Annotated in this window: 48 protein-coding genes (1 of these 48 running past the window's edge); 35 read left to right on the top strand and 13 right to left on the bottom strand. The window is 64.7% G+C overall.

Going from position 1 to position 57,671, the window contains the following annotated elements:
• The 3 genes in view from CXY73_RS08705 to CXY73_RS08695 are tightly spaced (at most 37 nt apart) and all read left to right on the top strand, a layout consistent with a single transcriptional unit that may run on beyond the window.
• A protein-coding gene (locus CXY73_RS08705; protein WP_199184263.1) for an ATP-binding cassette domain-containing protein crosses the window boundary here: on the top strand, positions 1–673 show its 3' portion. Its footprint begins 392 nt before the window's first position; 673 of the gene's 1,065 nt are visible here — the last part of the coding sequence; the start codon falls outside the window, past its left edge; its stop codon occupies positions 671–673.
• Positions 670–1,644, top strand: coding sequence for an ABC transporter permease (locus CXY73_RS08700; protein ID WP_233198229.1), 975 nt, complete (start codon positions 670–672; stop codon positions 1,642–1,644). Before CXY73_RS08705 ends, CXY73_RS08700 begins: the two co-directional genes overlap by 4 nt.
• 37 nt (positions 1,645–1,681) lie before the next feature.
• Complete coding sequence (locus CXY73_RS08695) at positions 1,682–2,074, top strand: VOC family protein (RefSeq protein ID WP_104135328.1); 393 nt, start codon at positions 1,682–1,684, stop codon at positions 2,072–2,074.
• Between the two features lie 4 nt (positions 2,075–2,078).
• Here CXY73_RS08695 and CXY73_RS08690 read toward each other — a convergent pair whose 3' ends face one another.
• Positions 2,079–2,927 (bottom strand): LysR substrate-binding domain-containing protein, encoded by an 849-nt coding sequence (locus tag CXY73_RS08690; RefSeq protein ID WP_199185315.1) that lies wholly within the window; start codon positions 2,925–2,927, stop codon positions 2,079–2,081.
• Positions 2,928–3,019: 92 nt separating this feature from the next.
• On the opposite strand from CXY73_RS08690, the gene CXY73_RS08685 reads away from it, so the two are divergent.
• Positions 3,020–3,460, top strand: coding sequence for a DUF5997 family protein (locus tag CXY73_RS08685; RefSeq protein ID WP_104177468.1), 441 nt, complete (start codon positions 3,020–3,022; stop codon positions 3,458–3,460).
• A gap of 210 nt (positions 3,461–3,670) precedes the next feature.
• Here CXY73_RS08685 and CXY73_RS08680 read toward each other — a convergent pair whose 3' ends face one another.
• On the bottom strand, positions 3,671–4,321 hold the full coding sequence (locus tag CXY73_RS08680) for an alpha/beta hydrolase (protein ID WP_104135331.1): 651 nt from the start codon (positions 4,319–4,321) through the stop codon (positions 3,671–3,673).
• 126 nt (positions 4,322–4,447) lie between these two features.
• Here CXY73_RS08680 and CXY73_RS08675 point away from each other — a divergent pair, with 126 nt between their 5' ends.
• Positions 4,448–5,032, top strand: coding sequence for an NUDIX hydrolase family protein (locus tag CXY73_RS08675; protein ID WP_104177467.1), 585 nt, complete (start codon positions 4,448–4,450; stop codon positions 5,030–5,032).
• A gap of 152 nt (positions 5,033–5,184) precedes the next feature.
• Here the strand turns inward: CXY73_RS08675 and CXY73_RS08670 are convergent, their stop codons facing one another.
• From CXY73_RS08670 to CXY73_RS08650, 5 genes are all read right to left on the bottom strand, one after another.
• Positions 5,185–6,174, bottom strand: coding sequence for a nucleoside hydrolase (locus CXY73_RS08670; RefSeq protein WP_233198228.1), 990 nt, complete (start codon positions 6,172–6,174; stop codon positions 5,185–5,187).
• Positions 6,175–6,302: 128 nt separating this feature from the next.
• The gene (locus CXY73_RS08665) at positions 6,303–6,794 is read right to left on the bottom strand and encodes a GNAT family N-acetyltransferase (RefSeq protein ID WP_104177466.1); all 492 of its coding nucleotides are present in this window, start codon (positions 6,792–6,794) and stop codon (positions 6,303–6,305) included.
• A gap of 115 nt (positions 6,795–6,909) precedes the next feature.
• Complete coding sequence (locus CXY73_RS08660; RefSeq protein ID WP_104177465.1) at positions 6,910–8,529, bottom strand: DEAD/DEAH box helicase; 1,620 nt, start codon at positions 8,527–8,529, stop codon at positions 6,910–6,912.
• Positions 8,530–8,783: 254 nt separating this feature from the next.
• Positions 8,784–9,422 (bottom strand): DUF1684 domain-containing protein, encoded by a 639-nt coding sequence (locus CXY73_RS08655; protein ID WP_104135335.1) that lies wholly within the window; start codon positions 9,420–9,422, stop codon positions 8,784–8,786.
• An 88-nt stretch (positions 9,423–9,510) separates the two neighbouring features.
• On the bottom strand, positions 9,511–10,062 hold the full coding sequence (locus tag CXY73_RS08650; RefSeq protein ID WP_199184264.1) for a hypothetical protein: 552 nt from the start codon (positions 10,060–10,062) through the stop codon (positions 9,511–9,513).
• 58 nt (positions 10,063–10,120) lie between these two features.
• Here CXY73_RS08650 and CXY73_RS08645 point away from each other — a divergent pair, with 58 nt between their 5' ends.
• Together CXY73_RS08645 and CXY73_RS08640 are read left to right on the top strand one after the other, a co-directional pair.
• Positions 10,121–10,561: an EVE domain-containing protein gene (locus CXY73_RS08645; protein WP_104177464.1), complete on the top strand. Its 441-nt coding sequence runs from the start codon at positions 10,121–10,123 to the stop codon at positions 10,559–10,561.
• A gap of 82 nt (positions 10,562–10,643) precedes the next feature.
• The gene (locus tag CXY73_RS08640; protein ID WP_104177463.1) at positions 10,644–11,909 is read left to right on the top strand and encodes a hypothetical protein; all 1,266 of its coding nucleotides are present in this window, start codon (positions 10,644–10,646) and stop codon (positions 11,907–11,909) included.
• Positions 11,910–12,018: 109 nt separating this feature from the next.
• On the opposite strand, the gene CXY73_RS08635 is transcribed toward CXY73_RS08640, so the two are convergent.
• From CXY73_RS08635 to CXY73_RS08620, 4 genes are all read right to left on the bottom strand, one after another.
• The gene (locus CXY73_RS08635) at positions 12,019–12,531 is read right to left on the bottom strand and encodes a SprT-like domain-containing protein (RefSeq protein WP_104177489.1); all 513 of its coding nucleotides are present in this window, start codon (positions 12,529–12,531) and stop codon (positions 12,019–12,021) included.
• A gap of 117 nt (positions 12,532–12,648) precedes the next feature.
• Complete coding sequence (locus CXY73_RS08630) at positions 12,649–13,827, bottom strand: sorbosone dehydrogenase family protein (protein ID WP_104177462.1); 1,179 nt, start codon at positions 13,825–13,827, stop codon at positions 12,649–12,651.
• A 251-nt stretch (positions 13,828–14,078) separates the two neighbouring features.
• A complete protein-coding gene (locus CXY73_RS08625) occupies positions 14,079–14,561 on the bottom strand; it encodes a hypothetical protein (RefSeq protein ID WP_233198227.1) in 483 nt (160 codons plus the stop codon).
• 426 nt (positions 14,562–14,987) lie between these two features.
• Positions 14,988–15,872, bottom strand: coding sequence for a spermidine synthase (locus CXY73_RS08620; protein WP_104135339.1), 885 nt, complete (start codon positions 15,870–15,872; stop codon positions 14,988–14,990).
• A gap of 385 nt (positions 15,873–16,257) precedes the next feature.
• Between CXY73_RS08620 and rpoB the strand changes: the two genes are divergently transcribed.
• From rpoB to CXY73_RS08600, 4 genes are all read left to right on the top strand, one after another.
• The gene (gene rpoB, locus CXY73_RS08615; protein WP_104177461.1) at positions 16,258–19,749 is read left to right on the top strand and encodes a DNA-directed RNA polymerase subunit beta; all 3,492 of its coding nucleotides are present in this window, start codon (positions 16,258–16,260) and stop codon (positions 19,747–19,749) included.
• 42 nt (positions 19,750–19,791) lie between these two features.
• Positions 19,792–23,715: a DNA-directed RNA polymerase subunit beta' gene (locus CXY73_RS08610; protein ID WP_104135341.1), complete on the top strand. Its 3,924-nt coding sequence runs from the start codon at positions 19,792–19,794 to the stop codon at positions 23,713–23,715.
• A gap of 125 nt (positions 23,716–23,840) precedes the next feature.
• Positions 23,841–24,137, top strand: a complete 297-nt coding sequence (locus CXY73_RS22730) for a hypothetical protein (protein ID WP_146071699.1) — start codon at positions 23,841–23,843, stop codon at positions 24,135–24,137.
• A gap of 20 nt (positions 24,138–24,157) precedes the next feature.
• The gene (locus tag CXY73_RS08600; protein ID WP_104177488.1) at positions 24,158–28,648 is read left to right on the top strand and encodes an FtsK/SpoIIIE domain-containing protein; all 4,491 of its coding nucleotides are present in this window, start codon (positions 24,158–24,160) and stop codon (positions 28,646–28,648) included.
• Between the two features lie 22 nt (positions 28,649–28,670).
• Here the strand turns inward: CXY73_RS08600 and CXY73_RS21515 are convergent, their stop codons facing one another.
• Complete coding sequence (locus tag CXY73_RS21515; RefSeq protein ID WP_158253038.1) at positions 28,671–28,943, bottom strand: hypothetical protein; 273 nt, start codon at positions 28,941–28,943, stop codon at positions 28,671–28,673.
• A gap of 81 nt (positions 28,944–29,024) precedes the next feature.
• Between CXY73_RS21515 and CXY73_RS08595 the strand changes: the two genes are divergently transcribed.
• Entirely contained in the window at positions 29,025–29,321 is a 297-nt protein-coding gene (locus CXY73_RS08595) for a WXG100 family type VII secretion target (RefSeq protein ID WP_104135343.1), read from the top strand.
• Here CXY73_RS08595 and CXY73_RS08590 read toward each other — a convergent pair.
• Positions 29,318–29,680 (bottom strand): hypothetical protein, encoded by a 363-nt coding sequence (locus tag CXY73_RS08590; protein WP_104177460.1) that lies wholly within the window; start codon positions 29,678–29,680, stop codon positions 29,318–29,320. The two genes, CXY73_RS08595 and CXY73_RS08590, sit on opposite strands and share 4 nt — an antisense overlap.
• Here CXY73_RS08590 and CXY73_RS08585 point away from each other — a divergent pair.
• The 23 genes from CXY73_RS08585 to CXY73_RS08475 all read left to right on the top strand — a co-directional run bounded on the left by CXY73_RS08585 (position 29,667) and on the right by CXY73_RS08475 (position 57,519).
• Positions 29,667–30,077, top strand: a complete 411-nt coding sequence (locus tag CXY73_RS08585; RefSeq protein WP_104177459.1) for a hypothetical protein — start codon at positions 29,667–29,669, stop codon at positions 30,075–30,077. The genes CXY73_RS08590 and CXY73_RS08585 overlap by 14 nt on opposite strands.
• 134 nt (positions 30,078–30,211) lie before the next feature.
• Positions 30,212–30,403 carry a hypothetical protein gene (locus CXY73_RS08580; protein ID WP_146071697.1) on the top strand — a complete coding sequence of 64 codons (192 nt, stop codon included), beginning with the start codon at positions 30,212–30,214 and terminating at the stop codon, positions 30,401–30,403.
• Between the two features lie 71 nt (positions 30,404–30,474).
• Positions 30,475–30,720 (top strand): hypothetical protein, encoded by a 246-nt coding sequence (locus tag CXY73_RS08575; RefSeq protein ID WP_104135347.1) that lies wholly within the window; start codon positions 30,475–30,477, stop codon positions 30,718–30,720.
• Between the two features lie 49 nt (positions 30,721–30,769).
• Positions 30,770–31,177, top strand: coding sequence for a hypothetical protein (locus CXY73_RS08570; protein WP_104135348.1), 408 nt, complete (start codon positions 30,770–30,772; stop codon positions 31,175–31,177).
• Positions 31,178–31,476: 299 nt separating this feature from the next.
• Positions 31,477–32,616 (top strand): serine/threonine-protein kinase, encoded by a 1,140-nt coding sequence (locus CXY73_RS08565; RefSeq protein ID WP_104177458.1) that lies wholly within the window; start codon positions 31,477–31,479, stop codon positions 32,614–32,616.
• Positions 32,616–38,636 (top strand): Ig-like domain-containing protein, encoded by a 6,021-nt coding sequence (locus CXY73_RS08560; RefSeq protein WP_104177457.1) that lies wholly within the window; start codon positions 32,616–32,618, stop codon positions 38,634–38,636. Before CXY73_RS08565 ends, CXY73_RS08560 begins: the two co-directional genes overlap by 1 nt.
• A 28-nt stretch (positions 38,637–38,664) precedes the next feature.
• On the top strand, positions 38,665–39,630 hold the full coding sequence (locus CXY73_RS08555; RefSeq protein WP_104135351.1) for a MoxR family ATPase: 966 nt from the start codon (positions 38,665–38,667) through the stop codon (positions 39,628–39,630).
• 143 nt (positions 39,631–39,773) lie between these two features.
• Entirely contained in the window at positions 39,774–41,033 is a 1,260-nt protein-coding gene (locus CXY73_RS08550; protein WP_233198233.1) for a DUF58 domain-containing protein, read from the top strand.
• On the top strand, positions 41,030–43,648 hold the full coding sequence (locus CXY73_RS08545) for a transglutaminase domain-containing protein (RefSeq protein WP_104177456.1): 2,619 nt from the start codon (positions 41,030–41,032) through the stop codon (positions 43,646–43,648). Before CXY73_RS08550 ends, CXY73_RS08545 begins: the two co-directional genes overlap by 4 nt.
• On the top strand, positions 43,649–45,199 hold the full coding sequence (locus CXY73_RS08540; RefSeq protein ID WP_104177455.1) for a DUF5684 domain-containing protein: 1,551 nt from the start codon (positions 43,649–43,651) through the stop codon (positions 45,197–45,199).
• Between the two features lie 2 nt (positions 45,200–45,201).
• Entirely contained in the window at positions 45,202–46,062 is an 861-nt protein-coding gene (locus CXY73_RS08535) for a PP2C family serine/threonine-protein phosphatase (protein WP_104177454.1), read from the top strand.
• Positions 46,049–46,666, top strand: a complete 618-nt coding sequence (locus CXY73_RS08530) for a hypothetical protein (RefSeq protein ID WP_104177453.1) — start codon at positions 46,049–46,051, stop codon at positions 46,664–46,666. Before CXY73_RS08535 ends, CXY73_RS08530 begins: the two co-directional genes overlap by 14 nt.
• 173 nt (positions 46,667–46,839) lie before the next feature.
• The gene (locus tag CXY73_RS08525; protein WP_104177452.1) at positions 46,840–48,561 is read left to right on the top strand and encodes a GspE/PulE family protein; all 1,722 of its coding nucleotides are present in this window, start codon (positions 46,840–46,842) and stop codon (positions 48,559–48,561) included.
• Between the two features lie 21 nt (positions 48,562–48,582).
• Positions 48,583–49,899, top strand: a complete 1,317-nt coding sequence (locus CXY73_RS08520; protein WP_304529280.1) for a type IV pilus twitching motility protein PilT — start codon at positions 48,583–48,585, stop codon at positions 49,897–49,899.
• Positions 49,899–51,128 (top strand): type II secretion system F family protein, encoded by a 1,230-nt coding sequence (locus tag CXY73_RS08515; RefSeq protein ID WP_158254075.1) that lies wholly within the window; start codon positions 49,899–49,901, stop codon positions 51,126–51,128. Before CXY73_RS08520 ends, CXY73_RS08515 begins: the two co-directional genes overlap by 1 nt.
• 141 nt (positions 51,129–51,269) lie before the next feature.
• Positions 51,270–51,698: a prepilin-type N-terminal cleavage/methylation domain-containing protein gene (locus CXY73_RS23305; protein WP_304481828.1), complete on the top strand. Its 429-nt coding sequence runs from the start codon at positions 51,270–51,272 to the stop codon at positions 51,696–51,698.
• A gap of 26 nt (positions 51,699–51,724) precedes the next feature.
• Positions 51,725–52,126 (top strand): type II secretion system protein J, encoded by a 402-nt coding sequence (locus CXY73_RS08505; RefSeq protein ID WP_104135358.1) that lies wholly within the window; start codon positions 51,725–51,727, stop codon positions 52,124–52,126.
• Complete coding sequence (locus tag CXY73_RS08500; RefSeq protein WP_104177451.1) at positions 52,123–52,713, top strand: hypothetical protein; 591 nt, start codon at positions 52,123–52,125, stop codon at positions 52,711–52,713. Before CXY73_RS08505 ends, CXY73_RS08500 begins: the two co-directional genes overlap by 4 nt.
• 32 nt (positions 52,714–52,745) lie before the next feature.
• On the top strand, positions 52,746–54,230 hold the full coding sequence (locus tag CXY73_RS08495; protein ID WP_104177450.1) for a polymer-forming cytoskeletal protein: 1,485 nt from the start codon (positions 52,746–52,748) through the stop codon (positions 54,228–54,230).
• Positions 54,227–55,075: an A24 family peptidase gene (locus CXY73_RS08490; RefSeq protein ID WP_104135361.1), complete on the top strand. Its 849-nt coding sequence runs from the start codon at positions 54,227–54,229 to the stop codon at positions 55,073–55,075. Before CXY73_RS08495 ends, CXY73_RS08490 begins: the two co-directional genes overlap by 4 nt.
• Positions 55,076–55,133: 58 nt before the next feature.
• Positions 55,134–56,186, top strand: a complete 1,053-nt coding sequence (gene pilM, locus CXY73_RS08485; protein ID WP_104177449.1) for a type IV pilus assembly protein PilM — start codon at positions 55,134–55,136, stop codon at positions 56,184–56,186.
• Positions 56,183–56,842 (top strand): hypothetical protein, encoded by a 660-nt coding sequence (locus CXY73_RS08480; RefSeq protein ID WP_104135363.1) that lies wholly within the window; start codon positions 56,183–56,185, stop codon positions 56,840–56,842. Before pilM ends, CXY73_RS08480 begins: the two co-directional genes overlap by 4 nt.
• Positions 56,843–56,844: 2 nt before the next feature.
• Entirely contained in the window at positions 56,845–57,519 is a 675-nt protein-coding gene (locus CXY73_RS08475; protein ID WP_104177448.1) for a hypothetical protein, read from the top strand.
• The last annotated feature ends 152 nt before the right edge of the window (positions 57,520–57,671 follow it).

Genomic DNA, 57,671 nt, shown 5'->3' with positions numbered 1-57,671 from the left:
CAATAGACCGGTCAAGGGTTTTTCCGGCGGAATGCGGCGCCGCATCGACCTCGCCGGGGCGCTCGTGATCAATCCCAAGGTGCTCTTTCTCGACGAACCGACGACCGGGCTCGACCCACGCAGTCGCATCGCCCTGTGGGACGTGATCAAACGCCTCGTCGCCGACGGCACGACGGTGCTGCTGACCACGCAATACCTCGAAGAGGCTGACCAGCTCGCCGATGACATCGTCGTGATCGACGACGGCCGGGTCATCGCTGAGGGCACTTCCGATCAGCTCAAGGCGCAGATCGGCGGGCACCGCGTGGTGGTCGCTCTCGTCGACGCTGCCGACGGCGCGGTCGCCCGCGACGTTCTCGCCCGGCACGGATCGGGTATCCCGACGATCTCCACCGACGGCCGGGGAGTCGAAGTTGCCGTCACCGACGGCCCCAACGCGCTGCAGAACATGCTCGCCGACCTGCGCGCCGCAGAGGTCAGCCTGCATGATGCCGGCATGCGCCGCCCAACCCTTGATGACGTCTTTCTCAAGCTCACCGGTCACAAGGCCGACCTCAGCGCGGCCGACGACGACGATTCCAGCGGGCCCAAGCTCTCGAAACGGGCGCAGGCCAAACGAGACAAGGCGCGTGCAGCGAAGGCCGCAGCTGCAGATTTGGAGAGCGTCAAATGAATGCCCGTCACGCTGATATCCCGGCTCAGCCCACACCGTCCGCGTCCGATGCCACTCCCACCGCGTTTGCGATGGCTGACTCTGCCACCACGAAAGCTGCATCGGCCGTAGCCGTCGCGAACGCTGTGCGGGCAGGCGCGCGAGCGGCCGCCCTACCCCCGCTCCCCACCTGGAACCCCTTCTCCCTCTGGTATTCCGACGGCTGGACCGTCACCAAACGCAACCTGATCAAGATCAAGCGTTCGCCGGATATGCTCGTCTTCGCCGTGATCCAGCCCATCATGTTCGTGCTGTTGTTCAGCCAGGTCTACGGTGGCGCCATCGCGGTCGAAGGCAGCGACTACACCCAGTTCCTGATGGCGGGTATTTTCGCGCAGACCGTCGTGTTCGGGGCCACGTTCTCCGGCGCCGCGATGGCGCTTGACCTCAAAGAAGGGATCATCGACCGCTTTCGGAGCTTGCCGATGAACGCATCCGCTGTGCTGATTGGACGCACAAACGGTGACCTAATGCTGAACACCATCTCCATGGTGATCATGATGGCCACCGGGCTCGCGGTCGGCTGGCGGGTCACCACCTCGCCGCCCGAATTTCTAGCAGGAGCCGGGCTGCTACTACTGTTCGGCTACGCGTTCAGCTGGGTGATGGCGCTGCTCGGCATGAGCGTGAAGAGCCCGGAGGTCATCAACAATGCGTCCTTCCTGATTCTGTTCCCGCTGACCTTCGTCTCGAATGCGTTCGTACCGAGTGAAACCCTGCCGACCGCGCTGCGCGTTTTCGCCGAGTGGAACCCAGTATCCTCGCTTGTACAGGCCGTGCGGCAGCTGTTCGGCAACCTCGGCACGGCGCCGGTTCCGGATATCTGGACCATGCAGAACCCGGTGCTGACCGTGTTGATCGGCATCACCGTGATGCTGCTCGTGTTCGTGCCGCTGTGCATTCGCAAGTTCGCGTCGATCAGCTCCCGCTGACCCGGCGAAATCCGAACCACTCTAGAGGGAGTCACTCATGACCGAACATGCCGTAGGTATTGTCGACGGCTTCAGCGGATTCGCCGTCGTCGATCTCGACGCCGCGCGAACCTTCTACGCCGAGACTTTGGGCCTCGAGGTCTCAGCGGGCGAGATGGGGATGCTGCGCATCACCCTGCCCGGCGGGGCGACCGTCATCGTCTACCCGAAGCCCGACTTCGTACCGGCCACCTATACAATTCTGAACCTAGCGGTCAGCGACCTCGATGCCACCGTCGATGAGCTCACCGAGCGCGGCGTGGAGTTTCTTCGCTACGACGCCTTCGAGCAGAACGACAAGGGCATCGCGGCCGGCGAAGGGCAGGGGCCGGACATCGCCTGGTTTACCGACCCGTCCGGCAACATTTTGTCGGTGCTGAAGAACCCATAGGTTCTTAGTGGCCGCGATCCTTGCCCTTGTTGGGGTTCTTGGTCGGACGGGTGCGACCAGGGGCACTCTCGGTTCTCTTGCGCACGGCCGGTTTGGCCTTCGCAGCGGCAACCCGAATTACCTTGGCAGCAGCCTTGGCCTTGTCGGTCTTCTTGGGCTTGCGCGGTGGCTTGGGCGGGCGACCGTCGCTGCGAACCTCGGGCTGCTCGCCGTCTGCGGCGGCGTCAGCCGCGGCGGCGGCACCGGCATCCGTTCGCGAACTGGCCTTGGACCGACCGCGCACGATGCCGATAAACTCTTCGATGTCCGCGGTGGTTTCGCGGGTGATCCAGGCGAGGGCGATCTGGGTATCAGCCACGCCGGTGACCGGGCGGGAGACGACGTCTTTGCGGCCGTACAGCCGGGCGACCCCGTGCGGCACGATGATGATGCCGACGCCGGCGGCGACCAGCTCCATGGTTTCGTCGAGGTCTCGCATCAGCGGCAGGGGGCGGCGAGTTCCGTCGCGCACCTCGTCGGCGAGGTCGCGCCATTCGGGCACGTCGTCGGGGTCTTGCAGCAAGTGCTCCGCGGCCAGATCGGCCAGCAGGACGGTCTCGGCCTGCAGGGTCGCGTGATCCTTTGACGCCACCACGACCGGAATCTCGCTGTACAGGTTGATGACGCTCAGGTTGGTCTCATTGATCGGTAGGCGCACGAGGCTGACCTCGGCCCGACCGCCATGGAGCACCGTGATCTGCTCTGCCGTTTCGGTGCGAAACACGGTGAGGGGCACGTCGGGGCGGCGGTCGCCCCAGATCCGGGTCCATTTGGTGGGGGTGACACCGGCGACGAAGGCGATGGAAAAGCTCACCGGCATCCTTTCTGGGGCAGTTGAGACAGGCGCAGGGTAGTTGAGGGGCCATTTGCCCAAACGAGGACCCTCTCAGGCTATACGCTTGAGCAATGAGTTCCGAGAAGAAGCCCCAGACCATGAAGCCCGCCACGGCGGCCCAGAAACTCGGGATTCTGCTGGGCGGCGCACCGGTCGAGTTCCAGACCGAATTTGTCAGCCGCATTGAGCTCGCCGAGCTCATGGCCAACCCGCCGGAGTGGCTCACGCTGCTGCGCGCCAACGGTCCGCACCCGCGTCAGGTCGTCGCCGCCAAGCTCGGCGTCTCGATCTCCGGCCTGGCCCGCAGCGAAATCACCGACCCGCTGACCACCGCCGAGATATCCGCCCTGCTGCAGCAGCCGCCAGCCTGGCTCGTGCTTGAACGTTCCACCCAGGCCGGCGTGCGCGCCGACCAGATCGCGGTGAAAGACCGCGACGCGCACCGCGCGGCCAAGAAGGCGCACGTCGAGCGTCAGGCTTCGCAGGAGCAGGCCAAGCGCGACCGCTCCTAGCGTTTGAGCGCTGAGAGGTCGTAAATCGTCTGGTCGAGGGCAGTTTTAGGCCGATATGCGACCCCTCACCCGGGCTTCCGCGTCGGCGGGCGTCTGGTACGTCCGCTCGTTTTCGGCACATTTTCGGTACGTGTGCGGCGCGGTGGCGACCGCCTGCTGTCGTGACTGAAAGTGGATGCCGCGCTGTAGCATCCACTCGGTTGAGCGTTTCTAGGCGGCCGGCTCCAGGTACTGCGTGCGCAAGAAATTGACGACGTCGCCGAGCTCGGCCTGCGAGATCGAGTGTGGCAGACCCTCGTAGATGCGCTCGGTGAGCGTGCTGTGCCCGGGCAACCACGCCTGGGTGCGTGTGACGGCGCTCGCGGGAATGACGCCGTCGACGGTGCCACGACCCCAGAACACGGGAAGCGGGCGCTCGGCCAAACGTGCGTCGCCGGACTGCGGGCCGCTGGCGACGAACCCGGAGAGGTTCACGGCGAAGCTGAACCGGTCTGGCGCCATGCGCAGCAACTGCAGCGCCATGGCGCCACCCTGCGAAAATCCGAGCAGACCGACGGTGGACGGCTGCTGCGGCAGGGCGTCGAGCCAGGCCAGCACGGCGGCAACGCCCGCGTCGACCGCGGCGTTGTCGGGGTTTCCGGGATCGTTGATTGGAAACCAGGCCCAGCCGTCGCCGACCGGCAGCGGCGCGCGCAGTGCCGCGATCACCGGCTCAAGCGGAAGGTGCGGCGTGAGCGAGAACAAGTCGCCCTCGTGCGAGCCGTATCCGTGCAACACGAGCAGGAGCGGGCGGTCAACTTGGTCGGCGCCGGACGCGGACCAGAGCACGGCGGCGGCGTCGATGGTAGTGCTGGTGGTCATGGGTTCCTCCCGGGTTTGCGCCGCGTGGGCGCCGTGTCCTCCCATACTTTCACTGCTCGGCCCGTTTCTGGCACTTGGGAACGACGCCGGTGCACGCGCGGAGCCCACGTAGGACAGAATGGCCTCATGAGCGTGCGAACCCCTGACCCAGACCCGGACTGGACGCCAAAGCCCCCCGCGGGAGCCCCGAACACGAATCCGGGTTGGCTGAAGGATGTTGAACTTGCCGAGATTCGTCGTCGCCTTCCCATCTTGTACATCGAAGCCGTGCCAGTGCGGGTCGACGGTCTCGGCCAGGTCGTCGAGGTCGGCGTGCTGCTGCGCGCCCGGTCGACCGGCGAGATGACGCGCACGCTGGTCTCCGGCCGGGTGCTCTACGGCGAGACCCTGCGCGATGCGCTCTTTCGTCACCTCGAGAAGGACCTCGGCCCGATGGCTTTCCCGCAGCTTCCGGTCAGCCCGGTACCGTTCACCGTCGCCGAGTACTTTCCGATGCCGGGCATTACCGCTTATACAGATGACCGCCAGCACGCCGTCTCGCTGGCTTACGTCGTTCCCGTCACCGGCACCTGCGACCCGCGGCAGGATGCCCTTGAACTCACCTGGATGACCCCGACCGAGGCCGTGTCACCGGGAGTCTCGGCCGAGATGGAAGGCGGTCGCGGAGCGCTGCTGCGTGCAGCGATGGCGTCGGTCGGTCTGCTCTACTGAGGTGGCGGCGCGCGCCTCACGGCGCCACTGTGAGAAGGCGGCACTGGTTTGAACACGTGCGAACTTTTCTGACGCGTACCACGAGCTGTCCGGCGGCATCCGCTTGACGGGGCGTGCGGAATACACGAGCCGCTCGGACTGTACCGGGCGCGCTACACGGGCTGGGGCAGCGCCGAACTCAGGCCGAGCGTCTTGAGAAACAGGCGCGCGTAGCGGTCGACGTCGACGTCAAGCGCGACCTCGGCGGCCTCCCACTCGCTGGCCAGGCCGTGCACGATGTCCTCGCCGGGATGCGTGCGCTGGTCGACCAGGGTCTGGCCGCGACCGTATCCGGACAACTGCACGCGCAGGGGTAGCATCTCGGTGGTCACGCCATCCGGGTCGACAAGGGCGCACAGCGCCCCAGCGTCGCCAATGAGTCCGGTGTATTCTGCGTTGCGGCCAGCGCCGAGAGCGACCCTGTTGCTCAATAGTCGGCCGACGACCTGCGCGAGATTCGACTCTTTGCGCAGGAGCTCGAGAGCAACAGGCTCACCAATCGATACCTGGTTGAACACGTCCAGTCCGTACATGAACGTCGGTACCCCGGAATCGAGCACGATCGCTGCGGCTTCCGGGTCGTGCCAGACATTGAATTCGGCGACCGCTGTCGCGTTACCGACCGTGGTCGAACCGCCCATGAAGACGATGCGCTCAATGTTGTCGGCACACTCGGGGTACTGGCGCAGCAGCAGGGCGAGGTTGGTTTGCGGGGCGAGCCCGACCAGGGTGACCGGGCGCGGACTGGCCACAATGAGCCGGCGCATGAGCTCGATCGAGCTGATCGACTCGGCCTTGCGGCCGGTCGCCGGCAGCAGCAGCGTGCCGAGGCCGCTTTCGCCGTGCACGTGTGCGGCCGAGCGGGCCGGCTCCAGCAGGGGGCGGCGGGCGCCGGCGGCGACCGGCACGAGTGGAGCGTCTGCGACGTCGAGAATGCGCAGGGTGTTATCGACAACGCGTTCCAGTGAGGCGTTGCCCGCAACACAACTGATGCCGAGCACATTGATGGCGGGGTGCTTGATGGCGAACAGGATAGCCAGCGCGTCGTCGACGCCGGTGTCGACGTCGAGGATGACGGGGGTGGCGGCCGTGGAAATAGTCATCCGTTCACCCTATGGGCTTCCCCGCGCCCCAAAACCCCATTGAGGGGTTTTGGGCCATAACGTACCGCTGGTCGGCAATTTCTCCGCGGGCGACTCGTCGAGTGGGCGGCTGGAGCGCCGCCCGGTTGCTAGCGAACCAGTCGCACCTCGTGCAGCGTCTCGCCGAGCACCTCTTCGTTGCGCTCGAGGCCGTCGGCCAGATAGCCGTTGCGGGCATAGAAGGCGTGCGCTCGGGGGTTGTCGGCGGCCACCCATAGAGACGAGGCACCGGGGTCGACCACAGAGTCGAACAGTTTCTGGCCGACGCCTGAGCCGTGGTTTGCCTCAAGCAGGTACAGAAAAAACAACTCGTGCGGGGTGGGCTGGTCACCGTCGCGCGTCGGTCCGCTGCCAGCGAAGCCCACGATCTCGCCATCGATGAGCACGACGTTTTGGCGATATTCCGCACCTTGGGTCGTGAAGCGGCGCCAGAGAGCGGCGAGGCGCTGGGGCCGCAACTGTGACAGAGCGGCCTGGCTGAGCAGGTGATCGTAAGTTTCATGCCAGCAGGCGGCGTGTACGCGGCCCAGGCTTTCGGCATCGGCTTCTTCTACGGATCGAACGACAACGGTGGTGTTCATGATTCGACACTATCCGTGTTTGCGGGTGCCGCTTGACACGTCGCGGTGCGCGCAGAAAACGGGCCGGGCTCCGAAGAGACTGGCCCGCTTTCTTTACACGGATGCTGCTGGCTGGCTAGCCCTGCGAGCGGCGGGGAGCCGAGCGGCCAGCGCCACCCGAGCTCGGTCCGCGGACGAGTCCGCCGACCTGAAGGCTGCCGACTCGGGCTCCGCCCGAGCGGCCAGCGGCCGAACCGGAACGGGGTGCGCTGGTGGCAGCGCCGGCCGGACGGCCGGAGCGTTCACGACGCGCGCCACCGGCCGAAGCCGAGTCGCGGCTGGCGCCACGGCCGCCGTCGTTACGGTCGGTGCGGGCACCGCCCTGGCTTCCACCGGAACGGCTGGCGCCGGCGTCGCGACCTCCATCTGAACGGCCACCCTGCGAGCGACCACCTTCTGAACGGCCACCCTGCGAGCGGCCACCTTCTGAACGGCCACCCTGCGAGCGGCCACCCTGGGAGCGACCACCTTGCGACTGGCGCTGCTGCTGCGGCGCCTCGACGCGGGGCGCGGGCTTGACATAAGCGGCCACGTTGCCCACGAGGGCGTCGACGGCGGGGGAGGAAGCGTCAACGCGTTGCGGGGTCACCTTGATGGCGGCCTTGCGCAGCAGGGCGTCGGTGTCGCGCTTCTGCTCGGGGAGCACGACGGTGACGACGTCACCAGCGCTGCCGGCACGGGCGGTACGGCCCGAGCGGTGCAGGTAAGCCTTGTGCTCGGCCGGCGGGTCAACGTGAATCACGAGTTCGATGTCGTCGACGTGCACACCGCGAGCGGCGACATCCGTTGCGACGAGAACCTTGACGGTGCCGGCGCTGAACGCGGCGAGGTTACGGTCGCGGGCCACCTGCGAGAGGTTTCCGTGCAAGTCGACGGAGGGAATGCCGGCGTCGGTGAGGCTCTTGGCGAGCTTCTTGGCCTGGTGCTTGGTGCGCATGAAGAGGATGCGACGGCCGGAGCCGCTCGCTAGCTTCTGCACGAGCTCTTTCTTGGCGTCGACGCCGGTGACCTCGAACACGTGGTGGGTCATGGCCGAGACGTGGCTGTTGGCTTCGTCGACGGAGTGCATCACCGGGTCGTGCAGAAAACGCTTGACGATCTTGTCCACGCCGTTGTCGAGCGTGGCGGAGAACAGCATGCGCTGGCCATTGCCTGGCGTCTTGTCGAGAATGCGGGTGACGACGGGCAGAAAGCCGAGGTCGGCCATGTGGTCAGCCTCGTCGAGCACGGTGATCTCGACCGAGTCGAGGTTGACGAAGCCCTGCTTCATGAGGTCTTCGAGGCGACCTGGGCAGGCCACGACGATGTCGACGCCGGCCTTGAGCGCGGTGACCTGACGACCCTGCGAGACGCCACCGAAGATGGTGGTGGTGTTGAGGCCGTAAGCCTCGGCGAGCGGCGTGATGGCGTTGGTGATCTGCGTGGCGAGCTCGCGGGTCGGCGCGAGGATCAGACCGAGCGGGCGACCGGGGCGACGCTTGCCGCCGGCGAGGTTGCCGCCGAGGCGAGACACCATCGGAATGGCGAAGGCCAGGGTTTTGCCCGAGCCGGTCTTGCCGCGGCCGAGCACGTCGCGGCCGTTCAGGGTGTCAGGAAGGGTGTCGACCTGAATCGGGAAGGCGGTGTCGATTCCCTGTGAAGAGAGAACCTTTACCAGGGGGGCCGGCACGCCGAGCGTGCTGAAAGTTGTAGACAAGGTGGTGCCTTTCAGGCATCAGTCTCCTCGCCCGTTCGGTTTACCGCGCAGCGGCAACCAAACCAGGAGGATTCACATGGCGAAGGTGCCGAGGGGCACATCCGTTCGCCGTAAGAATGTTTCATTCGAAAAATCAGATCAGCCTTGGTGGGCCGCCGGATAGAGAAGAGGGCGTTCTACGACGCAGCAAGCGCAACTACGCACTCGCAAGTAGCCCCACTCTAGCGGATGCTGTCAAATCGGCTCGCTGGCCGCTACGAGTGGTCGCCGTGGTACAGCTCGCCGACGGGCACCTCGACGTCGATGACATTGCCGCTTTGCGGCAGCGGACAGGCCCACATTGGATCGTAGGCGCAGGAGGGGTTGTAGGCGAAGTTGAAGTCGAGAATGAGGGTGTCGTCGTCGACGCCGGGGCCGAGATCGGCCCCCTTGATGGTGTCGAGCAGGTAGCGTCCGCCCCCGTAAGTTCCATCGCTTTTGCCGGCCAGAGCGTCTTTCAGCGGCAGGAACAGCCCGCCGCCATAGCTCGTGAGCCGCCAGATATCGAGCGAACCGAGGTAGGGTAGCCGCACGGTACCCACCAGGTCGAACGGCACCGTTCCATCGGTTCCGGTCTCCACATTCAGGCGATACGGCTGCTCAGCGCGGTGCACCCGGGCCTCGAACCGCCAGTCCGGGTCGTAGGCCGCAATGGGTAGCCCGGTGAAGGCCGAACGATCGTCGGGCAGCAGCGGCGACGACGGATGCCCCGCAAACAGTTCATCACGCCCCGACCGCCACAGCTCATGCCCGCTTTTCGGGCTGTGCACATTGAGCTGGCGCACCCCCGCGTACAGGCCGGTGACACGGCGGCGCCAATCGGCGATCTGCAAGGCACCCAGAGAAGAACTCATGGTGGTTACGCTACCGCGCGCTCGACCTCGTGCGCAGGGCTGTCGTAGGTCGGCGATGCCTGCGAAAGGTATGGCGCTGAAGCATCCGTTAGTAATCTTCGGTCTCGGTGGGTGCCGAACGCTGTGACAGGGGCACGAAGTTCGAATCGTCGATTCCGACGTCGTGCTGCCAGGTCGGCGCGAGGTGCTTGAGCCGCAGCATCCGCCACTGCCAAAATGCCCAGAACGTCGGCCAGAGCGCGAGCGTGACCGGGCGGCCGCGAAAAATAAGCTGGTCACGGTAGAGCGTTTTGCCGGTGTCGGCCGGGTCGGGGGCGATTGCCATGCGGTGATCCCAGAGGGTGACCGCACTCAGGGCGCCGGATACTCCGCGGCCGGTGTCGCGCAGAATGCGCACCCCGTCGAGCCGGTGGGTGGAGTTGGCGAGCCGAATGATCTGGGTTCCCATCGGCACCAGGCCGAGCATGGAGAACACCGCGGGGTGCTCGCCGGGTTCCCAACGGGTGGGGAAGCCGTCGGCTTCGAGGGACTTGACGGCCATGAACGGGCTGCTCACCTCCCGAAAAACGGCGGGACTGTGGATTGCGTGCCAGGCGGCATCCGGTGTGCAGTCGAGGATCTCTTTCAGCAGTACGCGCATGGTTCCAGTTTGGTCTGAGCGTGGCATGCAGTACAACTGCGTGCGGTAGAAATGACGTGTGGCAATTCGGTTTTGGCTCGTTGTGGTGCACCGCGAGCACGTGCTGCGCGGTGTCGATTTGGGCATCGCGCGCGCCAACCGCGGCGTCGGGGACCTGATCTCGCACATGGGCGAGGCCGACGGTATCGTCTACTACTCGCCGAAAACTGCGATCGAGGGCGATCCACTCAAAGAATTCACCGCGATTGGCCGAATAGCGGATGCCCACGCCTACCAGGTCGGCGACCCCGCGAACGAGTATCGGCCGTGGCGTCGCCGGGCCGACTACGATCTGGATGCCTGGCCCACCAGCATCCGCCCGCTGTTGTCGGTGCTGCAGCTGACCCGAGGCAATCCGGATTGGGGCTTTCAGCTGCGCCGCGGCGTGCTGGAGATCTCCCGGCACGACTTCGAGATGATTCGGCAGCAGATGCGCCGACCCTCTGCCGACGACCGGTAGGGGCACGCTGGCTCGGTGCCGATAGCGGGGGCGGTAGCGCGTCGGGTCCGGTCGCCCAGCAACCCTCATTAGACTCACGGCTATGAATGGCGATCTCTGGTGGGTACCCTCGGTCATCGTCATCGGCCTCGTGTTGGCCGGAGTCTGGGCGCTGGTGGCAGCTTCGCGGCGGCGCACCCGGGCTCGAATCGATCAGGTGAGCGCCGAGGCCGCCGAGCTGGCCCGCAGCGCGAATATCAGTCTGGTGCGCGCCGACGATCTGGTGCAGGACGCGACCGATGAGCTCGGCTTCGCCATCGCGCAGTTCGGCGAATCCCGGGCGCGGGAGTTCGCCACGGCGCTCAGCACGTCGAAACGCCAGCTCAGCGATGCCTTCGCGCTGCAGCAAAAGCTCGACGACGCCGTGCCAGACACAGCTGCCGAGCGTACCCGCTGGAACCAGCAGATCATCCAGCTCGCCGATGAGGCCACCGGCCGGCTGACCGGCCAGGCGCGTAATTTCACCGCCAAGCGCGGCGTGGAACGCAACGCGCCGCAGCAACTCGACGAACTGCGCCGACGCCTCGATCGCGTGTCCGATCGGGTCGCCGGTGGAGCGAACACGCTCGCCCGGCTCGGCTTGAGTTATTTGCCACCGGCGCTCGCCCCAATCAGCGGCAACGTTCTGCGGGCGCAAACCGCACTCGACCTGGCCGTGGCTACCGCCGATACTGCCGCTGCGCGCCTCGAGGCCGCGTCGTCCGAACCGGTGGGGGAGCGGCTGCAGGCTGCCGAGCACTCCCTGTTTCAGGCGACACAACTGCTCAACGCGATTGAAACCGGTGAGGACCAACTGCACCGCGGTTTCGCGAACCTGCAGCAGGCACTGGATGCTGCCGGCTCGGAACTCGCGCAGGCGCGCGCCCTGCGCGATGGTCACGAGGAATCCGACACCAGCGCGTCCCTGAACCTCGTCATCACCGAGGCGGCCGCCGTGCAGGCGTCGTTGCGGGAGCCCGGGAGGCTCAGCGACCCATCCTCGGATCTCGTGAAGCTGGAGGCGGCGATGAACGGGCTGGACAGCATCCGTTCTGAGGCACGCAATCGGCAGTTGCGGCTCGAGAACGCCCGCACCGCCCTGGCCGGGGCGCTGCTCACCGCCCGCAGCCAGATTACAATCACCCGCGACTTTGTGGCCGCCCATCGCGGTCGGGTGCAGGCCGCCGCGCGCACTCGTTTGGCCGAGTCTGAACGGCAGCTCGCGCTCGCCGTGGCCGAGGCCGACCCAGTGACCGCACTGGACACCGCTCGTCGAGCGATGATGCACGCCACGGATGCCGACGCCCTCGCCCGCTACGACGTGCACTGACCTTGTGGGCGCCGACCTTGTGGGCGCCGACTGTGCCGGCGCTGAACGTCTGGGCGCTGACCCGCGGGCGCTGAGCCCAGGGTGTTGACCCGCGGGCGCTGAACGTCGGTCAGCCGACCGGCGGAAGCCGAGGACCGGCCGAGGCTGCGGCCCGACGCCGGATCGCCGGCGTAATTTCGCGCTGCAGCCAGCTGATGGCGTGGGCCTGATCAAACCGGCGGGCGCAGAGTCCACAGCCTAGCGGCCGGGTGGGCTTCCGATACCGAAAATGGGTGTGTCCGGCGGGGCAGAGACCCACCCAGGGAGCGAGCTCGTTGGCGATCTCACCATCGTGGGTGCGCTTGCCATCGTAGCCGAGGTCGTGGGCTATCTTCTTCCAGCGCGGACCATGCCCGGCGCGCGGCCCGGCCAGGGCATGCGCGAGTTCGTGCAACAGAATCTGGTGCACGTCGTCGTCGGCATAACGCGCGGCGAGGTAGCGCGACACGGTGATGTGTTTCGCGCTGAAATTGCACAGGCCGGCCCGCTTCTTGGCGTTGTCGAAGCCGAAGGTCCAGTTGGGGTCGAGGTGCAGCACGATAAGCGCGTCGGCCCATCGTCGCACCTGGGCGAGATCGGCCATCAGGGCGTCACCGTTCCCACGCAGCAATTGCGCGTCGGCGCGAGATCGGACGCCTGCATCACGAGGGCGCCACCGTTCCCGCGCCACCATCGGGTGCGAGGTCAGACATCAAGAACATCAAGGTGCCACCCCCACACGGCTCAAATTAACTGCGTACAGCCGGTCGTCGCCTTCCGCCGGGAAACCGCGGCCATCCGTGTTATTACTCACAAACCACAGTGTGCCAGCCGGCCCCGACACCACGTCGCGCAACCGGCCGTATCCGTTGACAAACCACTCGGTGGGGGTGTCGGTGGAGGAGGCGCTCAGAATCGGAATACTCCATAAGCGCTGGCCGCGCAGGCTCGCCATGAAGATGGTGTCATTCACAATGGCGATGCCGCTCGGGCTAGCTTCGTCGGTCGACCACTGACGTTCCGGGTCGAGATACGCCGGGTCGCCGACCTGGCCCTCGACCAGCGGCCAGCCGTAGTTGCCGCCGGGAACGATGCGGTTGAGTTCGTCCCAAGTGTTCTGGCCGAACTCGCTCGCCCATAGCTGGCCGCGGGAATCCCAGGCCAGGCCCTGCGGGTTCCGATGCCCGAACGAGTACACCAGCGTGCCGAACGGATTATCCTCTGGCGCGGTACCGGTCGGTGTCATTCGTAAAATCTTGCCGCCGAGCGAGTCCAAGTCCTGGGAATTGGCAGTGTCTCCGGCGTCCCCGACCGTGGCGTAGAGCAGCCCGTCTGGGCCGAACGCGAGGCGCCCACCGTTGTGATTGCCGGCTCGGGGGATCGAGTCGAGCACGAGGGTGGGCGCTCCGAGGGTGTGGTTGCCGGGGGAGCCGGCCAACGGCATCCGTTCGAAGCGGTTGTCGGAGGCCGTGGAGAAGTAGGCGTAGACCCAGCCCGCACCGCCGGGGGCCGCCGTGTCGGCCAGAAAAGTGAGGCCGAGCAGCCCGCCCTCACCGCTCGGCTGCGCTGCCGACACCGTGCCGGCGTCGCGCAGGCTGCCGTCGGGCAGTAACTCTCGAACCCTGGTTGTGTCGCGCTCGCTGACGAGCGTGGCGCCAGTGGGCAGCCGCAGAATCGACCAGGGAGCTTGAAGTCCCGTTGCGATCACGACCGGTTCGCCGACCGGATGCACCGGCGCGGGTTGGCCTTCGTCCGTGGCGGTAGCCGTCGGTGTTGGCTGGGCCGGAGTCGACGATGCGGGCGTAGTCCGGGGCGCCTCCGCGCTGCAGGCGGCCAGCGCCACCGCCACCAGCGAAGCCGTGACGATCGCACGCCATCGCCGAAAAGTCTGATTTGTCACCAGTCACCTCGCCTTCGTGCTGAACACAGCATGCTGCACATCGCACTGGGCGGCCAGTACTCGACCGGGACTTGCCGAGCGGCGCGGCGCCGCTTTACCACCGGTACGAGGTCTGGCATTCGCCCGGCGGCAATTACCGGGCAGAGAGTGCGCATAACTCCTGCAAATTCTGCAGGCGAGAAGCGGGTGCCGCGAAATTTGCGCGGATGTTCTGGTCACCGGCAACAAATTGCCGGAGTTATGCACAGCGATCAGCTCTGCGCGTCGCGGGCCGCGATGTGCGACTCGACCACGGCAACGGCCAGCAGCGAGCTGTCGAGTTCGTCGGCGTCGGCGCCGTCTTTCTCGCGCAGAAACACCGCTGCGGTGAAGTCCGCGAGTGCACCCTCGAGATTGCCCTGGTCGAAATACACCTTGCCGCGGTGCTGGCGGCCGTAGGCGGCGAGGCGGGTCCACTCGTGCACCTCGGAGTCGAGAATGCAATGAGTCAGCTCGCTCGCTGCCTCGACGAGCTTGCCCTGAAACTGCAAAACCTGTGCACGACGGATGCGACTGGCCACCGCCTGCTCCCTGTTGCCGGTGAAGCGCGACTGGCGGACGGCCTCGTTGGCAACCTCCCAGGCCTCATCGAGCCGGCCAACGAGGCGCAGCAGGGCGACCTTTTCGTTCAGCGCGGCGAGGCTGCGCAGTGTCCCGAGTTCTTCAAGCCGCTCACCGGCCGCCTGGAGGTCCACTTTCTCGCGCAGGGTGATGGGGTCGTAACCGATGATGAAACTCAGGGTGTGTTCCTGTAATGACGAAGGCGGCCGCGGCCGCGCGGAGAATTGACGGGTGCCCCTAGAATACCGCCGCCCGCGGGCCTCCGGTCGCCAGCGTGCCCGCCCGCCCGTGGCTTATTCAGGAAATCCGCCGCGCTGGTCGTGTCACCCTCGCCAGATCAGTGGATGCAGCCAGGGGCTTCGCGCATCGCTCCTGAATTAGCCCCCAGCCCGACGAGAATCTGGCGCCGGTCGCCAATGGTCGCTGGCGCGGGCACGCTGGCGCGGGCACGGTGGCTTATTCAGGAAATCTGCCGCGCTGATTGTGTCACCCCCGCCAGATCAGTGGATGCCGCGCCCATCGCCGCGCACTCGTCCTGAATTAGCCACAGGGACGCCGGGCTAGTGCCCGATCTGAAAGACCGTGCGGCCGGGCAGCGGCGACTGCGTCGACGTCTCGTCGGTCGCCACGAGCGAACCGGCCATGAACTGCTTGAGTTCGGTGCCCTCGATCACCTTCGCCGGGTGGGGGCCGTTCGCGAGCAGCCGTGGAATCCAGTTGAGGTCGATCGGCGTGTGCGCCGCGATGAACACGATGTTGCCGAACCGGCGACCCTTGAGTACCTGCGTCTCGGCGAAACCGATCACGTGCGGAAACACCGCGGAGAGGGTTGTGGCCTGGCCGCGCGCGAATGCGAGGCCGGGGCCATCCGCTACGTTGACGGCGAGCACGCCGCGGGGCGACAGCAGCGGGGCGGCGAGCGCGAAGAACTCGCGGCTTGTGACGTGCTTCGGGGTGCGCGCCCCCGAGAAGATGTCGACCACGACGAGGTCGACCGCGCCGTGCAGCCCGGCCGGAAGCTTGCCGAGCACCTCGCGGGCATCGCCGTGTCGCACGCGCAGCTGGGCGCGCTTGTCCCAGGGCAGCACAGAACGCACCAGGTCGATCAGATCGCTCTCGATTTCGACCACCTGCTGGCGCGAGCCCGGCCGGGTCGCCTCGACGTAGCGCGGCAGGGTGAGGGCGCCGGCCCCGAGGTGCACGGCCGTGATCGGCTCGTGCGGGTCGCCGAGCAGGTCGATGACGTGCCCGATGCGCTGGATGTACTCGAAAAACAGCTCATCCGGGTGATCGATGTTCACGTGGGACTGCGGCGTGCCGTCGACCACGAGCTGAAAGCTGCCCGGGGTGAACCGGTCAGGTTCGATCACCGCAGTGTGTCCGCTCAACTTCAACACGACAGACGGATGCCCCTCTGCCACCTCACCCTTACGCCCAGTACTCATCGTCCTAGTCTGCGCCTTGTCAGCGTGCCCACGCCGCAGCATTCGTTTCGCGAAAGCGGGTAAACGGTTGGCTCAGCCTCGTGAACCAACCGCGTACCCGCTTCCGCGAGAATCGGCGAAGAATCGGCGAAGAAGCGGCGAAGAAGCGGCGTGGGATGAAAAAGAGGGTGTTATACCTGAGAGTTTGCAGATTTGCAACAATTGGGTGGACATGACGCGAATGGGGGCATATAGTTGATCCTTGCGCTCCCAGACAAACTATGCCTTCATATTGCGGTCGGCTTTGCGTGTTCAAGCCACCTTGAGGCACACCTCTTATGAGGGTCTGCGGAGTCATCACCAATAACAGTAACTAGACCTGACGGGGTCCACGGAGGTTATTTCCTTGGCTGCTGCGCGCAACGCAACCACCAACTCACCCAAGAACGGCCGCTCGCACGAGCGTCTGTCGTTCGCAAAGATCAGCGACCACTTGAACGTTCCGGATCTGCTTGCTTTGCAGACCGAGAGCTTCGACTGGCTCGTCGGCAACGACATCTGGAAGGCTCGCATCGCCGAAGCCCAAGCTGCCGGACGCCAGGACCTGCCGAATCGCACCGGGCTCGATGAGATCTTCGAGGAGATCTCTCCCATCGAGGACCTCGGCGAAACGATGCAGTTGTCCTTCACCAACCCGGAGCTCGAGCCGGAGAAGTACACCATTGACGAGTGCAAGGAAAAGGGTAAGACCTACTCTGCACCCCTCTACGTGAATGCTGAGTTCATGAACCACCTCACCGGTGAGATCAAGACTCAGACCGTGTTCATGGGCGACTTCCCGTTGATGACCCCCAAGGGCACCTTCGTGATCAACGGCACCGAGCGTGTCGTCGTGTCGCAGCTGGTGCGTTCCCCGGGCGTGTACTTCAACCGTGAGCAGGAGAAGACGTCTGACAAGGACATCTACTCCGCCCGTGTCATCCCGAGCCGTGGTGCTTGGCTTGAATTCGAGATCGACAAGCGCGACCAAGTTGGCGTGCGCATCGACCGCAAACGCAAGCAGTCCGTGACCGTGTTCCTGAAGGCTCTCGGCCTCACCAGCGAGCAGATTCTCGAAGAGTTCAAGGGCTACGCGTCCATCGAGCTCACCCTCGAGAAGGACAACATCCTCACCAAGGAAGAAGCCCTCAAGGACATCTACCGCAAGCTTCGGCCCGGCGAGCAGGTTGCCGCCGAGGCTGCGCGTGCGCTGCTCGACAACTTCTTCTTCAACTCCAAGCGCTACGATCTGGCCAAGGTTGGTCGTTACAAGATCAACCGCAAGCTCGGCCTCGAAGCTCCGCTGAGTGACTCCGTACTGACGCTGACAGACATCCTGGCCACCATCAAGTACCTCGTGGCACTGCACGACAACCAGACCACCCTTCCGGGTCTGCGCGACGGCAAGATGACCGACATTAACATCGACATCGACGACATCGACCACTTCGGTAACCGTCGGATCCGTGCTGTTGGCGAGCTCATCCAGAATCAGGTGCGTACCGGTCTGTCCCGCATGGAGCGCGTCGTTCGCGAGCGCATGACCACGCAGGACATCGAAGCGATCACCCCGCAGACCTTGATCAACGTGCGCCCTGTCGTCGCCGCGATCAAGGAGTTCTTCGGCACGTCGCAGCTCTCGCAGTTCATGGACCAGAACAACCCGCTCGCAGGCCTCACGCACAAGCGTCGCCTGTCCGCGCTGGGCCCGGGTGGATTGTCCCGTGACCGCGCCGGCGTCGAGGTGCGAGACGTTCACCCCTCGCACTACGGCCGCATGTGTCCCATCGAGACTCCTGAGGGCCCGAACATCGGCCTGATCGGTTCGCTCGCCTCGTTCGCGCAGATCAATGCGTTCGGATTCATCGAGACGCCGTACCGTCGTGTGCTGAACAACAAGGTCACCGAGACGATCGACTACCTCACCGCGAGCGAAGAGGACGACTTCATCGTCGCCCAGGCCAACGCGCCACTGACCAAGGACTCGCACTTCGCCGAGACCCGCGTGCTTGCTCGTAAGAAGGGTGGCGAGGTCGACCTCGTTCCCGCTGAAGACATCGGCTACATGGATGTCTCGCCGCGCCAGATGGTGTCGGTCGCGACCAGCCTCATCCCGTTCCTCGAGCACGACGATGCAAACCGTGCGCTCATGGGTGCCAACATGCAGCGTCAGGCGGTGCCGCTGCTGCTCAGCGACAGCCCGCTCGTCGGAACCGGCATGGAGGTCTACACGGCTATCGACGCCGGTGACGTGCTCACCGCGCTGAAGCCCGGTGTGGTCTCCGAGGTGTCGGCTGATGTCGTCACCATCCAGCTCGATGAGGGCGGCACGCAGGACTACTACCTACGCAAGTTCTCGCGCTCCAACCAAGGCACGAGCTTTAACCACCGCGTGATCGTCAACGCCGGTGAGCGCATCGAAGCCGGCGAGGTTATCGCCGACGGACCCGCCACCGACCAGGGAGAACTCGCCCTCGGAAAGAACCTGCTCGTGGCATTCATGCCGTGGGAAGGCTACAACTTCGAGGACGCGATCATCCTGAGCCAGAACCTGGTCAAGGACGACACCCTCTCCTCGATTCACATCGAAGAGTACGAAGTGGATGCCCGCGACACCAAGCTGGGTAAGGAAGAGATCACTCGCGACCTTCCCAACGTGTCTCCGGACTTCCTCGCCGACCTCGACGAGCGTGGCATCATTCGCATCGGAGCCGAGGTTCGCCCCGGCGATATCCTCGTCGGCAAGGTCACGCCGAAGGGCGAGACCGAGCTGTCTGCCGAGGAGCGCCTGCTGCGCGCCATCTTCAACGAGAAGAGCCGCGAAGTTCGCGACACCTCGCTCAAGGTTCCCCACGGTGAGCGCGGCACCATTATCGGTGTCAAGGTGTTCGACTCGCAGGACGGCGACGACGAGCTCGGCTCGGGCGTCAACCAGCGCGTGGTCGTGTTCATCGCTCAGAAGCGCAAGATCACCGAGGGTGACAAGCTCGCCGGCCGTCACGGCAACAAGGGTGTTATCTCCCGTATTCTGCCGATCGAGGACATGCCGTTCCTCGCCGACGGAACCCCGGTTGACATCATCCTCAACCCGCTCGGTATCCCCGGTCGCATGAACTTCGGCCAGGTGCTCGAAACGCACCTCGGCTGGATTGCGAAGCAGGGCTGGGACGTCGAGGGCAAGCCGAAATGGGCTGCTCGTCTTCCGGAGCACGCCTTCAGCGCCGCCCCCGGCACGAAGGTCGCCACCCCGGTATTCGACGGTGCGCTCGAGATCGAGATCGAGGGTCTCCTGGACTCCACGACCCTGACCCGCGACGGCGAACGCCTCATCGGTTCCACCGGAAAGACCCAGCTCTTCGACGGTCGCTCCGGCGAACCGTTCCCGATGCCGGTGTCCGTTGGATACATGTACATCCTGAAGCTCCACCACCTCGTCGACGACAAGATCCACGCTCGCTCGACCGGCCCGTACTCCATGATCACGCAGCAGCCGCTGGGTGGTAAGGCGCAGTTCGGTGGACAGCGTTTCGGTGAGATGGAGGTGTGGGCGCTCGAAGCATATGGAGCCGCTTATGCCCTACAGGAACTCCTGACCATCAAGAGCGACGATATCCTCGGCCGCGTCAAGGTGTACGAAGCCATCGTCAAGGGCGAGAACATTCAGGAACCCGGCATTCCCGAGAGCTTCAAGGTTCTTATCAAGGAAATGCAGTCGCTCTGCTTGAACGTCGAGGTACTCTCGGCCGATGGCACCGCAGTCAGCCTGCGCGACACGGATGACGAGGTGTTCCGTGCTGCGGAAGAACTCGGCATCAACATTTCCACCCGGTTTGAGTCGTCGTCCATCGACGACATCTAAGCCCGGTCCAAAGAAACTTCGAAAACTTTCCAAGGAGAGAAATTGCTCGACGTAACAACATTTGACGAGCTTCGTATTGGCCTGGCTACTGCAGACGACATCCGTCGTTGGTCGCACGGTGAGGTCAAGAAGCCCGAAACCATCAACTACCGCACGCTCAAGCCGGAAAAAGACGGCCTGTTCGGTGAGCAGATCTTCGGACCCTCACGGGACTGGGAATGCTCATGTGGCAAGTACAAGCGTGTTCGCTTCAAAGGCATCGTCTGCGAGCGTTGCGGTGTAGAGGTCACGAAGTCGTCGGTGCGCCGTGAGCGCATGGGTCACATCGAACTCGCTGCCCCGGTCACGCACATCTGGTACTTCAAGGGTGTGCCCTCGCGTCTCGGTTACCTGCTGGACATGGCTCCGAAGGACCTTGAAAAGGTCATCTACTTCGCCGCATACATGGTCATCACGGTGGATGAAGACGGTCGCCACCAGGACATGCCTGGCCTCGAGAACGAGCTGCGTCTCGAACTCAAGACCATCGAGTCCAGCCGAGACTCGCGCATCGCCGATCGCCTGCAGCGCCTCGAAACCGACCTCGCAGCGCTGGAGGCCGAAGGCGCAAAGAGCGACCAGAAGAAGCGCACCAAGGACGCCGCCGAAAAGGAAATGGGCCAGATTCGCAAGTCTCTGGACGAGCAGGTTGCTCACCTCGAGCGCGTGTGGGAAGACTTCCGCACCCTCAAGGTCGGCGACCTGAAGCCGGAAGACTCCGTCTTCCACGAGCTCCAAGACCGTTTCGGCATGTACTTCGAGGCCTTCATGGGCGCCGAAGCCATCAAGAAGCGCCTTGAAGCCTTCGACCTGGTCACCGAGAGCGAAAACCTGCACCTGCAGATCGCCGAGGGCAAGGGTCAGAAGAAGATCCGTGCCATCAAGCGTCTGCGCGTAGTCAACGCGTTCATCATGACCGGCAACTCACCGGCCGGAATGGTGCTCGACGTCGTCCCAGTGCTCCCGCCCGAACTGCGCCCGATGGTGCAGCTTGACGGTGGCCGCTTCGCTACCAGCGACCTCAACGACCTCTACCGTCGTGTGATCAACCGCAACAACCGTCTGCGTCGTCTGCTTGACCTCGGTGCTCCCGAGATCATTGTCAACAACGAGAAGCGGATGCTGCAGGAGGCCGTCGACGCACTGTTCGACAACGGTCGCCGTGGTCGCCCGGTCACCGGAACCGGTAACCGTGCCCTCAAGTCCCTGAGCGACATGCTCAAGGGAAAGCAGGGTCGTTTCCGCCAGAATCTGCTCGGCAAGCGCGTGGACTACTCCGGCCGTTCGGTCATCGTGGTCGGGCCGCAGCTCAAGCTGCACCAGTGTGGTCTGCCCAAGCAGATGGCACTCGAGCTGTTCAAGCCGTTCGTGATCAAGCGCCTGATCGACCTGAGCCACGCTCAGAACATCAAGGCCGCCAAGCGTATGGTTGAGAGGAGCCGTCCGCAGGTCTGGGACGTGCTCGAGGAAATCATCCGCGAGCGCCCCGTCATGCTCAACCGTGCACCCACCCTGCACCGCTTGGGCATCCAGGCCTTCGAGCCTCAGCTCGTTGAGGGAAAGGCGATCCAGCTGCACCCGCTCGTCTGCGCGGCGTTCAACGCCGACTTCGACGGTGACCAGATGGCCGTGCACCTGCCGTTGTCGGTTGAAGCCCAGGCCGAGGCTCGCATCTTGATGCTCGCTTCGAACAACATCCTCAAGCCGTCCGATGGCCGCCCGGTGACCCTGCCCACCCAGGACATGATCATCGGTCTGCACCACCTCACCACGATGAAGGAAGGTGTGGTCGGAGAAGGCCGCGCGTTCTCCACCGTGTCCGAGGCGATTCTCGCGTTCGACCAGAAGACGCTCGACCTGAACGCCAAGGTGCGCATTCGCCTGACCGACAAGTTCTTCACCGAGGGCACGCAGCCCGATGGTGTCGAACTGGTCAACGGCCAGGCTGTCGGCACCGTTCTGGTCACTACGAGCCTCGGTCGCGCCATATTCAACGAAGCGCTTCCGGCTGACTACCCGTACTTCGAAGACGTTGCCAACAAGGTCACCATGTCGACCATCGTCAACGACCTCGCGGAGCGGTACGTCAAGGTTGAGGTCGCTGCAACCCTCGACCGGATCAAGGATGCCGGTTTCTACTGGGCAACCCGTTCCGGTGTGACCGTTGCGCTCAGCGACATTTTGACTCCTCCGAACAAGAAGGAGATCGTCGCCGGCTACGAGAAGCAGGCTGCCAAGGTTCAGGGCCAGTTCGACAAGGGTCTGACGACCGACCTCGAGCGTCGCCAGGAGCTCATCCAGATCTGGACTCGCGCTACGGAAGATGTCGCCGCAGCGATGCAGGCGAACTTCCCGGCCGACAACACCATCAACCGCATGGTGACCTCTGGTGCTCGTGGTAACTGGCTGCAAGTGCGTAACATCGCCGGCATGCGAGGCCTCGTGAACAACCCGAAGGGTGAGATCATCCCTCGCCCGATCATCTCGAGCTACCGCGAAGGCCTGTCCGTCGCCGAGTACTTTATTGCTACTCACGGTGCTCGTAAGGGTCTGGCCGACACGGCTCTGCGTACCGCCGACTCGGGGTACCTCACCCGTCGTCTGGTGGACGTTTCGCAAGATGTCATCATCCGTGAAGATGACTGTGGAACGACGAAGGGCCTTGAACTGCCCATTGCCGGAACCGATGCCACGACCGGTGCGCTCCTGCGGGGCGAAGACGGCGGCCTCCTGGTCGACTTCAACGTCGAGAACGCGGTCTACGCTCGCAGCCTGGCCGCAGCCGCGGTCAACGCTGCCGGTGAGGTCATCGCTGACGCCGGAGACGACGTCGGAGACGTGCTCATCGCGAAGCTCATTGCCGGTGGCGTCGAAACCATCAAGGTGCGTTCCGTACTGACCTGTGAGTCTGCCGTCGGTGTGTGTGCGGTCTGCTACGGCCGGTCGCTCGCCACGGGCCAGCTTGTCGACATCGGTGAGGCCGTTGGTATTATCGCCGCGCAGTCCATCGGTGAGCCCGGCACCCAGCTGACCATGCGTACCTTCCACACGGGCGGGTCGGCATCCGCTGACGACATCACCCAGGGTCTGCCGCGTGTTCAGGAGCTCTTCGAAGCACGTACCCCCAAGGGTGCGTCTCCCATCGTCGACTCCGCCGGACGTATCACCATCGAGGATTCGGACAAGGGCCGCAAGGTCATCCTGATTCCTGACAACGGTGACGAAGCGATCGCCTACCCGGTGCTCAAACGTTCAACCCTGCTCGTCGAAGACGGTCAGCACGTTGAACTCGGACAGCAGATCATCATCGGCGCCGTCGACCCGAAGGAAGTTCTTCGCGTCAAGGGTGTTCGCGCGGTGCAGAAGCACCTCGTCTCCGGTGTGCAGGAGGTCTACCGTTCGCAGGGTGTACCGATTCACGACAAGCACATCGAGGTCATCGTTCGCCAGATGCTTCGCAAGGTGACCGTCGTCGAACACGGAGACACCGGATTGCTCCCGGGCGAGCTCGTTGACCGGTTGAAGTACAACGACCTCAACCGCACCGCGCTCACCGAGGGCAAGAAGACGGCATCCGCTCGCCAGGAGGTCATGGGTATCACCAAGGCATCGCTGGCGACCGAGTCCTGGCTGTCGGCCGCTTCCTTCCAGGAGACCACCCGGGTTCTGACCCAGGCGGCCATGGAAGGCAAGAGCGACCCGCTGATGGGCCTCAAGGAGAACGTCATCATCGGTAAGTTGATCCCCGCCGGCACCGGCCTTCCCCGATACCGCGACGTCACCGTCGAGGCAACGGAAGAAGCCAAGGCTGAGCGTTACCCGAACCGCATCTTCACCGAAGATGCGTCGTTCAACGAGGGTGACCTGAGCTTCGTCGACTTCGACAGCTTCTCGTCGGATGACCTGACTCCGGGTACGTATAACTAATACCCACCCGTTCTAAACGGATGGCCCCTGCTTCGGCAGGGGCCATCCGTCGTTAACGTGCACGACCTGGCAAGTGGATGCCCGGGGCTAGCCGCCGCCGAAACCCTCATTCCGCTGGATGCCCCGTGACCGACAGTGCGCGATCCCCTGTGACAGAGGCGGAATCGGCAATCACCCTGATCGAACTCCTGGTTTATCTAGGTTTTGCTGTCGTCGTGCTTGCGATCATCGGCGGCGTACTGATGAGCTCGTTGGGAATCGAAGGGAACGTGCGCAGCACGACCGAAGCGACCAACCTCGGACCGCTGACCCTCCGTTTGCCGCCGGGCCCACCTTACGACTCAGGGCACCGGTCACCGAGCACGGGTTCGCAGCGCGCCCGGGGTACGCTCGGAGCACGGGTTTATCGCCGATGCGCCTGAACTCGAACCTGGGGGCTCACGTGCGGTTGAAAGTTACGTTGGCCCGGTCCAACGGTCAGAACGACGACATCGTCGTTACAACGGATGCCGCGGCAAGCATTTCCGACGTGGCCGGCACCATCGCCCGGGTCGATCCGCGCTCGCCACTCATGCCCGGTGCCGCCGACCAGCCGCTCACGCTGCGCACGGTCGCTCCCGGCGGCACCGACTGGTTGCTGCTGCCGCCCGATGCCCTGATCGGCGAGGACTGGGTCGGCTCCGGCGCGAGCGTCGCGCTCGCCGATTCCGAGACCTTCTATGTCTCCGAGGAGCACGGCGGCGCCCCGACCCTGGCCGTCATCCACGTGTTGACCGGCCCGGATGCTGGAGCACAGATCGCCCTCGGCCGCGGGTCGACCATCATCGGTCGCGGGCCCGACTGCGACGTGGTGCTCAGCGACAAACTCGTCTCTAAACGTCACGTGCGCCTCGAAGTCGCCGCCGGCATCGATCTCGTCGATCTCGGCTCGGCTAACGGCGTCGTCGTGGACGGCGGGCTGGTCACCCGGCTGCGCATCGAGCAGGGCGAGACTGTGCAGATCGGTGACACCGAGCTGCGCATCACAGTCGTCGAGACCGTGGCCGCGACCGGAGACGAACACCGTGACGGCCCGGTCTACTTCAACCGCTCACCGCGAGTGGAAGGGCGCTACGCGGGTCAGGAATTCGCAGCGCCCGAGGTGCCGACCGAGAAAGACGACCAGCCGTTTCCCTGGCTGGCCATGGTCGCGCCGGTGCTGCTCGGTGTGAGTATGTGGCTCATTTTCGACCGTCCAGCGGCGCTGCTGTTCGTGTTGATGAGCCCGATGATGCTCATCGGCAACTTCTTCATGAACCGCTCCAAGGACAAACGCCTGCTGAAACGCTCGATCGGCCGGTTCGACACCCGCCTGGCCGCGCTCCGCGCGCAGCTGTTCACCGAACGCGCCCTGGAGCAGCAGGCCCGCCTCGGCGAATCGCCGTCCACCGTCGAAGCGCTGACCGAGTCGCTCGAGCGCGGACCGCTCATGTGGACCCGACGGCCCGAGCACTGGTCCTTCCTCAACGTGCGGCTCGGCCTTGGCACCATGCGCTCTCGTAACACGGTCGATGCCTCTCTGCGCGGCGAACTGCTGCCCGAATTTCAGGAGCGGCTCGACGCTGTCATCACCGAGCACGCCACGGTGGATCAGGTTCCGCTCATCGACAACCTGTTCGATGCCGGGGCCCTCGGCGTGGCCGGCAGCGCTGCCGCCTGCACGGGCACAGTCAACTCCCTGTTGGTGCAGCTGACCGCGCTGCACTCACCGGCCGAGCTCGCCGTTGCCTCGCTCGTTACACCGCACTGGTCGAGCGAGCTCGAGTGGCTCAAATGGCTGCCGCACACCTCCTCGCCGCAGAGTCCACTCGCGGGCGGCCACCTGGCTGACAGCGCGTCGAGCGCCGCATCCGTTCTCGCCGCACTGGAAGAGGTCATTGCAGAGAGGCAGAAATCCAAGAAATCGGCGCGGCGCGGCGCTATGGAGCAGGAGCGTGCGGCGCTCGAGCGCGGCGAAGAAGTCGGGTCGAGTTACACCGGCGAGGGCACGAAATCGCCCATTCCGGCGATCATCGTGGTCATCGCCGACGATGTCGCCGTCGATCGCTCCAGGCTCGTGCAGCTCGCCGAAAACGGTGCGGATGCCGGCGTCTACCCAGTCTGGATCGCCCGCACGGTAGCAGCCTTGCCCGCTGTCTGCCGCACCGCCGTCGAAATCGACGAGAGCACCGGGCTCGGCACCGTCTCGTTCGTGCGGTTCGGTGAGACCGTAACGGATGTCGCGGTCGAGTCGGTCGACTCCGCCACGGCCCTGCACTTCGCGCGTCGTTTGGCCCCGGTCATCGACGCCGGTGCCCTCATCGCCGACTCGAGCGACCTGCCGCGCTCGGTCTCGATGGTCACCCTGCTCGGCCACGACCTGGTCGAGGCGCACGATGCCGTCATCGACCGATGGCGGCAGAACGCCTCCATGCATGACCGCACCCCCGGAGCGGTGCCGCACTCCAAACGCGCCGGAACCCTGCGGGCGATCGTCGGGTCCACCGGCGTGCAGGCGATGCACCTCGACGTGCGCACCCAGGGCCCGCACGCGCTGGTCGGCGGCACGACCGGTGCCGGCAAGAGCGAATTTCTGCAGGCTTGGGTACTCGGCATGGCCACCGAGTACAGCCCGGACCGGGTCACCTTTCTGTTCGTTGACTACAAGGGCGGTTCGGCATTCGCCGATTGCGTCTCGCTGCCGCACTGTGTCGGCCTGGTCACCGACCTGAGCCCCCACCTGGTGCGCCGGGCTCTCACCAGCCTGCGCGCCGAACTGCGTTACCGGGAACACTTGCTCAATTCCAAAAAAGCCAAAGACCTGATCGAGCTCGAGAAGCGCGGCGACCCGGACAGCCCGCCGGCTCTCGTGCTCGTCATCGACGAATTCGCAGCACTGGTAAGCGAGGTGCCCGAGTTCGTCGACGGCGTCGTCGACATAGCCCAGCGTGGCCGTTCGCTCGGCATCCACTTGATCATGGCCACGCAGCGCCCCGCCGGCGTCATCAAAGACAACCTGCGGGCCAACACCAACCTGCGCGTCGCACTGCGCATGGCCGATGAATCCGACAGCAACGACGTCGTCGGAGTCAAGGATGCCGCACACTTCGACCCTGGCCTCCCCGGCCGCGGCATTGCCAAGACCGGTCCGGGCCGGCTGCAGCAGTTCCAGTCTGGGTACGCCGGCGGCTGGACCTCCCGCGAACCCGAGAACGCCGAAATCGGCATCGCCGAACTGCGCTTCGGCGGGGAAACCGCGTGGGAACCGCCGAGTGACCCGCTCGCCGGGCAGGAGCGCGAGCTCGGCCCGACTGACCAGCAGAAGCTCGTCGCCGCCCTCGTCGGAGCGGCTGGTTCGGCGCAGATTCCCGCGCCGCGACGGCCCTGGCTCGACGAACTGCCGTTTCTGTGCGACCTGGCACCCATTGTGACCCAAACGGATGCTGTCCTCGCGCTGGGCCTGGCCGACGCGCCAACCGAGCAAAAGCAGCGCCCGGTCTGTTTTCTGCCTGATGTCGACGGACACATCGGCATCTACGGCACCGGTGGATCCGGCAAGAGCGTCGCCCTGCGTACCCTGGCGATCGCGGCCGGCAGCACGAGAGCGGGCGGGCCCGTCGCGGTTTACGGCCTCGACTTCGCCGCCGGCAGCCTGCGCATGCTCGAACCGCTGCCGCATGTGGGCAGCATCATCGGCGGCGACGACACAGAACGCATCATTCGCCTGTTCCGACTGCTCAAGGCCGAACTCGAATCGCGCGGCAACCGCTTCGCCGAGGCCACCGCGTCAACCATCGCCGAGTACCGCGCGCTGGCGAACCGTCCGAACGAGCCGCGTATCCTGCTGCTCATCGACGGGTTCGCGGCCTTTCGGGAAGATTGGGAGGTCGCGAGCGGCCGGTCGAACTGGTACGACGTATTCCGCAGCATCCTCTCGGATGGTCGTCAGCTGGGAATCCACGTGGCTTTCACCGCCGACCGCTCCGGCTCGGTGCCGAGCTCCGTGCGCTCGAGCGTGCAACGTCGTGTGGTCCTACGGCTCGCCGACGATACCGGCTACAACCTGCTCGACGTGCCCGGCGACATTCTGAATGCGAAGTCGGCACCGGGCCGCGCAATTTTCGACGATCTGGAAACTCAAATCGCGGTCTGGGGCGGTTCCGCCGTAGCCGCGGAGCAGGCGGCCGCCGTGCGCGTGCTGGCCGCATCGTTGCGGGCAGAGGGGATCCAGGCCGCGCTGCCCATCGGCAGCCTGTCCCGCGACTATCCCGCCACCGAGCTTCCTGACCGGGTCAAGTCCCAGCCGACGCTGGGTCTGAGCGATGAGACGCTCGCCGCGGTCGGTTTTGAGCCGCGCGGCACGCTGTTGTTGTCTGGCCCCCCGGCCAGCGGGCGAAGCACTGCGCTGCGCGCCCTCATGCACGCCTTCGAGCGGTTTGACCCGACGGTCGCGCGGTATTACATCGGCAATGCGCGGTCAGGACTGGCCGGTCTGCCCGGCTGGGTCAGCACGGCCACGACCATCGTCGAGGCCGTGGAACTGGCCAAAGAGCTGACCAAGGCGGTGAGCGCCGACCTGGCCACCCCGCGCATGGCGATCGTCGTCGAAAACCTCGCGGACTTTCTGCAGACCCCGGCCGATGCTGTGCTGGTTGAACTCATCAAACAGGTCAAGCGCAGTGACCATTTTCTGGTCGCCGACGGTGAAACCGCGTCGTGGAACTCCTCTTGGCCGCTGTTCGCCGAGATGAAGAACACGAGGCGCGGCCTGCTGTTGCAGCCCGACACCATCGAGGGTGACATTCTGCTGAAGACGCCGCTGCCGCGACTGAACCGTGCCGAGTTTCCGCCCGGTCGCGGCATGATGGTGGCCAGCGGAAAGGTCGTGCGGGTGCAGCTTCCGCTCGTGGAGTAGCTGCTGGCCCCTGCACTGACAATCAGCCCTCGCCAGTCGGGCTCCTGAGGCGGTCTCCGAGAACGCTGACACCCGGGGCGAGGAGATCGACGGCGACATCGGCCCGCAACTGGCTGAAGGTGCGCAGTTCGCCCGTGCACCGCAGGCGGAGGGCGGTGTCAGCAAGCTCGAGCAACGAAAAGGGGTAGGTCTCGATCGCTCGTTCCTCCCGCCTCGACCAGCGAAACGGGCAGGGTGTCGGCGAGCTCGATGAGAACGACTGCAAACCGGCGCTGCGTCTAGACCGAGAGTTCACCCCCATTAGCCCCTTTCGGGGTATAGCCATTAGGTTAGGACCACACGCAGCCCGTTCGGGCTCAAACCTCTGGGGGACACCATGGCCAATCTCAACGTGACTTATTCCGACATGACCGATGCCGCTGGTCGTCTGAGTTCCGGTAAGGAAGACCTCATCACCAAGCTCGGCGAGCTGCAGACGCTCGTGAACAACCTGGTCGGCTCCGGTTTCGTGACCGATTCCGCCTCGGGGGCCTTTCAGACGGCCTATGACGCTTTCACCCAGGGCACGACCCTCGCGGTCAACGGTCTTGATGGTATGAGCCAGTTCCTCACCGCCGCTGCCGACGCCCTCGGCAACGCGGACACCGAGCTCGGCAACGCTATCCGCGGCTAAGTCCCCATCGCAGTCCACAGGGTCGAAAGAGAACTCTGTCTGATTTTCTGGTTGATACAACCCTGCTCCGAGACATGGCGAGCGACGTCTCGCTGATTCAAACCGAGTTCGATACGGCCAAGGCGACGAGTCAGAATTTGGCGGATGCCGTGGGTCGCCCTGGTCTCGCCGACCGCGTGACCGCATTCGCCAGCAACTGGGATTACCGTCGCGGCGAACTGGCGGACCAGCTCGCGACCCTGAGCGAGAACCTGCTCACCGCGGCCGACGGTCTCGAAAACACCGACAGTGAACTGGGTGAATGTCTCATCGAGGCCACCCAGCCCGCGAGCGCCGGAGGAACGGATGACCCGGCCCACCGACTGGTCGCCCCTGGGCTTTTACAGCGACCCGATTCCGGGCGATCCGAGCGCCGCACGGGCCATCGCCGGGGAATACTCGAGCGTTGCAGAGGCCATCACGCGGGTCGCGGTGAACCTGCGCGGTTTGTCGGGCTGTGAGGGCATGGTCAGCGACGTGGCAGCGACCCGCCCCGCCGCCATCGCCGTGACGACCGCCACCATTGTGAACGCTGCCGCTGAAACCGCGACTGGGTACAAATCACTCACCGAGGGCATCATCGAGGCCGCCTTTGCGATTCTCCCGTTCGGGGTGGGCAAGATCGCCGGGAGGCTGATCCGCCGCGATGTGACGGCTGTGCGTAATGACACTGCGGGGGCTGCGGCCAACGCGCTCATGAAGAGTAAGGCCGGTTAGGGAATCTCCGGTTATACCCTGGCTGCTGCGCGAACCGAGATCGATCAGACAAGGCGAGCACTGCTCCGCGCCTGCTCGCCCTTCCGGTGGTCGAATCACGTTCGGTGCCGCGCTCTCGCGCGGAGTGGCGCGCAATGTCCAGCCTCGAGTCGAAGTCCGGGCTCGTCTCTGACACGGTCATCGCTGCCTCACAGCCCAAAAGAATGTGGACACTAGGCGGCGCGTGGGCCGTCAACGAATTCAGTGCTCCCGTTGGCGAAAGTGTCGTCAAGGGCGTCGCCGAGCCGATGTACGTCGAAAAATTCACGGCACGGGATGAAAATTGATGATGAATCGCCCGCAGATGGAGGAGAAGACTCATGACCGACTGATCGCCGTGCGCAGTTAGTATGCCCTCATGGTGACGGCGTTCGTGATGGTCGCTGTTACTCCACTCGCACTCGTCTTCAATGTGATCATGGTCATCGTCCTGAAGATTCCGGGCAACACGGGGCCCGGGACATCGAGTCACGTGGGTCGCCTCGCGGGAACCCTGCCGTACCCGATACCGGCCTGGACGGCCCTGCTGTGTGCGGTGTCCTTTGCCGCACTTCTGATGATCTGCTGGATGCAGTCGAGCAATTGTTCGACGCGATGGCGCTGACGATCAGATTCGCCCCGACAGCTGCGCGAACCGCACCGGCAGGAGTTCCATGAGCATCTTCGTCGACCATCCGGATGACTGGATCGGAATCTCGTATTTCGACGCGGGTGAACGGTGGGAACGACCAGAGGACTGGGCGCGGGAACTGATCGACGCGATCGCTGACGGCGAGAACGTCTCCCGTGAACAATGCGACCACATCGAGAATGTCTTCTTCATGCTCGCCCAATCCGTTGCAGAGCGAGGGGCCTCCGCGTCCTTCCTTCGCCTCGGCAACTGGGACGGCCCGCTCGTTCTCGCGGACCTTCGGGTTGAATCACGCCTGGCGGCGGGAACGATCTCGGTCGAGGACTATGCCGGTGCAGCGGACCTCGACGCCATCGATCCCCCTGGTCGAGCCGTTCGTCACCACGAGCGGTTTGGGGGGAGTGCGGTGCATGCGGTATCTGACCCGTGAAATGTCGGTCCGGGCGTCATTGCGACCCGGGACTACGCATGGGAGGTCGATGAGACTCTGGTGGCGCTGCGCACAGCGAGCTACGACCTGCTCGAATTCGAGCAGACGCTGCCCTACATGGATGCGCTCGCCCGGACTGTCTACTCCATTTAGTGATACACCCCCATTTTGGGGGTGTATTATATCCCCGTGTGGGTGACGGGGTCGGGCGCCGTGGTTAGGCTTGATTGCGAGACCAGCTGAGTCTTTGCGAGTAAAAACAAAGACGCACCACAGGAACAATGCAGGTCGGGGGAGTAATGGGCAGGCGGCTTCCTTCTGCTCCGCCCGTTTTGTCGGGCTACAGCTATGTTCGCCCGCTTGGCACCGGCGGATTCGCCGACGTTTTTCTGTTCGAGCAGAACATGCCGCGCCGTTCAGTGGCCGTGAAGGTGCTGCTTCAAGACATCGTCGACGACGACGTGCTGCGCTCCTTCAACGCCGAAGCGGATGTCATGGCGCGGCTCAGCTCGCATCCGTCAATTCTCACCGTCTACAACGCGAGTATCTCCGCCGACGGCCGCCCGTATCTGGTGATGGAATTCTGCCCTGGCTCGTACTCGTCGCGCGAGCGCGCGGAGCCGCTGCCCGTGGCAACGGTGCTGGGCGTCGCGGTGAAGATCGCCTGTGCGCTCGAGACGGCACACCGTTCCAAGGTGCTGCACCGCGATATCAAACCCTCCAACATCCTCACCACGACCTTCGGCGGCCCGGTGCTCGGCGACTTCGGCATCGCAGCTTCGCTCGTCGGGGGCGCCCGCAATGAGCTGTTCGCCATGTCCCTGCCGTGGAGCGCCCCTGAGGTCGTCGACGAACGCACGACCGGCTCGATCGCTACCGAGGTCTGGTCCTTCGGCGCCACCCTGTACTCACTGCTGGCCGACCGGGCCCCGTTCGAGCTGCCGGCCGGCTCTAACGGGTCGCGCACGCAACTGAAGCAACGCATCCACCGCGCCAAATACACGAGCATCGGGCGAGCGGATGTTTCCCCAGCCCTCGAAACGATTCTCGCCCGCATGATGAGTCGCGACCCTGGCGCCCGCCAGGCGAGCCTGCTCGAATGTGCGCACGACCTGCAGCGCATGCAGCGCGATCTCGGACTGCCGATCACAGCGCTCGAGGTGGCCGACGCGGCCTGGGCTGAGGCCGGAGCCCCGGTGGACTTCAACAACAGGGAAGCCCGCGGCGCGGTCAACTCTGACGTGATCATTCCCACGCTGCGCCCCGGCCGCCTCACCCGCCGCCCGGCTTCGCAAACCCGCGAAGGCACCCTGACCGACGTGGATGAGCCGCGCCGCGCACGAATCTCGCCGCTCACCCTCGCGCTGCTCCTGGTCGGGGCTGTCGTTGTTGGCGGAGGCGTCACGGTCGGCACCCTCTTTCTCGTGGGGCTGATCTGATGGCCGGCAAGTGGGCGCGCGGTCGGCTGCGAGCCCTCTCCCCGAAGCGCCGCGGCATAGTGCGGATCGCCGCGGTCACCGCGATCGGCGCGCTGCTGGCCACAGTGGCCATCGTCGTTGATGGTTTCGATGTGAAGCAGACGCCGGTGCACGCGAGCTCGATCTGGGCACTGCAGAGCGGCGACGGCAACCGGTACGCCCGTATCAACACCGACCTGCTCGAGTTGGATACCGTGAAAACCGTGCCGGCGCCGAGCGAATTGGTGCAGACCGACGCGACCGTGCTGCTCTACGCGCAGAACAACGAAAAAGTCGTCGACGTGAGCCTCGCGGCGCCGATCGACCTCGGCGACGACGCCGCCGACTACGACGTGACCCCGGCCGGCACCCGCACCGTCGTCTCATCGGGGGCCTGGGTCGGCTACCTCACGAGCACCGGAGCGGTGTTCGTCGGGGCGGTCGGTGCGGCCGAATCCCCGCGCCCGGTCAACCCCTACGCCGATGACGAGGTCATCGAGGGCGAAACCGCCCGCTCCTACGTCTCCGATGCCGTTGCGATCACCCCCGACGGCGTGCTCTACAGCTATTCCAGCGCGGCAAGCAGCGTTCTGAGCTATTCCATTGTGGACGACGAAATTCTGGGTGATGACACCGTCACCGACGGTCCGACCGAGCCAGGCACCCAGCTGAGCGTCGTCGGCGATACCTGGGCGCTGCTCGGCGTGGCCGGCGACGAACTTTGGCTGGCCGGCCGGAACGAACCGGTCGAGACGAACCTGAGCGAGCTGGCCGTATTGCAGCGCCCGAGCGGTGGCGCCGACGCCCCGCGTAGTGCCGACGGCCTGCTCGTGGCCGACCAGACCGGCCTGGTCTCCTTCGCCCTAGATGACGGTGCCCGCACCGAGCTGGTCGGCGATTCCGAAACTGTACTCGGTGCCCCGGCCGCGCCGACCCCGTTCCACGGCGACCGTTATGCAGCGTGGCTGCCGTCCGGCGGCACCGGCGGCACCCTGTTCAGCGAGAGCGCCGGAGAAACGACGCTCAGCTACGGCACGGCCACACCGAACGGCGACGCAGCCCCCGTGTTTCGGGCCAACGACTCTCTCATGATTCTCAACGACATCCAGAGCGGATGGGTGTGGACCGTTCCCGACGGCGCCCTGGTTGCCAGTTCGCAGGACTGGACCCTCGCCGCCGTCGAAGAGCCGCAGCGCCAGGACGACGTGCAGGAAGCTTCAGAGATCGTCGAACCCAAGCCTCCCGTCGCCGTGCCCGACGCCTTCGGGGTGCGCAACGGCCAGCTTGCCCTGCTGCCGGTGCTGCTCAACGACCACGACGCCAACGACGACGTGCTGACCGTGGTCCCGGCCTCGGTCACCGGACTCGACCCGTCTTGGGGCACCATCAGCGTTACTGACCAGAACCAGGCCATCGCCGTGCAGGTCGCGGCCGACGCCCGAGAGTCAGCCACGTTCAGCTACGCCGTCACCGACGGATCCCGTGCCGACGGACTCAACTCGTCGACGGCGACAGTCACCCTGACCGTGCACGGCGACGACGTGAACGCCGCACCGGTATGGTGCGGCACCGAGGGCTGCCTGCACGACTGGCCGAGCCCCGAGGTGCAACCCGGCGGTACGGTCACCGTTCCGGTGCTGCCCGGCTGGGTCGATCCAGACGGGGATCCGATTTTCGTCGCATCCGTTCTGAACACGACCGACGTCGGCTCGGTCAGCGTGACGCCGGCCGGTGTGCTCGTCTACAAACACCCCAACGCGGCCGACCAGACCGCGCAAGCGGCCACCATTCTGGTGCGCGTCTCAGACATTCACGGTGCCACGGCCGAGAAAGTGCTCACGATCACGGTCACGCCGACCCCTCAGCTCACCGTCGAACCGTTCGCACTGCTCGCCTCGGTGAACGAGCGCCTCACGGTCAGCCCGGCCGAGTATGTCTCCAGCGCAGCCGGCCTGTACCGCATCGAATCGGCGACCACCCCGACCAGCTCCGCGGGAGTCACGGTCGGTATCACCGCCAACGGAACCTCGTTCGACTTCGTCGCCACCACGCCCGGCAACTACACGGTCAGCCTCACCATCGCCGACGACGCGAGCGAAGTCGTCTCGCTCGTGCGCATTTCGGTGGTCCCAGCAGATGCGCAGGCCCTCACCACCTCCCCGGTGACCGTTTTCGTGCGCCCCAAGGCCGACACGAGCGTCGACGTCTTCACCGCCGTCTCCAATCCGGCCAGTCGGGTACTGCTGCTCGGTGAAGCCATTCCCGACACAGTGTTCGGTGCGTCCCTCAGCGTTGACGTGGTCGGTCAGAATGTGCTGCGCGTGCGCGGCTCGACCGCCGACGAACGGCCGGGCAAGCTCGGCACCGTGCGCTACACAGTCTCTGACGGCACCGAAAACCCCCTATACACAGTGCGCGGCGAGGCGACCGTCTACCTGCTTCCGGCTTCAGTTCCGCAGGCGCCGATCGCCAGGAACGACAGCGTATCGGTGCGGGTCGGCGCCCAGATCGACATTCCCGTGCTCGCCAACGACGTGGCGCCCGACGGCAACATCGTCATGCTCGACCCCGAGTCGGTGCAGAACCGCGAGCGACAAGGCCTCGCCTTCGCGGCCGGAGCCGAACTGCGCTACCTCGCGCCGGACCAGCCTGGAAGCTACGAACTGGGCTACAGCGTCTATGTCGCCGGCGCCCCCGAACTCATCGATTCGGCCGTCGTCTCGATCGAGGTGCTCGCCGACGGCGACAACACGGCTCCACAGCCGCATACCCTTTACGGCCGGGTGTTGTCGGGGGAGAGCACCGAGATTCCCTTCGACAGCTTCGGCGTCGACCCCAACGGCGACACCGTCGTGCTCGACCGGGTACTCACCCAGCCGGCTCGCGGAACCGCCTCGATCAACGCCACTGGCGACGCCATCGTTTATTCGAGCCCGCTCGACTACAGCGGTGCCATCGAATTCCAATACCGGGTGCGCGACACCAGCGGCGCCACCGGCATCGCCCTGGTACGCGTTGGTGTGCTCGACCAGCGCTCCAATCCGAGCCCGATCACGTTCAGCGACTACGTCGAGGTGCAGGTCGGTACCGACAGCCAGGTGATTGTGCACCCCGCCGCCAACGACATCGAACCCGGCGGCGGTCGCCTCACTTTGACCGGAGTCACGCCCGACGCCCCGGCCGACTCGCTCGAATATGACGCCCTGCAACAGCGCATCGAGCGGGTCACTGACAATCAGGTGGTCTTCACTGCCGGCGACGAGCCCGGACTACTCACCTTCGTCTACTCCGTCGCCAATGCGAACGAAGACGTCGGCCAGGGCCTCATCGTCGTTAAGGTGGTGCGCGCCTCCGTTCCAGATTTTCCCATCGTCATCGACACCACCGTCGCCCTCGATGACCGCGACTCGTTCCCCACGGGCATCGACGTCGTCACCGACAAGGTCTCCTGGAAGTCCGGCGACGTCGGGGGTCTGACCCTCGCACTGTGGGGCGACCATCCCGGCCTCACAATCTCCGGCTGGAAGATCAGCGGTGACGTTCCTGACGAGGGACTTCTCGCCCCGTTCTCGCTGACCGGCCTCAATTTTCAGGGTGTCGAAGTCACCACCTACGGGTTCCTGCGCATTCCTTCAGCGGATGCCATCATCCTCGCGCTCAAACAGGGAAATGTCGAACAGAACGTGCGCGAAGACGCCGCCGTCACCTTCGACCTGACCAGCCTGGTATCGATTCCGGCCGGGACCGAGCTGCAACTGGATCGCGCCGGCATTCGTTCGTCGGGGGAACGCGTGAATGCGAGCTGCACTTTTGAGGGCGGAACGAGCGTCACCTACACGGCCGGATCCGATGCCCCCTGGACCGACTCCTGCACCGTTCCGGTGCGCATCGACGGTCAGGAGGACTACACCCAACTGGTCGTTCCGGTCGTCGTTGAACCCCTCGACCCGCAGCCGACCCTTCGTCCGGCGGCGCTGACTCAAAGCCCAGGCGCCGACGCGATTCGCTACGACCTGAGCCACATGGTCGACTGGCAGGGTAAGGGAGCGGTTCCGGCGCTGACCTTTTCGACCGAGATCACCTCCGACCAGTTCAGCGTGTCGCAGGACGGCGCCATTCTCACGATCTCCGTAGCGGATAACGCCGTTTCCGGCCGTGAGGCCGCTGTAAAGGTGAGCCTCGCCAGCCACCGCGACGCCGAGCCGGCCCTGCTCGTGCTCAAGGTCGGTCCGGCGCCGAGCGAGCTGCCCAAGGGCGGCACCGTGGCGACGAGCTGTTCGCAGTCCTCCGGCTCAAGCTGCCAGGTCACGGTCGTCGGCGTGCCCGGCGAGGTCAACTTGTACCGCAATACCCCGCTCGTGCTGGTGTCGGTCGCAGCGCCGAGCACCTGCGTCGGCGTCTCCTTCGCGGTGGAGAACACCCGCAGCGTGCGAGCCTCCTGGTCGAGTGATACCGCCGGCGGGGTCTGCCAGGCCAGTTTCGTGGTGCAGGATGCCCAGGGGAAGCTCAGCGCCGGCAGCCGCACCGGTTCGATCACGGTCGATCTGCAGGGCTATCCCAAGGCGCCGAACTCGGTCACCCAGATCGCCTACGGCGACGCGTCGATCACCCTCGCCGTCAGCCCCGGCGGTGCCAATGCCGCCTACCCGGCGCTGACCGGATTCGCGCTGTACCGCAACGGTGCATCGGTCGGGCGTTGCGACGAGTCGGGTGACTGCGGCGTCATTCGCACGACCGAGAACGGTCAGAAGGACCTCTACGAAGCGAAGGCGGTGAACGCCGTCGGCGAGTCCCGCTCCGGCGTCAGCGTCACAGCCTGGTCCTATGACACCCCCGGCATGGGCCGACTCACCACCGAGCCGGTCTTCGAGGAGGGCACCACGAGTGCCGAGATCGGCGCCGTCACCGTGACCATGGAGAACAACGACCGATCCACCAACCGCTACAGCGTGAACGGCACCGAACAACGGGTTGCGACGCCCGGTACCGGAACGACCGAACTCACCCTCGCGCTCGGCGTGGGCCCGCAGACCATCACGGTGACCCCGCTCAGCCGCGACGACCAGCCGGCGGGCAACGGCCCGACCGAGCAGACCACCTCGCAAACGGTGCTGGTGGCCGGTTCGCCCGCCATCACCCACCCCGGTGATTTGACCGCGCAGAACCGCTCGATCAACGTGGCGAACGCGAAACTCGACAAGAATTTCAGCGTCCTGCCTGAGGACGTGCTCTACGTCGCCTCGCTCGCCGAGGGCGCGACCTGCACCCTGACCGCGGCCGGATTGGTCTCGGCCGGTGCCGCGGCCACTTCAGAAGACCCGGCAATCGATGGGTTGACCAAGCACACGAAGTACTTCGTGACGGTGTGCTACTCCAACGGCTATGGGGTCACCACGGCCAATGCCGGGGGGATCACCACCTGGGAGCGGCCGGCTGCGCCTGGCACGGGGAAGTACACCTACGCCATTGCAGCGCCGGCCAATGGCCAGTACCTGCTCACGGCGCCCACATCGTCGTCGACCGTGCCGGCTGACTTCGAGGCCGACTTCGAGAACTTCGATGCCGTCACCGGGTCGATCGTCTTCGGCGCCGACCCTGGAATTCGCGTGCGGTACTGCACGGAGACCGACTCCACACTCTGCAGCGACTGGTCGGCCGTGACGGCAGCGGATGCCGGCCAAGCGTGGCAGGTCAAGTACGCCGTAACCGATCTGGCGACGCCGGGCTGCATCATGGGCGACATTCTCGAGGTCGTCGTCAACGGCACGTCTGACGGCCTTCCCTCCGCCAATGTCACCGCAGCGCAGTACGACGTCGCCAACCCGAACGGTGGTCGAATGTGGGTGAACGGTGACAAGAACGTTCCCGGAGACGCGAAGCAGACCCAAAAGGTTCAGTGGACCATCAACTGGACCGCCCCCGCCACCGTCAACCTCCCCACCGTCTCTGGAACCCTGGCCGGTCCCATCGGCTGTAGCGCAGCATCCGCACCGACCACCTAGACCTCGCCACACTGAAAGAGCTGTAGACATGACAATCACCACTGAACAGTCAGAATGGTTTGCCGCGACCTTCACGATGATGGTCGACAACGTGGAACAGGTTGTCCTCGGCAAGCGCCACGTGATTGAACTCGCCTTCACCGCGATGGTCAGCGAGGGCCACCTGCTGCTCGAAGATTACCCAGGCACCGGCAAAACCTCGCTGGCCCGCGCCATGTCGCAGACCGTGCAGGGAGTCTCGAGCCGAATTCAGTTCACCCCCGACCTACTGCCGGGCGACGTGACCGGCATCACCGTGTACGACCAGAAGACCGGCGAGTTCGAGTTTCACAGCGGCCCGATCTTCGCCAACGTCGTGCTCGCCGACGAGATCAACCGGGCCAGCCCGAAAACCCAGTCGGCGTTGCTCGAGGCGATGGAAGAGGGAAACGTCACCATCGATGGTGTCACCCGCTCCACCGGTGTGCCATTTCTCGTCATCGCCACCCAGAACCCGATCGAACAGGCCGGCACCTACCGGCTGCCCGAAGCCCAGCTCGACCGCTTCATGATGAAAGCCTCACTCGGCTACCCCGACCTCGCCGCGACCATTCGCATTCTCGAGGGTACCGCCGATGTTCGGCACGATCTTGCACCGGTCATCACGCCACAGGCGCTCGTCAGCATGAGCGACATCGCCCGCACAGTGTTCGTGAACCCTCTCGTCTACGACTACATCGGACGCCTGGTAGAGGCCACCCGCGATGCCAGCCAGGTGCGCATGGGCGTCAGCGTGCGCGGTGCCCGCGCCCTCACCAAGGCCGCCAAGACTTGGGCCGTCGCGCATGGCCGCACCTTCGTCACCCCCGACGACGTCAAAGCCCTGGCCGAGCAGGTGCTTGCGCACCGCATGGTGCTCGACCCGGAAGCTGAGTTCGACGGCGTCACCGCGAGTGCCGTCATCGGCCAGATTCTGCTCGACGTCCTACCGCCCAGTCGGAGCGACCTGGCGTGAGCTTTCACACCGAATCGCGGCGATCCCAGACATCAAATCTGGCGCGCACGAGCACCCAGACCAGGTCTGCAACGCACACCCGGTATGCCACAACGCATACCAACTACGCAGGGCGCACGAATAGGTCAACAACGTTGACCCTCGTGGGCGCGGTCGTGCTCTGGATGCGCCTCTCACGCGCTGTGCGAATTGGTGTGCGGGCATCCGTCGACTGGGTCGGCGAAACGGTCACGCCGGCTGGCTGGGTCGTCGTCACGGCCGCGATCGTGTTGTTGCCGCTCGGCCTGGTCTTCGGCTGGACCGAACTGATCGTGACTGGCTGGGTGGCGGTCGCCCTCATGCTCATTTCACTGCCGTTTCTGGCCGGTGGCCGCGCCTACAGCGTCGACTTCACGCTGCCGGTGGACCGGGTCGTCGCCGGCTCCGAGGTACTCGGCACCCTCACCGTGACAAATATCTCCAAGCGGATTGAGCTGCCCGGGCGCGTTGACGTTCCGATCGGCCAGGGGCTGGCGGATGTCTACGTGCCACTGCTGCGCGCTGGTCAGGTGCACCAGGAACACGTTCGCGTTCCCGCCTACCGCCGCGGCGTCATCGACGTGGGCCCGGTCACGACCGTGCGCAGCGACCCGCTCGGCGTGCTCGGCCGCGAAGTGGCCTGGGCCGACGTGAATCGTCTGTTCGTGCATCCCGTGACGGTGTCGATTCCGAGCACGAGCGCCGGATTCGTGCGCGACCTTGAGGGCAACCCGACGAGTGACATCGTCGACTCCGACATCTCGTTTCACGCCATTCGGGAGTATGCCCCCGGCGACGGGCAGCGGCACATCCACTGGAAGTCCACCGCCAAGACCGGCAAGCTCATGGTGCGCCAGTTCGAGGAGAGCCGGCGTTCGCGCCTCGCGATCGTGCTGAGCCTGAACAAGGCGGAATACGCCTCCGAGGACGAGTTCGAGATGGCGGTCAGCGCCACCGGTTCGCTCGGCGTGCGTGCCATTCGCGACGGCCGGGACCTGGCCGTCGTGGCGAGCGAAGAGATTCCCGATATCGTGCGCAGCAGCATCCGCTCGGTGCGGAGTTTGAGTGTCGTGTCGACGCGCACCCTGCTCGACGACCTCGCCGCCATCGAGACCAGCGCGCACGCCATGAACGTTGAAGACGTATGTGTGCTCGCAGCCCAGGTGGTGCCTGATATGTCGATCGCATTCGTGGTGTGCGGCGGCACCATGACCGCCCGGCGGCTGCAGGCGCTCACCCTCAAATTCGCCGGCAACGTGCAGGTCGTCGCCGTGCTGTGCAACCCCGCCGCTCAACCGAGCTTTCGCGACCTGGCCGGTACGAGCGTGCTGACCATCGGCGTGCTCGACGACTTTCGTTCCCTGCTGAGCAGGCGGGCCACATGAGCGCGCCCGCAGAACGGGCTGCAACCGCCACGGGCGGCGGTCTTCCCCCGCGTCGGCCGCGCCGCGCACCCAGCCAGCGACAGTCGCTCACGATCAACGCATTGTTTGTGGTGCTGATGCTGCTGGTCGCCGTCTGGGCGGCTTGGCCGATCTACCAGGACAGTGCCTACCTGCTCATGGCAGCCGGAGCGATCGCAGCGGGCATTCTACTGGCCTGGCTTGCTCGCGCCCGTGGCTGGTCCTGGTTCAGCCTGCTGCTGGCCATCCTCGGCGCATACCTGCTGCTAGGGGTTCCGCTCGCAGTGCCGTCGGCCCTATCGAGCGCGTCTAACGCGCTCGGCGGCCTGCTCGACCTGGTCACCGCCACAGTGTTCAGCTGGAAGGAACTCGTCACCATTTCGCTGCCGGTCGGGTCATACCAGACCTTGCTCGTTCCGGCCTTCGTGCTGTTCCTCGGTGGTACCACCGCGGCCCTGTCGCTCGCCTGGTGCGGCGGCCGGCGCTACGCCATCGCCGTTCCCCTGATCTTCGCCGTGCAACTGTTCGGGCTGGTGTTTGGGTCGACCGCCGAGAGTGAGCCGTTGGCGGTCGCCGGGTTCACCGTTCCGGCACCGCGGGAGACCTTGATCGGCCTGGCCGCACTACTGCTCGACTTCGGCTTTCTGGCCTGGCGCACCCACCTCGCCCGCAGCGAAGCCCTCAATTTGGCGGCCCGCACGACCGGTGTGCGGCGCACACCCGGCGGCCTCGGCGGACGCGTACGCCGCGGCGCTCTGGCCTTCGGCGTGCTTGTACTCGCCGTCGGAGTGTCGCTCGGCGGGCTATCGATGCTCGCGTCGACTCCGTCCCGCGAGGTGTTACGCAGCAGCATCGACCCGGCCGTCGAGCTGCGCGAATACGTCAGCCCGCTCAGCCAGTACCGCAGCTACTTCAGCGCGGAGCGGTATGACGAGGAACTGTTCACTGTAACGCCTGTCGATTCCGGCGAGCCGGCGAGCCGGGTGCGCCTGGCCGTGCTCAGCCACTATGACGGGGAGGTTTTTCGGGTCGTCGACCCGCGGTCGGGCGCGAGCAACCAGGACACCGCCTTTGCCCGGGTGCCCCACAGCCGCGGTTCGGCCAGCGGCGGCGTGACGACCTTTGCGATCAGTGGGTATCAGGGCGTTTGGATGCCGGGGACCGAGGCGCTGACGAGCATCCGCTTTGCCGGTGAACGCGCGGCAGAACTGAGCGACGGGTTCTTCTACAACACGGGGACGGCTTCCGGTATTCAGCTGAACGCCCTCGAAACCGGTGAGCGTTACACGATCGTTTCCCCGCGCGAAGCGGATGCGACGGATCTGGCCGGTCTCGCCCGCCCGGCCGCTGCGTCCCGGCTGATCGATGTGTCGCTCATTCCGGCGAGCCTCGGCGATTGGGTCACCGCGCAGGAGGTCAGCAGCGATGGTGCCGGTCTGGCCGAACTCGTCAGCCGGCTGCGGGAGCGCGGCTATCTCAGCCACGCACTGACCACGCCAACGGCAGAGTCCTGGACCGCTGACCTCGGCGATTACCAGTTCTCGCCGAGCCTGTCCGGCCACTCGGTCGCGCGCATCGACGCATTGTTCACCGCCCTGCTGGAGAAGCAGAACAACACCACCTCGACCGAGAATTCCCAGCTGGTCGCCGCCGTCGGCGATGACGAACAGTTCGCCGTGGCGACCGCACTGCTGGCCCAGTACCTCGGGTTTGAATCCCGCGTGGTGCTGGGATTCAGCCTCGCCGAGGCCGACGCGGTTTCTGGCGCACCCGGTGCCTGCGTAGATGGTGTCTGCGCGGGCCGGAATCTCGCAGCGTGGGTAGAAGTGGCCGGAGGCGGTGAAAGCTGGATCACCGTGGACGCGACCCCGCAGTTTCAGAACCCACTCTCGCCGATCGACGATGCCACCCGCGACCCGCAGTACAACACCGAGGTGTTGCCCGAGGGAGCCACCGAACGGCAAGCCCCCGAGGCTAACCCGACCAGCGGCGAAGATCAGCAGGAAGAAGAACCGGTCACCGGCATCGACCTGGCCTGGCTGTTCGCGGCCCTGAAGATCGGCGGCATCAGCCTTGCCGCCTTACTCGTGGTGAGCACACCGTTCATGGTCATTCTGGGCGCCAAGATGAAGCGACGCCGGGACCGGGCGAGGGCGCCGGACGTGTCTGCACGGTTCGCCGGAGGCTGGGACGAATACGTCGATGCTGCCGTCGACCGCGGACTCGCCGACCAGGGCAGCATGACCCGGGTCGAGATCGCGAGGCATTACCAGTCGGCCGGCGGTGGGGTGCTCGCGGCACTGGCCGACCGGGCCGTGTTCGGCGAGGTGCCCCCGGTCATCAGCGACAGCGATGCCTTCTGGGCGCTCGTCTCCGCTGAGCGGGCCGGACTGGCCGCGAGCGGCACCAGGCGCGACCGCTGGCGTGCCGCCCTCTCGCTGCGTTCCTTCTCTCGACTGGCGGATGCCGGCCGATCGTTTAGATTTCGACACCACAGGCGCGGCACAGTTCGATTAGACGTCACCACAGTGCGCCCCAACCGGCGCGACATCAGCAGAATGGGGGAGCGACCGCGCACCAGCGGCCGCAAATCATAAATGGATGAATCAACATCTGGAGCGATCATCGCCGTCGTCGTGGTGGCCGTGCTACTCGGTCTCGGTCTGTACGTGTTTACGTCGATCGCCCTCGGCAAGGTCTTCGTGAAACTTGGCGAGCAGGCCTGGAAGGCGTGGGTGCCGATCGTTAACACCATCACCCTGTTTGAGCTGGGGCGGTATTCGGCCCTGTGGGTCGTGGGATTGTTCATTCCGGTCATTGACATCGGTGCCTTCATCGTCTTCATTCTGGCGGTCAACAACGTCAACCGACGGCTCGGCCGCGGCGGCGGATTCACGCTGCTCTACCTGGTCGCCTTTCCCATCTGGGCCGGCGTGCTCGGGTTCGGCAAGTCCGTCAACACCGGCTGGCTGCCGGTACCGGCCGCTACCGGGTACGTTCCGTTCACCCCGGTGCCGCCGCTGTCCGGCCCGGCTGCGCCGAGTGCGTCGCCCATTCCGGTGGTGCCCGTTCCAGCTGCGTCGCCGGTGTCGCCGGTTCCAGCGGTGCCGACCGTGCCGGCCGCCCCGCCCCGGGCGCCGGAACCCGTTCGCCAGTCCGAAGCGCCGTCCAGCGCGGTCGCGACTGGGTTTCCCGTTCCGGTGCCGGCGTTGCTGCTGGTCGCACCGCCGCTGTCGGCCGCACCCGTCGTTCCGGCCGCGTCCACAGCCGCGGACCTGCCGAGCGTGCTGTCCACTTCGCCGGCCACGCCCACGCCGCCGGTCGTGCGTGGCCTGCCCACGGGCCCGCCGCCGTTCTACGTGAGGTTGCCGACGACGTCCCCGGTCGAGCCCCCAATCGTCACAGCTCCGCCAGCCATGGTTGCTCCGCCTACTCCATTTGTAGCGCCGGTTGCCCCGCCTGCTCCATTTGTAGCGCCTGCACCGCTTGCTGCGCCGCCGGTCATTCCCGCCGCGCTCGTGCACCCGGTCGAACCGGATGCCGCGTCCCTCGCCGTCCCGCCCCTCGATGCCCCGCCGCCCGCTGTCTCGCCGGCTCCAGTGGTCGCCGCGACGAACGCGTGGGCACGGCCAGCACCAGTCGTCCAGGCGGCCCCGGTTGCTGCCGCCCCGGTTGCTCCCGCACCGGTAGCTCCGCCCGTCCCGATCCCCGTCCCGATCCCCGCAGTGAGCGCCGCTGACCTCGCCGAGGCCCGGACCGAGACCGAGACCGAGGACGAGGACGACCTCGACGAGACCATGATCGTCGTACGCCGAATAAAGCCATGGACGCTTGAAACCGAGCACGGCCTGAAAGTCTCGCTCACCAAACCGGTCGTGCTGCTCGGACGCAACCCTGCGCGTGGCAGCGCACATCCGGATGCACAATTGGTTTTGCTGCAAGACCCAGGTAAGACCGTGTCGAAGACCCACGCCCGCCTCGACTTCGTTGACGGGGCTTGGGGCATTCGCGACCTGCAGTCGACCAACGGCATCGTGTTTATCGATGGCGCCGGCGACGAAAGCGAGCTCGATGCGGGCGCGAGCGCGTCGCTGACGGAGCGGTTTTTACTGGGGGAGCTCGCGGTCCGCATCTACCTGGAGGACTGAACATGACCCATCTCGCCGCCCAGCCAACGAGTGCCCAGGTCTCACTGCAGTACGGCTTTCGCACCGATGTCGGCCGCAAGCGTCAGCAGAACGAAGACTCGCTGCTGGCCGCATCCCCGGTATTCATCGTCGCCGACGGCATGGGCGGCCTCGAAGCCGGCTATCGGGCCAGTTCCGCCGTCATCACCGAATTCCAGAGCTGCGTCGCGCGCCCCGGGCTACTCGCCGAACACGTCGTGGCCGCCGTGGAGCGCGCCCACGCTGCTGTGCGCGTGGTGTCGGACGCGACCGGGCGTGGCGCCGGCAGCACCCTCACCGGCCTCGTCCTGATCGATCACGACGATGCCCCGCAGTGGCTCATCGTGAACGTCGGAGACTCCCGGGTCTACCGGTTGCACGGCGGCGAGCTCAGCCAGCTCACCGTCGACCATTCCCTCGCGCAGGAACTCATTGACGAGGGAACACTGCTGAAAGCGGATGTCGCCACCTTCGCCCGCAAGAATGTGATCACCCGGGCTATGGGTGCCGACAGCAGCCCGACCGACTACTGGCTGCGTCCGGTCGTGACCGGCGAACGGCTGCTGGTCTGCTCCGATGGACTCCACGGCGAACTCGCTGAGGAGAGCATCAAGGCCAGCCTGACGCTCGGCGGCAGCACCCAGCAGACCGCGGACCTGCTGCTCGCCGGTGCCCTCGAGCACGGCGGTCGCGACAACGTGTCGGTGATCGTTATCGACGTCGTCGCCGGCGGAGTCAGCTCCTGGCACGGTGTCGCGATCGAGGAAGACCACGCCCAGACCATCGATACTCAAACCGAGGACACCCGTCCGGTACAACGGGTGGCTCGCAATGCTGCCCGCTGATGTGCCCGCTGACGCCGACGCAAGTGACGATGATGACGACACGGTGATCGTGCAGCGCGTGGACAACGACGACACCATAATCGTGCAGCGCACGGAAAATGACGACACGCGCATCGTGCAATGCACCGCTGACGAACACACCAGCATCGTGGCACGTGCCCGGCACGCTCGCTCCGCGGCCGTGGATCCTGCCGTCGCCCCGGTAGACGACGACGAGGCAACCGTGCGGTCGTCCCGTGGCGGCGCAGCGAGCGACACTCTCCTGAGCAGTCGACGGGCGACCCCGCCGGCGACCACGCCGGTCGTCGACGATCTGCAGCGTCGCTACCAGCCGCCGCAGGTGCAGAGCGGCGCGAGCGTGCGCTACCAGGCCAGGCCGGTTCCGGTCATCGTCGTGCCAGCACAACGCGCAGCCGGGTCGGAGCCGATCGCGCCCGATCCGGCCCGGATCGCCCTGGCCGAGGCGGCGGCCGAGATTCGTCAGCGAGCCGCGGCGGGTATCCGTCGTCGACGTCGGATCACGCTGGTCGTGATTATTGCGAGCACACTGCTCGCTCTTGTTGCTGCGGTCGCGTTCATCGCCTTCGCCCTCGCTAGCTGGTGAACCAGGGGAGTTCCGGTCGCGTCACCCCCGAATGAGCGCCCCGTGCAATGGGGCTGTCCAGCTGTTTTGCCCGTGGTTAGCCTAAAAATCTACCGTTGTGTCGACATCTGTTCTGTGCAAAGTGCACGGACTGCGTGGTGACATACCAGGTGGTATCCCGGGGGAGCGCGTTCGTGACCAGCCTGACCGAAATTCTGATCGTGCACGGCCTGCTTCCGATCGAGGACCTCGACACCGGGCGCCGGAGCGACCGCGCCGATGAGGCCGCTGTGCGCAGCCTGGTCGACGCAGGCACGATCACCGAGCTGCAGTTCGCCCAGGCGCGCGCCGAGCAGAAGAATCTGCCCTTCGTTGAGCTGCTGGATTATCCTGTCGACCGGCTCGCCGTGGCCAAGGTGCCGGCCGCCGTTTGCCGCCGCGCCAACGTGCTGCCCATCGCCTTCGAAGACGGCCGTCTCGTGGTGGCCATGGTCAATCCCGGCGACGTGTTCGCCGTCGATGACGTGCGCGAAGCCGCCCGCATGCGGGTCACCCCGGTCGTGGTTGAACCGTCCGACCTGCAAGCGGCCATCGCCCGCTACCACCGCGCCGACAGTGAACTGATCGACCTCAGCTCCACCCTCACGGCCGAGAGCGACGATGTCGACGAGACCTCAACTTATACAGAAGCGGATGACGCGGCACCGATCGTGCGCTTCGTCAACCTGCTGGTCAACCAGGCGATTCAAGACAAGGCCTCCGACATTCACATCGAACCCGGCGAAGGTGGGCTGCGGGTGCGCTACCGCATTGACGGCGTGCTGCACGACATGCAGAAGGCGCCATCGACGATCGCCGGTGGCGTCATCTCGCGCATCAAGATCATGAGCGATCTCGATATCGCCGAGCGCCGCAAACCGCAGGACGGTCGCATGTCGGTGCGCCACAACGGCCGCACGGTCGATCTGCGCGTCGCCATTCTGCCCACGGTCTGGGGTGAGAAGGTGGTGCTGCGTATTCTCGATAATGCCACCTCGTCGATGAAGATGAGCGGCCTCAATCTGCTCACCGACAACTTCAACGAGTTCGAAATGGCGTACACCAAGCCGTACGGAATGATCCTGGTCACCGGCCCCACCGGGTCGGGCAAGTCGACCACGCTCTACACGACGCTGCACGCCATCTCGCGGCCCGAAATCAACGTGATCACGGTTGAGGACCCGGTGGAGTACCGCATGCCCGGGGTAAATCAGGTGCAGGTGAACCGCAAGGCCGGCCTCACTTTCGCTGTCGCCCTGCGCTCGATTCTGCGCTCAGACCCCGACGTGGTGCTACTCGGCGAGATCCGCGACCAGGAGACCGCGAAAATTGCGATCGAGGCCTCGCTCACCGGTCACCTCGTGCTGTCGACCCTGCATACCAACGATGCGCCGAGCGCCATGACTCGGCTGATCGAAATGGGCGTTGAACCGTTTCTCGTGGGATCGGCCCTGGATTGTGTGGTGGCTCAGCGCCTCGCCCGTCGGCTCTGCGACCGTTGCAAGATACCGGACAATCGCACCGACTTGGCCTATCTGGGTTTCGTGGTCAACCCCACCGTGGGCTACGTCTCGAACCGCTCCACCATCCGGCCCGAGATCGGGCCGGCGATCGACCCCACCACCACTGGTACCGTGATCTACAAATCGACCGGATGCTCGAGCTGCTCGCAGACGGGATACCGCGGTCGACTCGGCATTCACGAGGTCATGACGGTGTCCGAAGAGATCGAGCGGCTCACCGTCTCGCACGCTTCGAGCGCCCAGATCGGGGCCGCCGCACGCAAGCAGGGCATGATCACGATGCGTGAAGACGGCTGGGCTAAGGTCGCCCTCGGCCTGACTTCGGTGGATGAGATACTTCGCGTTGTCTCCTAGAGCAGCGGGAGGGCACTTGTAATGAGCCAACCCGATTACGACCGGATGCCCAGCGGCGACAGCACCGCAGACCCCACCCCAACGGGTCGCATCCTGCACGCCATGCGCGCCCTGTCCAGCGAACGTGAGTTCGGCGAGCCAGCGGCCACCGACCCACCCATCGACGAACTATCCACGACCGCGCCACCGGCCACCAATCTCGACCCCGACTTGCTCGCCGCACTGCGCCTGGTCACGGTCGCGGGCGGGTCAGACCTGCACGTGGCCGGCGGTGCGCCGCCGAGCGTGCGTATCGATGGCGCCGTGCGGCCCATCGTCGGCTGGGCGCGCTGGTCGCCGGGCAAGGTCGCGGCGGCCCTCGGTAGCATCCTCTCGCCCGAGCAGCGGGAGGAGTTCGCGCGCGAACTGGAACTTGACTTTGCGTACACAATCGAATCGTTTCGCTTTCGCGTCAATTTCTATCAGCAGCGTGGCTCGGTCAGCGGCGCCTTTCGGTTGATTCCCAATGAAATCAGGTCGCTGGGCGAACTGGGCGTGCCGGCATCCGTTTCGCGGTTTGCGCATCTGCCACGAGGCCTTGTGCTCGTCACCGGCCCGACCGGTTCGGGCAAAACGACCACGCTCGCGGCCATCGTCGACCTCGTCAACAGCACCCGCACCGATCACATTGTCACGGTCGAAGACCCGATTGAATTCGTGCACGAGTCCAAGAAATGCGTGATCAGTCAGCGTGAAGTCGGGCAGGACACGCACAGTTTCGCCACGGCACTCAAACACGTGCTGCGGCAGGACCCCGACGTCATTCTGATCGGTGAGCTGCGCGACCTCGAGACCATCTCGGTCGCGCTGACCGCCGCCGAAACGGGCCACCTGGTTTTCTCGACTCTGCACACCCAGGATGCCGCCCAAACCATCGACCGCATTATCGACGTTTTTCCCGCCCACCAGCAGGCGCAGGTGCGGGCGCAACTCGCCGCGACCCTGCGCGGGGTACTCTGTCAGACGCTGGTGCGCAAGGTGGGGGGTGGACGGGCGGTGGCCACCGAGATCCTGGTTTCAACGCCCGCCATAGCCAACCTGATTCGGGAGGGCAAGACCCACCAGATCGGATCCGCGCTGCAATCGGGGCGCGCGCTCGGCATGCACACCATGGATCAGCACCTCGCCGAGCTCGTCGATGCGCGCCTGATCACGCGACAGGCAGCGGAGGAGAAGGCCCAGGATATCGCGGTGCTCAAGCAGCTCGTGCACCAGATCGATCCGACCGACCCATCGCTCGGCGACCTGAGCCTGGCCGAGATCGACTTCAATGACTCGTTCTCCCCCGGAAGGCGCTAATGGCCGCTGAACTCTCCTTCGCCTATTCGGGTCGGGACGACGACAACAAGGTCGTCAAGGGGCGCATGGATGCCGGATCGGAGCGTGCCGCCCTGCAACAGCTGCGCGCCATGGGGCTGTCGCCCATCTCGATCGTTCCGGCCCGCCCGATTCGTGGTCTCAATATGGATCTGCACCTGCCCGGGTACACCAGGCCGGTCGGGCTCGCCGATCTGGCCGTGATGAGTCGCCAGATGGCGACCATGACCGCGGCCGGCCTCTCACTGTTGCGCACCCTGATCATTCTCTCGGAGCAGACCGAGAATCGCCGCCTCGCACGGGTGCTTTCGGTCATTCGCAGCGACGTCGAAACGGGCATGTCACTGTCCCATGCCTTCGACAAGCACGACCAGGTCTTTCCACCGATCATGATCAATCTCGTGCGTGCCGGTGAGATCGGTGGTTTTCTTGAGGATTCCCTCAATTCCATTGCCGACAACTTCGAGACCGAGGTGCGCCTGCATGACACGATCAAGTCGGCCTTGGCCTACCCGATGATCGTAATGATCATGGCGGTACTCGCTGTCGTGGGCATGCTCATCTTCATCGTGCCCGTGTTTGAGGACATGTTTCAACAGCTCGGCGGTCAGCTTCCGATCGCGACCCAGGTGCTCGTGCACCTCTCCAACATTATGCTCTGGGTCGCCCCGGTGCTGATCGTGGGCGTGGTTCTGGCGTGGCTGTGGTGGGGCAAAAATCGGCACACCGAGCGCGTGCGACGCGTGGTCGATCCACTCAAGCTCAAACTGCCAGTAGTCGGCCCTGTGCTCGCTAAGCTCGCGATAGCCCGGTTCAGTCGCAACTTCGCCACCATGATCGGCGCTGGCGTGCCCATTCTGGGTTCCCTGAAGATTGTCGGGGAGACCTCAGGCAACTGGGTCATCGAAGAAGCGTTGCACAAAGTGCAGGAATCGGTGAGTCGAGGCCGGTCGATTGCCGGCCCACTCGCCCTCGAACCGGTGTTCCCGGCCATGGTCACCCAGATGATCGCCGTGGGAGAGGATGCCGGCGCGCTCGAACAGATGCTGCGCAAGATCGCCGAGTTCTACGACCAGGAAGTGCAGGCAACCACCCAGCAACTCACCGCCCTGATCGAACCCCTGATGATCGCCGTGATCGGCATCATCGTCGGAGGGATGGTTGTCGCTCTTTACCTGCCGATGTTCAACGTATTCGACTATGTCGAATAGTCCACCCCAGTTGGGGCTGCACTATATCTGGGGGTAGGTAAACCCTAATAACCCAGTTACTTCACCGGGGGTAGAACCTAGGTTGAAGTATGAACAGCCGCACAGTACTGCTCCCAGAGACGCCACGAAAAGGAACCAACCATGAGCCCTATCATGTCCATTTTACGCAGTAAACGTTTGACCCTTGGCCGCAAGGACAAAGGCTTCACGCTCATCGAGCTTCTCGTCGTCGTGGTTATTCTTGGGGTTCTCGCCGCAATCGCAGTTCCGATCTACCTCAACCAGCAGACCACCGCGAAGGAAAATGCTGTGAAGGCTCAGGTTACGCAGGCCAAGACCGCAGTTGCTCTGGCCATAACGGAGGGTGGCTACACCGTGACTACAGCAATCGCGGCGCTCAATGGGGGCGAGGCTGTGGCACCCCTCGCCTCTTACTCAAGCAGCGAGGAAATTCCCGTCAGTGGTACCGTCGGGAGCGGGGGAGACACTTTTTCGATTGTTGGAAAATGGCTCGAAACGGCGATTTCCTACACAATCACTGATTCCACCTCAGCCAAGCCGAGCGCATAAGCGGGCGCCTCGCGAAGCGCCCGGCGATGAATGCAACTCGGCGGAGGCAACTGACCAAGTTTGAGGACGGCTTCGGAATCATCGAGGTCATCGTTTCGATGTTTCTGCTCAGCCTCATGGCCATGGCCTTTCTGCCCGTGCTCGTGCAATCCCTACAGGTGTCCAGGGTCAACGCGTCGATCGCCACGGCTACGCAGCTGCTCAGCGCCGACCTCGACCGTGCCCGCGCGTCACATCCGGGCTGTGGTTCCAATTCCTCAGCGGATGCTCCCGACGATGACGCATTCACCGTGAATGGCAAGTGGGCCGCTTCTTTCACGTGTGCCGAGGATTTACCCACGACTGTGTCGTACACGAGCACTATCAAGGACGCCGCGACAAACGAGGTTCTGGCCGAAGCGGTCACGCTCATCCTGGTAACGGAGTGAGCACGCCTCTTCGCGTCGGTCCCAGCCGTGCCGAAACTGGCTTCACTCTTGTCGAATTGATCATCTACGTCAGCTTGTCGGTGTTGGTCGTGTCCCTCGTCAGTGGCTTTTTACTCAACGCGGTGCGTGCCCAGCGCGACGTGGTCTCTTCCACGGAAGGCGCCAACACCGCGCAGCTGATCGCCGAGTCGATCAAACGCGACGTGCGAAATGCCACCGAGGTTCGCGTGAACGACGTCCACAACCTCCTCATCGTCAGAACGACAGGAATGGGTGACACGCTTGACTCGTCCTGCCGCGCTTGGTACTTCACGGGTGGGACCGCCGACGCCATCTATACAATCGACACTGGCGACACACCAATCAGCATGACTGCGCCCACCGACCTAGAGGTTTGGTCCATTCAGGGGCAGGGAATTATCCAGATCAAGCCAGCAGGTTCAGCTGACAAAATCGACGTCTTCGCGTACTCCGATCCATCAGTCGAGCTGTCGTTCGCTGTCGGCGGAGAAGCGCCGATCGCAGTGCAAACCGCCGTCACACAACGAGCACCAAGCAGCAACGAGGGAACATGTTTCGCAGACTAAGTCGCGAGAGCGGTGAACGCGGCAGCGCCCTCATGGCCGTCATCGGTGTGATGGCGGTCCTCCTGATCATCACTCTCACCGTGACCTCGTCATCCCTACAAGCGTTGACCATCACCACCTCAACTCGCGCCGGCGTGCAGGCCCAGGCCGCCGCCGAAGCTGGTATAGCCGTAGCCTTGGCTAGTTTGCAGAACATAGGTGCGGTATGCCCGAGCGGCGGGGTGATAGCGAGCGAGGGAGACTCCGTGCCGGCGTACCGAGTAGAAGTATCGACACTGACCGACGAGTGGAGTCCAAGCTGCCCGACAGGGGCTGTGGATGAGACGAAAGTGCGAATTGTGTCTCAGGGCGAGTCGACGGCAGGCACAGTGAATCACGCGCGCACGGTCGAGGAAATCTACGACATCACACCATCAGGAGCAACTAACAACCTCGGTTCTGTCATCACTTCCTCTGAGGACCTGGATGTCGACGGTTGGAGCGTTACCACCGGCGAACCGACCGATATTCGAGTCTTGAACGGAGATTTCGCCTGCTCGAAAAATGGAACAGTTCAGGCCGACCTCAGAGTCGCCGGCAACGTGACGACTGGTCCTAGTCAGTCCTGTTCCGTCGACGGAAATGTGGATGCATTGGGAAACATTGTTGTCTGGAATCACGTCGCGGTCTCTGGCAATGTTCACGGCAATGACAGCATTGAGGTCAAGTCCAACGGGCTAGTCAGCGGCGACCTGACGAACTCCAGCGATGATCAAACTTTGATCCAAGGAAAAGTGACTGGCGATGTCGTCCTAGCGGGGACGTTGTACAAGAGTTCCCAGGCCGACATCGGTGGAAGGCTGAGCCAGAACGTATCGGACGTGCCCCGTCCTCAGACTGCTCAGGCAGGTGACTGGGTAGCATTCCACTACGATTTGGAGGACTTCAGGGACGCGGGGTTTGAGCTGCTCTCCGGGGACTGCTGGATTAACCGCGACAGTTGGGAAAACCTTACTGTGCCTACCGTGGTGGACCTGCGTCGATGTGACGCGGTCGACCTCGACAAGCTCACCCTGGAGGTCAGGACAGACATCGCATTTATTCTTCCAGACACGCAAATTGACGAACTTGACCTTGAATCCCACAATGGAGATCGTCATAAAATCTGGTTTCTTATCCCCGAAGATGATTGGAACAATGGCGATGACTGGCACGATGACAGCAATCAGAGACACGACGATGACGATGACGATGACGAGTGCGACGCCGACTTCACGATTGGGGACAAGGCGAAAATTTCCGGCGAAATCTCCGTGATGGTCTACACACCATGTGAGATTGAGCTGAACGACGTTCAGTGGCGTGGGCAGCTTTATGCCGGCAAGGTCGACATCGACGATGACGATAGCCGCATCCACTTCGTGCCCATGGGTATCCCCGGCACTGAACTGTTTCCCGCAGCCGTGAACGATTCGGTCGGCCCCTCCACAGACTGGACACTCCTGTCCAGCCGCAACCGTTCGAAGGTGCCGAAATGACGACGGTGACCGTGGTGATCGCGGGCCTATTCGGTCTCCTCATCGGCTCCTTCCTTAATGTCGTCATTTATCGGGTACCGGCAGGCAAGTCCATCGTGTCGCCGCCGAGTGCCTGCGGAAACTGCGGTGCGAGCATCCGCCCGTATGACAACGTTCCCGTGCTGTCGTGGTTGCTGCTGCGGGCAAAATGCCGCGACTGCGGGGCTGCCATTTCGGCGCGCTACCCACTGGTGGAACTGGGCACGGGCGTGTTCTTCGCGGTCGTTGCGCTGTGGGTGTTCGCGGGCCCCGACCGGATCGCCGGCGATGATGCCGTCCTCGTATGGACCAGCCCATTCCTCGCCCAGATCATCGTGCTCGCCGCGTTTCTGTACCTTGCTGCAGTGAGCGTCGCACTGGCCATGATCGACCTCGACACGCACACCCTGCCCAATAGAATTCTGCTCCCGGCCTATCCGGTGGGTGCCGTGCTGCTGACCGCGGCCGCTCTCGTCGCTGGAGAACCGGGCCGTCTGCTGAGCGCCCTGATCGGTGCGGCCGCCCTGTTCGGCCTCTATCTCGCGCTGGCTCTGATCAGCCCGGGCGGCATGGGGCTTGGCGATGTGAAACTCGCCGGTGTTCTCGGTCTCTACCTCGGTTGGCTCGGCTGGGCGCCGCTGATCGTGGGCGCATTCGGGGCGTTTCTGCTCGGAGGGCTCTTCGGAATCGGGTTGCTGGTAAGTCGCAAAGCCGGGCGGCGCAGCAGCATTCCGTTTGGCCCGTGGATGCTCCTGGCCGCCTGGCTCGGTGCTTTGTTCGGTCAATCGATAGCGGCCGGCTACCTGACGCTGTTCGGCCTCACCTAGACCTTTGCGCTTGCACGGAAACAATCTTGCACACTCATATTTCACGGGGGGAACAACAATGACTACACGTGTGGTCGGAATCGATATCGGCACCACCGCCGTGCGGGCCGTCGAGGTGCGCGACGCCGAAACGGAGAATCCCGTTTTGCTGCGCTGCCATGAGCATCGACTGCCATTCGGTGCAGTCAGCCGCGGCGAGGTGCTCGAACCGGTCGTCGTCGGCGCTGCTCTCAAACGTCTCTGGTCGACCGGCGGGTTCACGAGCAAAGACGTTGTACTCGGAATGGGCTATCACCGCATGGTGGTGCGAAACCTGACCGTACCCAAAATGTCGCTGCGACGTATTCGCGAGTCGTTGCCCTTTCAGGTGCAGGACCTGCTGTCGTTCCCGACTGCCGAAGCCCTGCTCGACTTCTACCCCATAAAGGAGGTCGACGGTGAGGGCGAGTCAGAGCCGCAAGTTTCCGGCCTCTTGATCGCTGCGACGAAGGACGTCGTGCAGGCGCACATCAAGGCCGCAAAACTCGCTGGGCTGCGCAGCATCAACGTTGACATTATGGCCTTTGCGCGCAGCCGCGCCCTCCATCGCGGGGCCACCGCTCCCGGCGTGATTGCTCAGATCGATATTGGTGGTGGCTCATCGAGCGTGTTGATTTCGTCGAACGGTGTGCCGCAGTTTGTTCGGGTCATTCCCGCCGGAGGCAACCAGCTGACGAAGGCTCTGCGCGTGCGGCTCGGTATCGATGAGGAGGCAGCGGAGGTGTTCAAAATGATGCTCGGTCTGACGGGCGTAGTAGCACCGCACGACGCGATCGCTGCCACGGTCATTCGCGAGGTCACGGCGGAACTGCTCGAAAGCCTGCGCAACACGGTGCAGTACTTTACCAACAATTGGCCGGAGCTGCCGATCGATCGTATTGTGCTCATGGGTGGCGGTTCTCGGCTGAGCGGATTTTCCGCCGCGCTGCGCGATCTCACCGGCTTTCCGGTCGCGATGGCTCAGCCCTTCGCCGGTTTGGAATTAGGCCCCGATGTGGACCGGGCCCAATTGTCTGACTCGGAGTGCACCTTTGTCGCAGCTCTCGGGTTGGCCCTGGGGAGCAAAGCATGAAGCACCGCAGCAATCGGCGTGAGCTGATTTACGGCGGCGAGCCGCGAGCTAATCTGCTGCCCCCTGAACTCAGAGCGAAGCGCAAGGGCAAAATGCTACGCCAGATCATTCTGGTCGCATCCGCTGGAGTCGTCTTCTTCATGGCGGCATCGATCGGAGCGGTCTCCGTGCAAGCCCGGGTTGCCCAGACCGATCTCGCGCACGCTGAGGTACGCACCAACGAGTTACTTCTGGAATCTGCAAAGTATTCGCAGGTGCGAAGCGTGCAGGCACAGATAGACCTGACGGGGGCCGCCCGATCGGTCGCCACCGGATCGGAAATCGACTGGCGAGCCTATCTGGCTGACGTGCGGGTGATTTTGCCCAGCGCGGTCACCATCGATGCATTGGCGATTGATTCCGGCTCACCGTGGGAGGACTTCGCCCAAAGTACCGTCGCCCTGCACAACCCGCGCGTGGCTACCCTCACCCTCACCCTGACCAGCCCGTCATTGCCGGCGGTGCCGCAATGGCTGACCAATCTGAAGATGCTTCCTGGATTCGCCGACGCCAGCCCCGGTTCGATCACGCGTTCAGAATCCGGAACCTACGTCGTCGACATTGAAATCAATATCAACGCGGATGCTCGCGCCAATCGCGTCGCCGAGGGAAACTGATTATGAATCGAAACCAAGTCTTCGGTGCAGTGATGGCGTTGACTGTGAGCGCGGCCGTGGTTCTCGGCGGACTCTTGGGGATTGCGCCGAAGCTTGAGGAGGTGCGTGCGGTAACCGCCTACCGCGAAGTCGTGGAGTCGCAGAACGCCGAATACGAGATTGCCCTCGAGAGCTTGCAACGCGACTTTGACGGTATTGCAGAGTTGCGCACCTATCTGGGCACGCTGCAGACTGCTGTCCCGCCCGACGCGGCGATTGGGTCGTTTGTCGGTCAAATCGAAGTCATCGCTCGTCAGAACAACGTGACCCTTGGTTCCTTGACGCTCGGCGACGCGGTGGCCTATGAACCCGTGGCAGGGGCCGCGCCGCCGATTGGTGCTGGTGACGCTGTGCCGCCCGAGGTGCCACTGCCGGATGCGGACTCTGCCAACACCGCCGATGCCGCGGCGAACCCGTTCAGCGATGGCGCCTACCTCGCGCTTCCCATCACTATGTCGGTTCAGGGGGCCCAGAGTAATCTCTTTGACTTCGTTGCCGGTCTCCAGCATGGCGAGCGAACCGTGTCGATTTCCACGTTAGTGACCGAAGTCCCCCAGGGAACAGGTACCACAGAGCTGGCCATCACCGGGATGATTTACGTGCTTCTGGATCCCAGCAGCCTGGCCCTCACTCAGTAGCACGTGTCAGTCGCGTCGGTCGAGCCCGCCTTCGGCGCGACTCGCGCCGGTCTCGAAAACGCCCCATGTTTGCTGGTCGAGCTGGTCGGGATGGTCGGAGGCACGGTGTGGCCCGGTGGTGGTGTCTTGGTCTGTGGTGGGACTATTTGTTC

Source organism: Cryobacterium sp. Y50 (assembly GCF_002929805.1).
Lineage (GTDB): Bacteria > Actinomycetota > Actinomycetes > Actinomycetales > Microbacteriaceae > Cryobacterium.
The sequence above is the reverse complement of the archived record's forward strand: the minus strand, read 5'-3'. Positions and strand labels throughout refer to the sequence as shown.

Bases quoted from the DNA above. Each gene is read 5' to 3' on its own strand.
- CXY73_RS08700 (WP_233198229.1), top strand. From the start codon at position 670: ATGAATGCCCGTCACGCTGATATCCCGGCTCAGCCCACACCGTCCGCG.
- CXY73_RS08695 (WP_104135328.1), top strand. From the start codon at position 1,682: ATGACCGAACATGCCGTAGGTATTGTCGACGGCTTCAGCGGATTCGCC.
- CXY73_RS08685 (WP_104177468.1), top strand. From the start codon at position 3,020: ATGAGTTCCGAGAAGAAGCCCCAGACCATGAAGCCCGCCACGGCGGCC.
- CXY73_RS08680 (WP_104135331.1), bottom strand. From the start codon at position 4,321: ATGACCACCAGCACTACCATCGACGCCGCCGCCGTGCTCTGGTCCGCG.
- CXY73_RS08675 (WP_104177467.1), top strand. From the start codon at position 4,448: ATGAGCGTGCGAACCCCTGACCCAGACCCGGACTGGACGCCAAAGCCC.
- CXY73_RS08670 (WP_233198228.1), bottom strand. From the start codon at position 6,174: ATGACTATTTCCACGGCCGCCACCCCCGTCATCCTCGACGTCGACACC.
- CXY73_RS08665 (WP_104177466.1), bottom strand. From the start codon at position 6,794: ATGAACACCACCGTTGTCGTTCGATCCGTAGAAGAAGCCGATGCCGAA.
- CXY73_RS08655 (WP_104135335.1), bottom strand. From the start codon at position 9,422: ATGAGTTCTTCTCTGGGTGCCTTGCAGATCGCCGATTGGCGCCGCCGT.
- CXY73_RS08650 (WP_199184264.1), bottom strand. From the start codon at position 10,062: ATGCGCGTACTGCTGAAAGAGATCCTCGACTGCACACCGGATGCCGCC.
- CXY73_RS08640 (WP_104177463.1), top strand. From the start codon at position 10,644: ATGAATGGCGATCTCTGGTGGGTACCCTCGGTCATCGTCATCGGCCTC.
- CXY73_RS08635 (WP_104177489.1), bottom strand. From the start codon at position 12,531: ATGGCCGATCTCGCCCAGGTGCGACGATGGGCCGACGCGCTTATCGTG.
- CXY73_RS08620 (WP_104135339.1), bottom strand. From the start codon at position 15,872: ATGAGTACTGGGCGTAAGGGTGAGGTGGCAGAGGGGCATCCGTCTGTC.
- CXY73_RS08595 (WP_104135343.1), top strand. From the start codon at position 29,025: ATGGCCAATCTCAACGTGACTTATTCCGACATGACCGATGCCGCTGGT.
- CXY73_RS08585 (WP_104177459.1), top strand. From the start codon at position 29,667: ATGACCCGGCCCACCGACTGGTCGCCCCTGGGCTTTTACAGCGACCCG.
- CXY73_RS08580 (WP_146071697.1), top strand. From the start codon at position 30,212: ATGTCCAGCCTCGAGTCGAAGTCCGGGCTCGTCTCTGACACGGTCATC.
- CXY73_RS08575 (WP_104135347.1), top strand. From the start codon at position 30,475: ATGGTGACGGCGTTCGTGATGGTCGCTGTTACTCCACTCGCACTCGTC.
- CXY73_RS08570 (WP_104135348.1), top strand. From the start codon at position 30,770: ATGAGCATCTTCGTCGACCATCCGGATGACTGGATCGGAATCTCGTAT.
- CXY73_RS08565 (WP_104177458.1), top strand. From the start codon at position 31,477: ATGGGCAGGCGGCTTCCTTCTGCTCCGCCCGTTTTGTCGGGCTACAGC.
- CXY73_RS08560 (WP_104177457.1), top strand. From the start codon at position 32,616: ATGGCCGGCAAGTGGGCGCGCGGTCGGCTGCGAGCCCTCTCCCCGAAG.
- CXY73_RS08555 (WP_104135351.1), top strand. From the start codon at position 38,665: ATGACAATCACCACTGAACAGTCAGAATGGTTTGCCGCGACCTTCACG.
- CXY73_RS08545 (WP_104177456.1), top strand. From the start codon at position 41,030: ATGAGCGCGCCCGCAGAACGGGCTGCAACCGCCACGGGCGGCGGTCTT.
- CXY73_RS08540 (WP_104177455.1), top strand. From the start codon at position 43,649: ATGGATGAATCAACATCTGGAGCGATCATCGCCGTCGTCGTGGTGGCC.
- CXY73_RS08535 (WP_104177454.1), top strand. From the start codon at position 45,202: ATGACCCATCTCGCCGCCCAGCCAACGAGTGCCCAGGTCTCACTGCAG.
- CXY73_RS08530 (WP_104177453.1), top strand. From the start codon at position 46,049: ATGCTGCCCGCTGATGTGCCCGCTGACGCCGACGCAAGTGACGATGAT.
- CXY73_RS08520 (WP_304529280.1), top strand. From the start codon at position 48,583: ATGAGCCAACCCGATTACGACCGGATGCCCAGCGGCGACAGCACCGCA.
- CXY73_RS08515 (WP_158254075.1), top strand. From the start codon at position 49,899: ATGGCCGCTGAACTCTCCTTCGCCTATTCGGGTCGGGACGACGACAAC.
- CXY73_RS23305 (WP_304481828.1), top strand. From the start codon at position 51,270: ATGAGCCCTATCATGTCCATTTTACGCAGTAAACGTTTGACCCTTGGC.
- CXY73_RS08505 (WP_104135358.1), top strand. From the start codon at position 51,725: ATGAATGCAACTCGGCGGAGGCAACTGACCAAGTTTGAGGACGGCTTC.
- CXY73_RS08495 (WP_104177450.1), top strand. From the start codon at position 52,746: ATGGCCGTCATCGGTGTGATGGCGGTCCTCCTGATCATCACTCTCACC.
- CXY73_RS08490 (WP_104135361.1), top strand. From the start codon at position 54,227: ATGACGACGGTGACCGTGGTGATCGCGGGCCTATTCGGTCTCCTCATC.
- pilM (WP_104177449.1), top strand. From the start codon at position 55,134: ATGACTACACGTGTGGTCGGAATCGATATCGGCACCACCGCCGTGCGG.
- CXY73_RS08480 (WP_104135363.1), top strand. From the start codon at position 56,183: ATGAAGCACCGCAGCAATCGGCGTGAGCTGATTTACGGCGGCGAGCCG.
- CXY73_RS08475 (WP_104177448.1), top strand. From the start codon at position 56,845: ATGAATCGAAACCAAGTCTTCGGTGCAGTGATGGCGTTGACTGTGAGC.